The organism is Sinorhizobium saheli (genome assembly GCF_001651875.1).
GTDB classification, from domain to species: domain Bacteria; phylum Pseudomonadota; class Alphaproteobacteria; order Rhizobiales; family Rhizobiaceae; genus Sinorhizobium; species Sinorhizobium saheli.
Map to the genome: position 1 here is coordinate 1 of NZ_LNQB01000059.1, position 54,297 is coordinate 54,297.

58 protein-coding genes (1 of these 58 only partly in view) are annotated in these 54,297 nt (G+C 64.4%); 22 read left to right on the forward strand and 36 right to left on the reverse strand.

What is annotated here, in order from left to right:
• Positions 1–42: 42 nt before the first annotated feature.
• From ATB98_RS05130 to ATB98_RS05160, 7 genes are all read right to left on the reverse strand, one after another.
• Positions 43–444 (reverse strand): O-methyltransferase, encoded by a 402-nt coding sequence (locus ATB98_RS05130; protein WP_066870014.1) that lies wholly within the window; start codon positions 442–444, stop codon positions 43–45.
• Positions 444–1,760, reverse strand: coding sequence for an ATP-binding protein (locus ATB98_RS05135; protein ID WP_084435301.1), 1,317 nt, complete (start codon positions 1,758–1,760; stop codon positions 444–446). Before ATB98_RS05135 ends, ATB98_RS05130 begins: the two co-directional genes overlap by 1 nt.
• Positions 1,757–2,674 carry a DNA-methyltransferase gene (locus ATB98_RS27820; protein WP_084435304.1) on the reverse strand — a complete coding sequence of 306 codons (918 nt, stop codon included), beginning with the start codon at positions 2,672–2,674 and terminating at the stop codon, positions 1,757–1,759. The genes ATB98_RS05135 and ATB98_RS27820 overlap by 4 nt, the downstream gene beginning before the upstream one ends.
• Positions 2,675–3,107: 433 nt before the next feature.
• The gene (locus ATB98_RS05145) at positions 3,108–3,734 is read right to left on the reverse strand and encodes a hypothetical protein (RefSeq protein WP_066870023.1); all 627 of its coding nucleotides are present in this window, start codon (positions 3,732–3,734) and stop codon (positions 3,108–3,110) included.
• A gap of 263 nt (positions 3,735–3,997) precedes the next feature.
• Positions 3,998–4,375 carry a DUF488 domain-containing protein gene (locus ATB98_RS05150; RefSeq protein ID WP_066870026.1) on the reverse strand — a complete coding sequence of 126 codons (378 nt, stop codon included), beginning with the start codon at positions 4,373–4,375 and terminating at the stop codon, positions 3,998–4,000.
• A 141-nt stretch (positions 4,376–4,516) separates the two neighbouring features.
• Positions 4,517–4,924 (reverse strand): EF-hand domain-containing protein, encoded by a 408-nt coding sequence (locus ATB98_RS05155; protein WP_066870029.1) that lies wholly within the window; start codon positions 4,922–4,924, stop codon positions 4,517–4,519.
• Between the two features lie 161 nt (positions 4,925–5,085).
• Complete coding sequence (locus tag ATB98_RS05160; RefSeq protein ID WP_066870031.1) at positions 5,086–6,525, reverse strand: FAD-binding oxidoreductase; 1,440 nt, start codon at positions 6,523–6,525, stop codon at positions 5,086–5,088.
• Between the two features lie 241 nt (positions 6,526–6,766).
• On the opposite strand from ATB98_RS05160, the gene rfbF reads away from it, so the two are divergent.
• From rfbF to ATB98_RS05175, 3 genes are read left to right on the forward strand one after another with little or no spacing between them, the layout of a single operon-like run.
• Complete coding sequence (gene rfbF, locus ATB98_RS05165) at positions 6,767–7,534, forward strand: glucose-1-phosphate cytidylyltransferase (RefSeq protein WP_066870034.1); 768 nt, start codon at positions 6,767–6,769, stop codon at positions 7,532–7,534.
• On the forward strand, positions 7,531–8,601 hold the full coding sequence (gene rfbG / locus ATB98_RS05170) for a CDP-glucose 4,6-dehydratase (RefSeq protein WP_066870036.1): 1,071 nt from the start codon (positions 7,531–7,533) through the stop codon (positions 8,599–8,601). Before rfbF ends, rfbG begins: the two co-directional genes overlap by 4 nt.
• Positions 8,602–8,606: 5 nt before the next feature.
• Entirely contained in the window at positions 8,607–9,839 is a 1,233-nt protein-coding gene (locus ATB98_RS05175) for a class I SAM-dependent methyltransferase (protein WP_066870245.1), read from the forward strand.
• 238 nt (positions 9,840–10,077) lie between these two features.
• Here the strand turns inward: ATB98_RS05175 and ATB98_RS05180 are convergent, their stop codons facing one another.
• From ATB98_RS05180 to ATB98_RS05190, 3 genes are read right to left on the reverse strand one after another with little or no spacing between them, the layout of a single operon-like run.
• Entirely contained in the window at positions 10,078–10,854 is a 777-nt protein-coding gene (locus ATB98_RS05180) for a cephalosporin hydroxylase family protein (RefSeq protein WP_066870039.1), read from the reverse strand.
• A gap of 1 nt (position 10,855) precedes the next feature.
• Positions 10,856–11,698 (reverse strand): NAD-dependent epimerase/dehydratase family protein, encoded by an 843-nt coding sequence (locus tag ATB98_RS05185; protein ID WP_066870041.1) that lies wholly within the window; start codon positions 11,696–11,698, stop codon positions 10,856–10,858.
• Complete coding sequence (locus tag ATB98_RS05190) at positions 11,698–12,186, reverse strand: acyltransferase (RefSeq protein ID WP_066870043.1); 489 nt, start codon at positions 12,184–12,186, stop codon at positions 11,698–11,700. Before ATB98_RS05190 ends, ATB98_RS05185 begins: the two co-directional genes overlap by 1 nt.
• A gap of 185 nt (positions 12,187–12,371) precedes the next feature.
• Here ATB98_RS05190 and ATB98_RS05195 point away from each other — a divergent pair, with 185 nt between their 5' ends.
• Complete coding sequence (locus ATB98_RS05195) at positions 12,372–12,905, forward strand: dTDP-4-dehydrorhamnose 3,5-epimerase family protein (RefSeq protein WP_066870248.1); 534 nt, start codon at positions 12,372–12,374, stop codon at positions 12,903–12,905.
• Positions 12,906–12,954: 49 nt separating this feature from the next.
• Here ATB98_RS05195 and ATB98_RS05200 read toward each other — a convergent pair whose 3' ends face one another.
• From ATB98_RS05200 to ATB98_RS05225, 6 genes are read right to left on the reverse strand one after another with little or no spacing between them, the layout of a single operon-like run.
• Positions 12,955–13,710 (reverse strand): ABC transporter ATP-binding protein, encoded by a 756-nt coding sequence (locus tag ATB98_RS05200; protein ID WP_066870047.1) that lies wholly within the window; start codon positions 13,708–13,710, stop codon positions 12,955–12,957.
• Positions 13,707–14,540, reverse strand: coding sequence for an ABC transporter ATP-binding protein (locus ATB98_RS05205; protein WP_066870051.1), 834 nt, complete (start codon positions 14,538–14,540; stop codon positions 13,707–13,709). Before ATB98_RS05205 ends, ATB98_RS05200 begins: the two co-directional genes overlap by 4 nt.
• Positions 14,537–15,469: an ABC transporter permease gene (locus ATB98_RS05210; RefSeq protein ID WP_066870054.1), complete on the reverse strand. Its 933-nt coding sequence runs from the start codon at positions 15,467–15,469 to the stop codon at positions 14,537–14,539. The genes ATB98_RS05205 and ATB98_RS05210 overlap by 4 nt, the downstream gene beginning before the upstream one ends.
• The gene (locus ATB98_RS05215) at positions 15,466–16,527 is read right to left on the reverse strand and encodes an ABC transporter permease (RefSeq protein ID WP_066870057.1); all 1,062 of its coding nucleotides are present in this window, start codon (positions 16,525–16,527) and stop codon (positions 15,466–15,468) included. Before ATB98_RS05215 ends, ATB98_RS05210 begins: the two co-directional genes overlap by 4 nt.
• A gap of 23 nt (positions 16,528–16,550) precedes the next feature.
• On the reverse strand, positions 16,551–18,191 hold the full coding sequence (locus ATB98_RS05220) for an ABC transporter substrate-binding protein (RefSeq protein ID WP_066870060.1): 1,641 nt from the start codon (positions 18,189–18,191) through the stop codon (positions 16,551–16,553).
• 50 nt (positions 18,192–18,241) lie between these two features.
• Positions 18,242–19,297 (reverse strand): dipeptidase, encoded by a 1,056-nt coding sequence (locus ATB98_RS05225; RefSeq protein WP_066870063.1) that lies wholly within the window; start codon positions 19,295–19,297, stop codon positions 18,242–18,244.
• 308 nt (positions 19,298–19,605) lie between these two features.
• Between ATB98_RS05225 and ATB98_RS05230 the strand changes: the two genes are divergently transcribed.
• On the forward strand, positions 19,606–19,959 hold the full coding sequence (locus ATB98_RS05230) for a hypothetical protein (RefSeq protein ID WP_066870066.1): 354 nt from the start codon (positions 19,606–19,608) through the stop codon (positions 19,957–19,959).
• A gap of 140 nt (positions 19,960–20,099) precedes the next feature.
• Here the strand turns inward: ATB98_RS05230 and ATB98_RS05235 are convergent, their stop codons facing one another.
• Both ATB98_RS05235 and ATB98_RS05240 read right to left on the reverse strand, forming a co-directional pair.
• Entirely contained in the window at positions 20,100–20,429 is a 330-nt protein-coding gene (locus ATB98_RS05235) for an SMR family transporter (protein ID WP_066870069.1), read from the reverse strand.
• A 70-nt stretch (positions 20,430–20,499) separates the two neighbouring features.
• Positions 20,500–21,060, reverse strand: coding sequence for a TetR/AcrR family transcriptional regulator (locus tag ATB98_RS05240; protein WP_066870072.1), 561 nt, complete (start codon positions 21,058–21,060; stop codon positions 20,500–20,502).
• A gap of 202 nt (positions 21,061–21,262) precedes the next feature.
• On the opposite strand from ATB98_RS05240, the gene ATB98_RS05245 reads away from it, so the two are divergent.
• Both ATB98_RS05245 and ATB98_RS05250 read left to right on the forward strand, forming a co-directional pair.
• Positions 21,263–21,649: a globin domain-containing protein gene (locus ATB98_RS05245; RefSeq protein WP_066870075.1), complete on the forward strand. Its 387-nt coding sequence runs from the start codon at positions 21,263–21,265 to the stop codon at positions 21,647–21,649.
• Positions 21,650–21,654: 5 nt separating this feature from the next.
• The gene (locus tag ATB98_RS05250; protein WP_066870078.1) at positions 21,655–22,017 is read left to right on the forward strand and encodes a DUF423 domain-containing protein; all 363 of its coding nucleotides are present in this window, start codon (positions 21,655–21,657) and stop codon (positions 22,015–22,017) included.
• A 44-nt stretch (positions 22,018–22,061) separates the two neighbouring features.
• Here the strand turns inward: ATB98_RS05250 and ATB98_RS05255 are convergent, their stop codons facing one another.
• The 4 genes from ATB98_RS05255 to ATB98_RS05270 all read right to left on the reverse strand — a co-directional run bounded on the left by ATB98_RS05255 (position 22,062) and on the right by ATB98_RS05270 (position 24,417).
• The gene (locus ATB98_RS05255; protein ID WP_066870081.1) at positions 22,062–22,337 is read right to left on the reverse strand and encodes a hypothetical protein; all 276 of its coding nucleotides are present in this window, start codon (positions 22,335–22,337) and stop codon (positions 22,062–22,064) included.
• Positions 22,338–22,395: 58 nt separating this feature from the next.
• Positions 22,396–22,812 (reverse strand): DUF2325 domain-containing protein, encoded by a 417-nt coding sequence (locus tag ATB98_RS05260; protein ID WP_066870084.1) that lies wholly within the window; start codon positions 22,810–22,812, stop codon positions 22,396–22,398.
• Positions 22,813–23,015: 203 nt separating this feature from the next.
• Positions 23,016–23,942 (reverse strand): energy transducer TonB family protein, encoded by a 927-nt coding sequence (locus ATB98_RS05265; RefSeq protein ID WP_066870251.1) that lies wholly within the window; start codon positions 23,940–23,942, stop codon positions 23,016–23,018.
• 43 nt (positions 23,943–23,985) lie between these two features.
• The gene (locus ATB98_RS05270) at positions 23,986–24,417 is read right to left on the reverse strand and encodes a hypothetical protein (protein WP_066870087.1); all 432 of its coding nucleotides are present in this window, start codon (positions 24,415–24,417) and stop codon (positions 23,986–23,988) included.
• A 191-nt stretch (positions 24,418–24,608) separates the two neighbouring features.
• Between ATB98_RS05270 and hemP the strand changes: the two genes are divergently transcribed.
• The 7 genes from hemP to ATB98_RS05305 all read left to right on the forward strand — a co-directional run bounded on the left by hemP (position 24,609) and on the right by ATB98_RS05305 (position 29,861).
• The gene (gene hemP / locus ATB98_RS05275; RefSeq protein ID WP_066870254.1) at positions 24,609–24,791 is read left to right on the forward strand and encodes a hemin uptake protein HemP; all 183 of its coding nucleotides are present in this window, start codon (positions 24,609–24,611) and stop codon (positions 24,789–24,791) included.
• Positions 24,792–24,801: 10 nt separating this feature from the next.
• Complete coding sequence (locus tag ATB98_RS05280; RefSeq protein ID WP_066870257.1) at positions 24,802–25,863, forward strand: hemin-degrading factor; 1,062 nt, start codon at positions 24,802–24,804, stop codon at positions 25,861–25,863.
• Between the two features lie 38 nt (positions 25,864–25,901).
• Positions 25,902–26,849, forward strand: coding sequence for a heme/hemin ABC transporter substrate-binding protein (locus ATB98_RS05285; protein ID WP_084435312.1), 948 nt, complete (start codon positions 25,902–25,904; stop codon positions 26,847–26,849).
• A complete protein-coding gene (locus tag ATB98_RS05290) occupies positions 26,836–27,951 on the forward strand; it encodes a FecCD family ABC transporter permease (RefSeq protein WP_066870093.1) in 1,116 nt (371 codons plus the stop codon). The genes ATB98_RS05285 and ATB98_RS05290 overlap by 14 nt, the downstream gene beginning before the upstream one ends.
• A gap of 8 nt (positions 27,952–27,959) precedes the next feature.
• Complete coding sequence (locus tag ATB98_RS05295) at positions 27,960–28,745, forward strand: heme ABC transporter ATP-binding protein (RefSeq protein ID WP_066870094.1); 786 nt, start codon at positions 27,960–27,962, stop codon at positions 28,743–28,745.
• Positions 28,746–28,927: 182 nt separating this feature from the next.
• Positions 28,928–29,290, forward strand: a complete 363-nt coding sequence (locus tag ATB98_RS05300; RefSeq protein WP_066870095.1) for a DUF883 family protein — start codon at positions 28,928–28,930, stop codon at positions 29,288–29,290.
• A 133-nt stretch (positions 29,291–29,423) separates the two neighbouring features.
• Entirely contained in the window at positions 29,424–29,861 is a 438-nt protein-coding gene (locus ATB98_RS05305; RefSeq protein ID WP_066870098.1) for a hypothetical protein, read from the forward strand.
• A 26-nt stretch (positions 29,862–29,887) separates the two neighbouring features.
• On the opposite strand, the gene ATB98_RS05310 is transcribed toward ATB98_RS05305, so the two are convergent.
• The 3 genes from ATB98_RS05310 to rsiA1 form a co-directional block, all read right to left on the reverse strand.
• Complete coding sequence (locus ATB98_RS05310; protein ID WP_066870101.1) at positions 29,888–31,390, reverse strand: sensor histidine kinase; 1,503 nt, start codon at positions 31,388–31,390, stop codon at positions 29,888–29,890.
• 201 nt (positions 31,391–31,591) lie between these two features.
• Positions 31,592–32,146 carry an RNA polymerase sigma factor gene (locus tag ATB98_RS05315; protein WP_066870104.1) on the reverse strand — a complete coding sequence of 185 codons (555 nt, stop codon included), beginning with the start codon at positions 32,144–32,146 and terminating at the stop codon, positions 31,592–31,594.
• Between the two features lie 7 nt (positions 32,147–32,153).
• Positions 32,154–32,315, reverse strand: a complete 162-nt coding sequence (gene rsiA1 / locus ATB98_RS05320) for a NepR family anti-sigma factor (RefSeq protein WP_234781868.1) — start codon at positions 32,313–32,315, stop codon at positions 32,154–32,156.
• A gap of 168 nt (positions 32,316–32,483) precedes the next feature.
• Between rsiA1 and ATB98_RS05325 the strand changes: the two genes are divergently transcribed.
• A complete protein-coding gene (locus tag ATB98_RS05325) occupies positions 32,484–33,278 on the forward strand; it encodes a response regulator (RefSeq protein WP_066870110.1) in 795 nt (264 codons plus the stop codon).
• Positions 33,279–33,640: 362 nt separating this feature from the next.
• Here the strand turns inward: ATB98_RS05325 and ATB98_RS05330 are convergent, their stop codons facing one another.
• The 9 genes from ATB98_RS05330 to ATB98_RS05370 all read right to left on the reverse strand — a co-directional run bounded on the left by ATB98_RS05330 (position 33,641) and on the right by ATB98_RS05370 (position 43,666).
• Positions 33,641–35,224 carry an FGGY-family carbohydrate kinase gene (locus ATB98_RS05330; RefSeq protein ID WP_066870113.1) on the reverse strand — a complete coding sequence of 528 codons (1,584 nt, stop codon included), beginning with the start codon at positions 35,222–35,224 and terminating at the stop codon, positions 33,641–33,643.
• Between the two features lie 75 nt (positions 35,225–35,299).
• Complete coding sequence (locus ATB98_RS05335) at positions 35,300–35,968, reverse strand: HAD family hydrolase (protein ID WP_066870116.1); 669 nt, start codon at positions 35,966–35,968, stop codon at positions 35,300–35,302.
• A gap of 4 nt (positions 35,969–35,972) precedes the next feature.
• The gene (locus tag ATB98_RS05340) at positions 35,973–37,457 is read right to left on the reverse strand and encodes a mannitol dehydrogenase family protein (protein WP_066870119.1); all 1,485 of its coding nucleotides are present in this window, start codon (positions 37,455–37,457) and stop codon (positions 35,973–35,975) included.
• Between the two features lie 41 nt (positions 37,458–37,498).
• On the reverse strand, positions 37,499–38,272 hold the full coding sequence (locus ATB98_RS05345) for an L-iditol 2-dehydrogenase (protein WP_066870122.1): 774 nt from the start codon (positions 38,270–38,272) through the stop codon (positions 37,499–37,501).
• Positions 38,269–39,270, reverse strand: coding sequence for an ABC transporter ATP-binding protein (locus ATB98_RS05350; RefSeq protein WP_066870125.1), 1,002 nt, complete (start codon positions 39,268–39,270; stop codon positions 38,269–38,271). The genes ATB98_RS05345 and ATB98_RS05350 overlap by 4 nt, the downstream gene beginning before the upstream one ends.
• 30 nt (positions 39,271–39,300) lie before the next feature.
• Positions 39,301–40,131, reverse strand: a complete 831-nt coding sequence (locus tag ATB98_RS05355; protein WP_066870128.1) for a carbohydrate ABC transporter permease — start codon at positions 40,129–40,131, stop codon at positions 39,301–39,303.
• Positions 40,132–40,136: 5 nt separating this feature from the next.
• Positions 40,137–41,009, reverse strand: a complete 873-nt coding sequence (locus ATB98_RS05360) for a carbohydrate ABC transporter permease (protein WP_066870131.1) — start codon at positions 41,007–41,009, stop codon at positions 40,137–40,139.
• A 191-nt stretch (positions 41,010–41,200) separates the two neighbouring features.
• Positions 41,201–42,511 carry an ABC transporter substrate-binding protein gene (locus ATB98_RS05365; protein WP_066870134.1) on the reverse strand — a complete coding sequence of 437 codons (1,311 nt, stop codon included), beginning with the start codon at positions 42,509–42,511 and terminating at the stop codon, positions 41,201–41,203.
• A gap of 201 nt (positions 42,512–42,712) precedes the next feature.
• The gene (locus tag ATB98_RS05370; protein WP_066870137.1) at positions 42,713–43,666 is read right to left on the reverse strand and encodes a sugar-binding transcriptional regulator; all 954 of its coding nucleotides are present in this window, start codon (positions 43,664–43,666) and stop codon (positions 42,713–42,715) included.
• Between the two features lie 203 nt (positions 43,667–43,869).
• Here ATB98_RS05370 and ATB98_RS05375 point away from each other — a divergent pair, with 203 nt between their 5' ends.
• The 3 genes from ATB98_RS05375 (at position 43,870) to ATB98_RS05385 (ending at position 48,480) form a co-directional block, all read left to right on the forward strand.
• On the forward strand, positions 43,870–45,231 hold the full coding sequence (locus ATB98_RS05375) for an NAD(P)-dependent oxidoreductase (protein ID WP_066870140.1): 1,362 nt from the start codon (positions 43,870–43,872) through the stop codon (positions 45,229–45,231).
• 31 nt (positions 45,232–45,262) lie between these two features.
• Entirely contained in the window at positions 45,263–46,576 is a 1,314-nt protein-coding gene (gene preA / locus ATB98_RS05380) for an NAD-dependent dihydropyrimidine dehydrogenase subunit PreA (protein ID WP_066870141.1), read from the forward strand.
• 236 nt (positions 46,577–46,812) lie between these two features.
• Positions 46,813–48,480 carry an adenylate/guanylate cyclase domain-containing protein gene (locus ATB98_RS05385; protein WP_066870145.1) on the forward strand — a complete coding sequence of 556 codons (1,668 nt, stop codon included), beginning with the start codon at positions 46,813–46,815 and terminating at the stop codon, positions 48,478–48,480.
• Between the two features lie 189 nt (positions 48,481–48,669).
• Here the strand turns inward: ATB98_RS05385 and rutR are convergent, their stop codons facing one another.
• A complete protein-coding gene (gene rutR, locus ATB98_RS05390) occupies positions 48,670–49,311 on the reverse strand; it encodes an HTH-type transcriptional regulator RutR (RefSeq protein WP_066870148.1) in 642 nt (213 codons plus the stop codon).
• Positions 49,312–49,568: 257 nt separating this feature from the next.
• Between rutR and ATB98_RS05395 the strand changes: the two genes are divergently transcribed.
• Complete coding sequence (locus ATB98_RS05395) at positions 49,569–50,819, forward strand: Zn-dependent hydrolase (RefSeq protein ID WP_066870151.1); 1,251 nt, start codon at positions 49,569–49,571, stop codon at positions 50,817–50,819.
• A gap of 79 nt (positions 50,820–50,898) precedes the next feature.
• Positions 50,899–52,353, forward strand: coding sequence for a dihydropyrimidinase (gene hydA / locus ATB98_RS05400; protein WP_066870154.1), 1,455 nt, complete (start codon positions 50,899–50,901; stop codon positions 52,351–52,353).
• Positions 52,354–52,408: 55 nt separating this feature from the next.
• On the opposite strand, the gene ATB98_RS05405 is transcribed toward hydA, so the two are convergent.
• Positions 52,409–52,822 carry a cupin domain-containing protein gene (locus ATB98_RS05405; RefSeq protein ID WP_066870157.1) on the reverse strand — a complete coding sequence of 138 codons (414 nt, stop codon included), beginning with the start codon at positions 52,820–52,822 and terminating at the stop codon, positions 52,409–52,411.
• A gap of 121 nt (positions 52,823–52,943) precedes the next feature.
• Here ATB98_RS05405 and ATB98_RS05410 point away from each other — a divergent pair, with 121 nt between their 5' ends.
• Positions 52,944–53,735 (forward strand): ABC transporter ATP-binding protein, encoded by a 792-nt coding sequence (locus ATB98_RS05410; protein ID WP_066870160.1) that lies wholly within the window; start codon positions 52,944–52,946, stop codon positions 53,733–53,735.
• 394 nt (positions 53,736–54,129) lie between these two features.
• A protein-coding gene (locus tag ATB98_RS05415; RefSeq protein ID WP_268801774.1) for an endonuclease domain-containing protein crosses the window boundary here: on the forward strand, positions 54,130–54,297 show its 5' portion. The gene runs 270 nt beyond the window's last position; only the first 168 of its 438 coding nucleotides appear in the window; its start codon is at positions 54,130–54,132; its stop codon lies beyond the right edge, outside the window.

Genomic DNA, 54,297 nt, shown 5'->3' on the forward strand with positions numbered 1-54,297 from the left:
AGTATTACGCCATGCTGGACGAGCCAGCCATGGCCGCATAACTTAAACCAACCGGCCTCCGGCAAACCCGGCGCGGTTCACGGCGCTCGTTAACTTAAGTTCAAGATCAAGCCAAAAAACTGTTTTACCCTCGTAGGTATCTGCCGACAAGAAATCGGTCACTTCACCTTCATACATCTGGATTGAGCTAAAGGGTTTATTGAATGCACAGCGTTTGAAAATTTCGCCGTCATGTTCGATACTAACATAGCTGTTCATGCCGACATATTTTGACATTATCTGGAAGTCAATGAACTTGGTCCCTCCAAATCCAAGATATCGATAACTTCCAACGTCAAAGCCAGCTTGCCGTGAGAGATTTAGGTATTCGACGATTGCCCGCCTTTCGATCTGCTTTTCTGGACGTACATCGTAGGCTATGAACGAAGCAGTTGACTTGGCCATCAATTGACCTCGTTATCTACGAAGTAGTCGAAGGTGTACCGGCCAAATTCACTATTTGAAATAGACTTCTGCCCAGTTGCAGCCTTCGCGTCTGCGAGCTGCTTTTTCTCCACCTTATATTGAATAGTAGTCATATTATTTGGCGGCTTAGGCGGCGCTTTGAATAACAGCGGTGTGCTAGCAATTTTGAGGGTCACTGTTTTTGATGAACCAATCGCGTCTTGTAATTCGTCCGAAGAAATCGATGTGCCATCTTCGCTGTACCGCGCATCAAGGAACCGCGTGACCTGTTTACCGATGTCGGCCATGCGTTTAAGCGTGCGCTGCCATACAATATTGTCAGTATTAACGCCAAGCTTAGTAGTTGTCCATGGAAGCGATTCAGGGTGATCAGAGGTGAAGAACACTATGCCTACGAACGGTCGGTGCTTCGGCTGGAATGCCGGAAGCAAACCATCTACCCCCCATCCCGTTAGACTAGTCTTATCATAGGAAATGACAGAGCGCCCGTTGCAATATACGTTCCAGCCTGCGGTCTCAGCTACATAGCGCTTGTCTTTTGGAACGCCGAGACCCGCCAAGATAGCTACGTTCACATCCTCAACCGAAAAATTCTCAGACGCTTGGTTGTCACTGATAGCGACTTGTTCGGCGACTACCGGATGGCCGTTGACATATATGTCGATGATCTTTGATATAAAAAACGAGTAAGCGCGCGCTATACGGTCTCTCAACTGACTTTCGAAGAGTGCATCGCTCAACCGACTCGTCACTGCCTTGTAGAGTGCCGTCACCTCAAGGGTGGTTGTGCCACTCGATGCGCGCGGACGCTCATCGATGTTGAACTTCCAAGGCTGCTCCTTCGACTCGGCCCATTTCCCGACATCAAGCTTTAGCTCGAAGCCTCCATCCTTATGGTCCGAAGTCATTTGGATATTCTTGCCGAGCTTGAACATGGCACGCTTCAGCCCGATGCCATACACACTCAACTGATCTTCTTGATGACTTTCCTGATCTGCTGCACCGAAAACGAAAACGTGGTCGCGAGCATCAACAAAGCTTATACCCCCGCAATCATCCTCAATCGTCACCTTGGTAGGCGTGAAGGACAAAGATACTTTGAACCGCTTTGCTGGTGGGTTTTCCAAGAGTCTTAGATATGAACTCGTGTTCTTTGCAGATATTGATGACGATTTGAGCGCCGCGTTTATAGAATTGTCGAGAACATCTAGAAACGCATCCGCGAGGCTAATATCTCGGGTAAGAAGAGAAATGAAGAGCCGTTTCTCAGGATGAGCACTTGCCTCTACTGTCATGGAATGCTTTCAACTTCGGTTTGAGGATCAGGTAAGCGGGCGACTTTCGAGCGAGGATTTGGTTCATAAACCGGTTTGTCTAGCGGGCGGACTTGCAATTTTTGGTCGAGTAGCATTTCATATCGATTTTGAGCAATCTTGCAATATTCTTCATTTACGTCCGCGCCTAAGAAGCGGCGTCCATCAAGTGCTGCTGCTATACCGGTACTTCCGGATCCTGCGAATGGATCGAAGACGACCCCACCTGGCGGCGAAAGGGCCCTTATCAAACGCTGCGCAAGCGCCACTGGGAACTGACAGGGATGCGCCGTTTTCTCTACATGGTTTGCCTTGACATTGGGTATATCCCACACATCACCGGGATTTTTACCATTCGGGTTGCTGCTCAACTGCCCCTTCTTGGGTCCCTTATAGAAAGTTTTGCCGCGATACTTCTGCGGAACGCGCGCAGCATCGAGATCGAAGTAATAATTATCGCCTTTACTGAACCATAGAATGGCCTCATGGCGGCCGCTGAACCGCTTAGTTGCATGTACGCCGTGGCCAAAAGTCCATATAATTCGGTTGCGCAGGATCAAGTTATCAATGTTTGAGAATGTCTGATAAGTTGGGAAATCAAGCGGTACGTCGACACCGTTTTTCACGTGATGGCCAACTTGCCATGCGATGTTGCCGCCAGTCTTGGTTAACTTCGCAACTTCCGGAGCAATTTCCTGATGATCTGCAATGAAATCATTAAGCCTGTAAGATCGATCGTATGCCTTGCCCATGAAATAAGGGGGCGATGTTAGTGTGAAATCAATGCTTTCGGGACTAGTTGACTCGAACAGGTGCCGGCAATCGCCATTATAGATGATGAACGTCTCGCCCGACTCAAGCGCACTCCGGACATCATTCGTCGAATAGCAAATCATTCAAATCTCTCAGAATCACACAACGCCCGCAGCATACAGGATTATCGGCCGATAGGTTGAAAACCGAGCCTATGCGTCTGACGCACCAGAACAAGCGTACACTCAATGGTTTAAAGAGTTTCCAACTGAAAAATTGACGCAGTAGGCTGATGGGCGTGTCGAAAGGCTTCGTTCACCGGTCGGGACCACCCTCTAGCTAGCCCGTTGGAGCATCGATCGCAGCGATCGATGAAATCGACCCGCCGGCAAGGCGCTCGCGCCCGGCTGCGAGCGGCGGCGCCAGTCTGGTCAAATTGAACCGAGGGCTACGCGGAGGTCTGGCAGAGACCTTTACGTCAAAGCCAGCTTCTTGAGGTAGAAAAGCGAGGCGCCCGCTCCATTCGGTCAGCGCGATAAGTTTAAAAGCTTTACAATCCCCATCGCGCCGTCCCGCTCAATCCACCGCAAAGCAATAGAACAGCCCATCGCCGCCCGTGCTCTTGAAGGCCTCCTGGGTGCAGCCGCCGCGGGTCGTGTGCGAGGAGTTCCAGGATTTCGCTTCGGCGGATTCGTCGAGGCCGGTGCGGTCGCTGTGGCCGACGATGGCGGCGCCCTCCGCGCCGCCCATCGTCCAGTTGCCGCAGGTCTCGGGGGCGGCGGTGCCGTCTGGTTTCGATCCGGTCAGGATGTCGTGCCGGTTCGGCGTGTCGCCGCGGCCATTGATGACTTCGCCTTTTTCGTTGAGCGCCGTCTGCTTGGTCAGATTGTTGTTGTCGCTGTGCAGCGAGGCGACGTCGTCGGCGATCTTCTCGCCTTTGGCGTTGTGCCACGGGCCCGCGCCGATGCGGTCCCTGGCATTCTCCGCGTCGGTGGAAAGATAGGCCCGCCAGGTCTTGCCGGTGGAGCCGCTCGCCGTCGCGAGCGTATTGCAATAGGCGTCGGCGCCCGCAAGGCCGCCAAGATCGCCGCCCTTGCCCGGATTGGCACTGGTCACGAAAAAGCTCATGGACGTTTCCTGGGCAGAGGCGCCCATGACGGAACACGCCAGGACGGCCGCGGCGACTGCGAGCATGCGCTTCATGATATCCTCCCGGCTTCCGGTTTTGAACAAGCCTGGGAGAGGGTATTGCGGCAGGGACCTGTAGTAAAATCGAAATCCTGTGATGAGAACCCGAAGTGACGTAAGGGACAAGGCTTCGGATCGCGGGTCTTTCAGCGTCGGCGAAGCGATCGGCAGCAGTTGTGAGCGGTCGGCCCGCCCGCCCGTGATTTCGGGGCGTTGTCTCGCTGCTGGCGATTTACGATGCGGGACCGATTGGCGCCTGCTGACAAGCGCCGCCCGCCCTACGAGCGCGATCCCTCCGGTCGCCTCTTCTCGAGCCACGCTTTCAGCGCCACGGCATTGTTCCGGCTCTCGTCGCGCGCCGCATAAAGCAGCGTCACCGGCCCCTCCCCGAGATGATCGGCGAGTTCCTTCACCGCCGCCTGCGCCGCCTCGCCTTCGAGCTCCGCCGCATAGGCCTCGCAAAACGCCTCCCAGTCCTCCGGCTTGCCGTGGAAGCGTTTGCGCAGCGCGTCGCTCGGGGCGATGTCCTTGAGCCAGAGGTCGATCTGCGCCTTGTCCTTGGTGAGGCCGCGCGGCCAGAGCCGGTCGACGAGGATGCGCGTCCCGTCGCTTGCCGCCGGCGCCTCGTAGACCCGCTTCAACTGGAATTTTGCCATTCGATCCCCGCAACAGGAAACCCCGGGCCGGCGGCTGCCGCCCCGGGGATGAGAAAGCTTCCAAACCTAGCGGACCTTCGGGTCCTTGTCTTCATGCCTGTCGCTGTCCCAAGACCGCGGCATAGTCTTGCGCGACATACATCAGCCGCGGAAGAACCCCTGGATCTCCTCGGGCGTGACCTTGCCGTCGCGGTTGGCGTCGACCTTGTCGAAAATTCGCCGGTGGATGGTGCTGATCTCCTCGAAGGAAAGCGCGCCGTCATTGTCCGCATCGGCAATGGCGAACATGATCTTCATCATCATCTGCCGGTGCCTCATCATCCCCCGCATCCTGTCGCGACCTCTCATGCGATCGCCCCGCATGCCGTCACGCATGCCGTCACGCATTGCGTCGCCGCGCATCTCCGGCCGGTCGCCCCGGTCCTGATCGGGCATCGCTTCGGCCGGCGGCGGAGCCGGCGCGGCCGTTTGCGCGGCAGCGATGGTCACGGGGCTGATGGTCATGAGGGCGGCAAGGGCGGTCACGGCTGGCAATCTCATCGGTGACATTTGATCTCCTCCTCGAGTTGACGATCGGGTGTGCTGACTTCACCTGCCGACTGCATGTCTCCTTGCTCGACCTCGATTTAAGGACATGCAGCAAATTAAAAGCGCCACAGCGACCTTTGCGCGTCTGACAGGACGCGCGGCGCTGGAGCCGGCGGCCCGGCTCAGGCCGCGCCGCGCGCTTCGAGCGGCGCCACGTTCTGGTTCATGCGGAAGAGGTTCTGCGGGTCATAGCGCCGCTTGACCTCGACGAGACGGCCGTAATTGCCGCCATAGGCGGCCTCGACCCGGTCGATCTCGTCCGCCGGCATGAAGTTGACGTAGGCCGTGCCCGCCGCATGGGGCTTCACGGCGGCGAAGAGCCGCCGCGCCCAGTCGATACAGGCCTCGTCCATCGCCGCCTCGCGCCAGCGCGCATGGACGTTCATGACGAAATGCGAGCTGCGCTGCGGGAAGGCGGTCTCCTCCGCCGCCACCCGTTCGGCAGCGCCGCCGAGATGGCCGATGAAGACCTCGCATTCCGGCCCGGGCAATTGGCCGATGGCCTCGGTGAGAATGCCGATCGTCGGATCGGAGAGCTCGATCAGATCATGGCTCTTCCAGTAATTGCGGGCGCCCGGCGCGAGCAGCGGATCGAGGGCCTGTTGCCAGGCGACGAAGGAATGCGGCGAGACGACGTCGACGATCGGCTTGCCGATCGCGCGCAAGGCCGCCGTCGCCTTCTCGCCCGTCTCGAGATCGCCGCAATAGCACATGGCGAGCACGAGAACCTCCTTGCCGTGCCACTCGGCGGGCAGGAACGGCAGCGGCGGCGCCTGGCGCATCACCACCCAGCAGGTGAGCTCGTCCGGTGCGCTTTCGAGCGCCTGCCGATACGCTTCGAGGACGCCTTCGGCCTCTTCGAAGGGATGGACGACGAGGCCGGAGAGGACTTCGGGTCCGAGCTCGTGCAAGGCGAATTCGAAGGCGGTGACGACGCCGAAATTGCCGCCGCCGCCCCTCAAGGCCCAGAAGAGGTCGCGGTGTTCCGTCGGGCTCGCCCGCACCAGCTCGCCGCTCGCCGTCACCACATCGGCGGAAAGCAAGCTGTCAATGGTCAATCCGAACTTGCGGGTGATCCAGCCGAAGCCGCCGCCGAGCGTGAGACCGGCAATCCCGGTCGTCGAGTTGATGCCGGTCGGCACAGCCAGGCGAAAGGCCTGCGTCTCCCGGTCGACATCGGCAAGCGTCGCGCCCGGCTCGACCCAGGCCCGCTTCGTCGTCTGGTCCACGCGCACCGACTTCATCGGCGTGAGGTCGATCATCAGGCCGCCGTCGCAGACCGCGTTGCCGGCGATATTGTGACCGCCGCCGCGCACGGCGACGAGCAACCGGTTCTCGGCCGCGAAGCGGACCGCATGGACGACATCGGCGGCGCCCGCGCATTGGACGATCAGCCCGGGCCTGCGGTCGATCATCGCGTTCCAGATGGTGCGCGCCCCGTCATAGGCGGCGTCGGTGGCGTTCAGCACGCGGCCGCGCAGCCGCCCCGCCAGCGCCTCGATCGCCGCGGCGCTGACCATCGTCGTTCCCGCATTGAGATTGGTGAGGCTCATGTCGTTCATGATTCGCTCCTCCAACGGTGAACCATGCCCCAGCAGCGCGGCATTCTGCGCCTTTGCCGGGCGACCGACAAGCGCAGCCGGGCGCAGCCGACATACTCCTTTCGGGTGATCGGCAGCGCGCATAGCGGGTTCCGGATACCGGCCGCATTGTTGCAATTGTCCCGAAAATGCTCCAATGAGTCGCCGGCGCCGGGCGCGCCACCCGCGCATGGAAGCAGGTCAGAAGGGGTGAGGTTTGAGCATGAAGGTCGTCATTCTCGCCGGCGGATACGGCACCCGCATCTCCGAGGAGAGCCACCTGAGGCCCAAGCCGATGATCGAGATCGGCGGACGCCCGATCCTCTGGCACATCATGAAGATCTACAGCCACTACGGCTTTTCCGATTTCGTGATCTGCCTCGGCTATCGCGGCTACATGATCAAGGAGTATTTCTCCAACTATATCCTGCATCTGTCCGACGTCACCTTCGACATGGCGACGGGTGAGACGATCTATCACTCGAGCAAGGCGGAGCCCTGGCGCGTCACGCTGGTGGACACGGGCTCTGAGTCCATGACCGGCGGCCGCCTGAAGCGTGTCGGCGAATATCTCGGCGAGACGTTCTGCCTCACCTATGGCGACGGCGTCGCCGACATCGATATCCGGGCGCTGACCGACTTTCACCTCCGGCATGGCCGCGAGGCGACGGTGACGAGCGTCGTGCCGCCGGGACGCTACGGCGCGCTGGCGATCGAATCCGGTCAGGTGAAGAGCTTCACCGAAAAACCGGCCGGCGACAACGGCCGCATCAATGGCGGCTTCTTCGTGCTCAACCGCTCCGTCCTCGACCGCATCGACGGCGACCACATCGCTTTCGAAAGCGCGCCGCTCGAGGGACTGGCGCGCGACGGAGAGCTTATGGCCTTCCCGCATGAGGGCTTCTGGCGCCCGATGGACACGCTGCGCGACAAGAACCAGCTCGAGGAGCTCTGGCAGCAGAACCGTGCGCCCTGGAAGGTCTGGTCGTGAGCCGCCTGCCTGATCCGGCTTTCTGGTCGGGAAAGCGCGTCCTCCTGACCGGCCATACCGGCTTCAAGGGAAGCTGGGCCGGCCTGTGGCTGAAGCAACTGGGCGCCCACGTCACCGGCTACGCGCTGCCACCGGTTTCCGAGCCGTCGCTCCATGGCCTGCTCGATGGGGACGGGCTGCCGCAGGGCCGCTTCGGCGACATCCGCGACGGCGCGGCGCTCGCTTCGACGATGCGGCAGAGCGAACCGGAGATCATCCTGCACATGGCGGCGCAGCCCTTGGTGCGCGAGAGCTATGCGACGCCCGCCGAGACTTTCGACGTCAACGTCATGGGGACGATCCGGCTGCTCGAAGTGGCGCGCGCCACCCCTTCCGTGAAGGCGATTCTCGTCGTCACCACCGACAAGGTCTATCGCAACGACGAGAGCGGGCGGCATTTCCGCGAGACCGACACGCTCGGCGGACATGATCCCTATTCCGGCTCGAAGGCCGCCTGCGAGCTGGCGGTCGCGACCTGGCGCAGAGCCTATTTCAGCGAGCGCGGCATCCGCGTCGCCACCGCCCGCGGCGGCAATGTGATCGGCGGCGGCGACTTCTCGACCGACCGGCTGGTGCCGGATATCGTCCGCGCCGCCCTTTCCGGCACCAGGCTCAACATCCGCAGCCCGCTCGCGACGCGGCCGTGGCAGCATGTGCTCGACTGCCTCACCGGCTACTTCCTCTTCGCCGAGGCGCTCCATGGCGGCGCAAGCGGCGTCGACGCACTGAACTTCGGCCCCTCGCCCGCTGAGCCGCAGATTCCCGTGCGCGACGTGGCAAACGCCATCCAGGCGGTCATGGGACTCGATCCCGAATGGGACGACGTCTCGTCGCTGGAGCAGCCGCGCGAGATGCAGACGCTGGGCCTCGACCCGGCGCTCGCCGGCGAGAGCCTCGCCTGGCGCGCGCGCCTCACGCAAAGAGAGGCGATCGAATGGACCGCCCGCTGGTACGACGGCTGGCGCCGCGGCAAGGCCGCGCTTCAGCTCACGCTTGACCAGATCGACGCATTTACGAAAGGCCGTTGACCACGATGCCCCACTCCTGCCGCTTCTGCTCGACCCCGCTCGAAACCGTCGTTGCGGACCTCGGCGCGACACCCTGGTCCAACTCGTTCCTGGAGCCGACCGAGGAAGCGGTCGCGCGCGAAAAGGCCTTTCCGCTGAAGGTGATGGTCTGTTCGGATTGCCTGCTGGTGCAGACCACGGAGACGGTGCCGGCCGACGAGATCTTCAACGCCGACTATCACTACCTCTCGTCCTTCTCGACGAGCTGGCTCGACCATGCGCGGCGCTATGCCGAGACGATGACCGAGCGCTTCGGCCTCGGCGCCACGTCGCAGGTCGTGGAGGTCGCCTCGAACGACGGCTACCTGCTGCAGTATTTCGCCGCCAGCGGCGTGCCCGTGCTCGGCGTCGAGCCGGCCGCAAACGCGGCCAGGATCGCCGAGACCCGCAACGTGCCGACCCACGTCGCCTTCTTCGGCCGCGCTACGGCGAACGAACTCGTTGGCCGCGGCATCCGCGCCGATCTCACGGCCGCCAACAATGTCCTTGCGCATGTGCCCGATATCGCCGATTTCGTCAGCGGCTTTGCGATCCTCCTCAAGCCGGACGGCATCGCCACCTTCGAGTTCCCGCACCTCCTGCGGTTGATCGAGGGCATCCAGTTCGACACGATCTATCACGAGCACTATTCCTATCTGTCGCTTCTCGGCGTCGAGCGCATCTTCAGCGCATGCGGCCTGAAGGTCTTCGACGTCGAGGAACTGCCGACCCATGGCGGCTCGCTGCGCGTCTTCGCCCAGCCGATGACCGGCACGCGGGCCGCGACCGAGGGGCTCGCCAGGGTGCGGGCGGAAGAGGCCGCGGCCGGGCTCAAGGAGATGGCGACCTATGTCGCCTTCGGCCAGCGGATCGCCACCGTCTGCGAGGGTTTTCGCGCCTTCCTGCAGCGCGCGAAGAGCGAGGGCAAGCGGGTCGCCGCCTATGGCGCGGCCGCCAAGGGCAACACCTTCCTCAACGTCTGCGGCGTCACCGCCGCCGATATCGACTTCATCGTCGACCGCAACGACCTGAAACAGGGCAAGCTCTCACCGGGCAGCCACATCCCTATCTTCGAGCCGGCCAGGCTCGAGGCGGCGAAACCCGACTATGTCGTCATCCTGCCCTGGAACTTGACCGACGAGATCGTCAAGGCGCACGCGTATATCCGCGCCTGGGACGGCCGCTTCGTGGTCGCCATCCCGGAAGTCCGGGTGATTTGAAGCGGTAATTGGCTGAAACGCCAACGGCGCAGTCGTGAGCGGCCCCTCATCCCGCTGCCGCTTGTCCCTTCTCCCCGCAAGCGGGGAGAAGGGACAAGCGGCGCCCGCTGAGGCCCCCTCTCCCCTCCCCGGAGCGGGAGAAGGATATGCCGCGCCCTCCCAGTCCCCTCTCCCCGCCTGCGGGGAGAGGGCTAGGGTGAGGGGCAAACCTAGTTCCAAACTTCGCCCGGATCAGCGTTCAAAGCCTCTTGAGGAAACCGTCCGGCGCGACGGTGACCATGAGCTTGTTGTCGACCGACCGGTCGATCTCGAATTCCGGGTGGGATTTCAGGTATTCGTGCACAGCCGTCTTCGGATTGTCGCCGACGTCCCAGGGGCGGTCGCTGAAGAAGCCGGCTGGCAGGTCTTCCACCAGCGTGTCGAAGACGACGCAATAGCAGCCGGGCGTCACCAGCGGCGCATAGGCCTCGAGCTCGGCGAGAACATGCGCGTGGGTGTGCATGGAATCGAGCGCGACCATGACGCGCTTGTAGCCTGCCGAGGCCTCCCGCACCTGCTTCACGATTTCGGGGTCGATGGACGAGCCCTGGAACATCTGGATGCGGCTTGCCATCGGGTGGCTCTCGATCGCCGCGCGGTTATGCGCGCGAATGTCGATATCGACGCCGATGACCTTGCGCTTCGACTGGCGCGGGTCGAAAGCGGTACCCGCTTCGATCGCGTCGCACATGTCGAGCATAGCGAGCAGCGAGGCGCTGAGGATCAGCGAGCCGCCATGGGCAATCCCGGTCTCGATCACCAGATCGGGGCGCGTCGCCCAGATCAGTTCCTGCATCGCCACGATATCCTGCGGATACTGGATGATCGGACGGCCGAGCCAGTCAAAATTATAGACGTAGCGCTTCGCCATCGAGGCTTCGCGCCATTGATGGGAAAGCGCCTGGAAATCGCCGTCGCGGCTGTAACCGTCGATCGCGGCCGCCCGCTCGGCGCGGAATTGTTCGATAGGGTCCATGTCAGATCCTGCTGCTTGTGGGGCCCCGCAGATCGGAATCGGGTTCCGACTCGTGAGTGCCCAGGATTTCAGGGATGCGCTCTAGCACAGGTGTTGCGGCAAAAGCGAATTCGTCCTTCACCCGATCGATCGCGATCGGCGGAAACGAGAGGGTCGGCGCGCCTTCATTGACCGCGACGGAGCATTTCGTCCGGCTTTGAATCGCCGTGCACCATTCGGCATGACTGGTCTGCCTTCCGTTCGCGACGTTGTAGACGGAATGGCGCCCTTCGACGGCGATCCGCAGCAGCAGTTCCGCCGCATCGTCGATCCAGATGTAGTCCTTGCAGGAATCGAGCGCTGTTTGAAGCTGGATGTGGCCGCGCCCTGCCTCGCGGCAGAGCGCGCCGAGGAACGTGTCCGATTTCGCCTCGTTCGGCCCGACGACGTTCGACAGCCGGGCGATCCGCACCTTGTCGCGGCCGGAGCCAAGACAGATCGCCTCGCCGGTAAGCTTCGAGAGATTGTAGAGGTCCGACGGGTCGAGCGGCGACGCCGACAGCCGCGCGCCCTCGCGCGTGTCCTCGCCATGGGCATAAACCCTGGTCGAGGAAAGATAGAGGAACGAGGCAAACGCATTCTCGCGCAGGATGTTTGCGGCGAGCGACACATGCGCCTCGATGGTGTCGAAGGGTCGCGAGCGAAAATCGGCGGTCAGGCCGATGGCGTAGATGACATGGCCGAGGTCCTCGCCGGCGCGCGGCATGTCGGCGCGAGATGGAACGTTGACGACATGACCGCGCTCGCGCAGCCGGCGCACCAGGTTGCGCCCGATGAAGCCGGAGGCGCCGAGAACCGTGAACATCACGACCGCTCCCCGAGCCGCCTGAGCGGATTGCCGCCGCAGATGGTATAGGCCTCGACTTCGCCGCGCACGATCGAGCCTGCGGCAATGACGCAGCCTTTCCTGAGGACGGCGCCGTCGAGGATGACCGAATTCGCCCCGATCCAGACATCCTCCTCGACGACGATGCCGCCCCGGCTCGGCTGGAAGCCCTGCTCGCGGATGAGGCGGCCCTTGTCCATGAAGGCGTGGTTGACGGGTGCAAAGGTGCAGTTGGCGGCGATCAGGACATTGTCGGCGATGCGGATGCCGTTGCCGGTGTAGAAGACGCAGCCGCTGTTGACGTAGCAGAACCGCCCGATCACGAGATCACCAGCGCCGCCGGCCGGCTTGATCTTGACGAAACTGTCGATGACCGACGCCTCTCCGACGACGATGCGCGTGCCGCGGACGGACTCCTCGATATCGCAGAGCGCGCTGATTTTCGCCGTGGGGTGCACTTCGATCATAATCGTTCCAAGCTCGTCCGCCGCCCAGTTCGTTCTCGCACTCTTTTCCAGTTAGCGCTTGCCGCGTCAACGCCTGATCGTGCAAGAAGCCTACGGCGCCCGCGCGTCTTATCGGGCGCGCAAAGCTGCAGCAGTTCGGATTGCTGCATGGATTTGTCCTTGAAATGCCATCGATCGAGGAATGCATGTCGCGGTTCAATCGTCTCCCCACTCCCCTTTCCGGCCTGACGGTCGTCGAGCGCAAGCAGGCGGGCGACGAGCGCGGCTTCTTCTCGCGCTTCTTCTGCCGCGACGAGCTCAGCGATTTCGGCGGCGACGGCGCGATCGCGCAGATCAATCACACATTGACGCGCAACAAGGGCACGATCCGCGGCATGCACTTCCAGCGGCCGCCGCACGACGAGACGAAATTCGTCTCCTGCCTTTCGGGGGCGGTCTTCGACGTCGCCGTCGACATACGGCCGGATTCGCCGACCTACCTGCAATGGTACGGCGAAGTCCTGAGCGCCGAGAACGCCCGCTCGATGATGATCCCGGGCGGCTTCGCGCACGGCTTCCAGACGCTGACGGAGAATTGCGAACTCATCTACCTGCACGACAAACCCTATGCCCCCGGCGCCGAGGGCGGGCTGAACCCGCTCGACCCGCGCCTCGCCATCGCCTGGCCGCTGGAGGTGACGCAGATGTCGGAGCGGGACCGGGGTTTTAGTCTTCTCTGACAAGCGGACGGCAATACCCCCTCTGCCCTGGCGATACCCCGATCAGTGGCTATGCCGTCTCCCGCCGAAAGCCTTTGCTCGCCACCATCAGGTTGCGCGTATAATCCTCGCCGATCCGGCCCGCGACAAGATCCGCTGAGGTCAGTCGCTCCACGACCCTTCCGCCCTGCATCACTGCCAGCCGGTCGCACATATGCGTGACGACGCCGAGATCGTGGCTGACCATGATGAAGGTGAGCTCATGGGCGCGGCGCACTTCTTCCAGGAGGTTCAGCACCTCCGCCTGCACCGAGGCGTCGAGCGCCGAGGTCGGCTCGTCGAGGAGCAGGATCGACGGTTCGAGGATGAGGGCGCGCGCGATCGCGATGCGCTGGCGCTGGCCGCCGGAAAGCTGGTGCGGGTAGCGGAAGCGGAAACCGGAGCTTAGGCCCACCTCGTCCAGCGCCTTCAGGATGCGGCGCTCGCCGTCATCGATGCCGTGGATTGCCAGCGGTTCCATCAGTTGCCGGTCGACGGTCTGGCGCGGGTGGAGCGAGCCGTAGGGGTCCTGGAACACCATCTGCACCGAGCGATAGAAGGCCTTGTCGCGCCGCGTCCCTTGCAACTTTCGCCCCTCGACGCGGATCGAGCCTTCGCTGGCGGGCGCAAGACCGGCGATCGCGCGCAGCAGGGTCGATTTGCCCGAACCGGACTCGCCGACGAGACCGAAGGATTCCCCCTTGGCGATCTCGACGCTCACCCGATCGAGCGCCCGGAAGTCGTCGAAGACGACGCTGAGATTGTCGACGGAAACGGCCTCGGTCACAGCGCCCACTCCGGTTTGCGGTCGAGCACCGGCAAGGGATGGCGATCGGCGCCGATCACCGGCATGCAGTTCATGAGGCCGCGCGTATAGGGATGCTTCGCATTCATGAGGTCCGAGGCGGCGATCTCCTCGACGATCTTGCCCGCATACATGACGAGCACCCGGTCGCAGAAGGACGAGACGAGCCTCAGATCGTGCGAGATGAAGATCAGCCCCATGCCACGTTCGGCGACCAGCTTGTCGAGGATCGACAGCACTTCGAGTTGCACCGTCACGTCGAGCGCCGAGGTCGGCTCGTCGGCGATCAGCAGTTCCGGCCCGGCAATGAGCATCATGGCGATCATCGCCCGCTGCCCCATGCCGCCCGAAACCTCGTGCGGATAGAGGTCGAAGACGCGGGCCGGGTCACGGATCTGCACCGCCGCCAGCATGTCGAGCGCCCGCTCGCGCGCCTCCGCCCGGCCGACCTTCTCATGCTGCTTCAGCGTCTCGACGATCTGCCGGCCGATGCTCATCACCGGGTTCAGCGAATATTTCGGGTCCTGCAGGATCATGGCGATGCGCTTGCCGCGGAGATCCCGCCGCACTTTCGGCGAGGCCGAGAGAAGGTCGATGCCGCCGAAGGCGAGCGTCCGCGCGCTCACCTCGGCATGCGGGGGCGTCAGCCCCATGATCGCCCTGCCCGTCTGCGACTTGCCGGAGCCGCTTTCGCCGACGATGCCGAGGCGCTCGCGCCCGAGCGTGAAGGAAACGCCGCGCACCGCCTCGATGACGCCGGTGCGCGTCGGGAACCGGACGCGCAGGTCTTCGACGGTCAGGAGCGCGCTCATTGACCGCTCTCCCGCGGGTCGAGCGCATCGCGCAGGCCGTCGCCGAGCAGGTTGAAGCCGAGGCTGACGATGAGGATCGCGATGCCGGGCATCGTCGCGACCCACCATTGGTCGAGGATGAACCGGCGGCCGGAGGCGATCATCGCGCCCCATTCGGGAAGCGGCGGCTGCGCGCCGAGCCCGAGGAAGCCAAGACCCGCCGCCGTCAGGATGATGCCGGCCATGTCGAGGGTGACGCGCACGATCAGCGACGACAGGCACATCGGCATGACGTGACGAAAGACGATGCGCAACGGCGAGGCGCCCATCAGCCGCACGGCGGCGATGTAGTCGGAATTGCGCACCGTCAGCGTTTCGGCGCGGGCGATGCGCGCATAGGGCGGCCAGGAGGTGATGGCGATGGCGATGACGGCGTTTTCGATGCCGGGCCCGAGCGCCGCCACGAAGGCGAGCGCCAGGACGAGCTTCGGAAAGGCGAGGAAGATGTCGGTGATGCGCATCAGCACCGCGTCGACCCAGCCGCCGGCATAGCCGGCGACGGCGCCGACGATCAGCCCCACCGGCGCGGCGATGACCGCGACGAGAACGACGATGACGAGCGTCAGCCGCGAGCCGTGGATGAGCCGCGACAGGATATCCCGCCCCTGGTCGTCGGTGCCGAGCAGATAGCCGCCGCTACCCGGGGGCAGAAGCCGTGCGCCGGCGAGATCGCCGGCGAAGGGCGAGTGCGGCGCAAGCACATCGGCGAAAATGGCGACGAGAACGAGCGCCAGCAGGATGGCGAGGCCGAAAACGGCGAGGCGGTTCGCCGAGAACCGCCGCCAGGTCATGTAGGCTCGGCCGAGGCGGGCCTGGAGCCGCGACTGCGGGCGGTCGGAAAGCAGCCACTCGCGGCGCGTCATCGGGCGTGTTTCGCTGGCGAGGCTCATCGGGCGCGCGTCCTCGGGTCGAGCGTCCGGTAGAGAAGGTCGGACAGGAGATTGATGCCGATGAACACCGATCCGATGACGATCGTGCCGCCGAGAACGGCGTTCATGTCGGCGTTCTGCAGCGAATTGGTGATGTAGAGGCCGAGGCCCGGCCAGGCGAAGACCGTCTCGGTCAAGACCGAGCCTTCGAGCAGCCCGGCATAGGAAAGCGCGATCACCGTGACGAGCGGCACCGCGGCGTTGCGCAGCGCATGTCCCCAGACGATCCGCGCCTCGGAAAGCCCCTTGGCGCGTGCGGCGACGATATATTCCTGCTGCAGCTCGTTCAGCATGAAGCTGCGGGTCATGCGGCTGATATAGGCGAGCGAGAAATAGCCGAGCAGCGAGGCCGGCAGGATGATGTGCCGGAAGACATCGCGGAAGGCGTCCCACTGCCCCTGCCACAGCGCATCGACAAGGTAGAAGCCCGTGATCGGCGTGAACGTGTATTCGTAGACGATGTCGATGCGGCCGGGATAGGCGACCCATCGCAGCCGCGCATAGAAGACGAGGAGTGCGAGCAGCGCCAGCCAGAAGATCGGCACGGAATAGCCGACGAGGCCGATGACCCGGACGACCTGGTCGGCGATGCTGCCGCGCTTGACGGCGGCAAGCACCCCGAGCGGCACGCCGATGAAGGCACCGATCAGCGTGCCGACCGTCGCGAGCTCGATGGTCGCGGGGAAGACGCGGCGGATGTCCGTCATCACCGGGTTCGTCGTCAGCACGGACGTGCCGAAATCGCCGGAGATCGCCTGCCGGCAATAGATGAGGAACTGCTGGTAAAGGGGCAGGTTGAGCCCCATCGCCTCGCGCGTCCGCTCGACGACATGCTGCGGCGCCCGGTCGCCGAGAACGGCGAGCACCGGATCGATCGGGATCACCCGGCCGATGAAGAAGGTGACGGCGAGAAGCCCGAGATAGGTGGTCGCCACGACGATGATGAACTGCAGCGCCGCGGCAACTGCCTTGCGGGAACGGGCGCGCCGGCGCCCGCTCGTTCGCACTGTTTCGATCATGCTCAAGGAAGAGGCCCTTTCGACTATTCCTTGGAGACGTTCCAGACATAGTTGGTGTCGAAGCTCGGCCCGAGCTTGAAGCCCTTCAGTTTGCCGCTAAGACCGGCGACCTCGATCTGCTGGAAGATGATGACGAAGGGGCTATTCTCGAGGACGCTCCTCTGCAACTCCTCGTAGATCTCGGCACGCTTGGCGCTGTCGCGTTCGAGAAGCGCGTCCTTGGTCTTCTTGCTCAGTTCCGGAACGTCCCAGGCATTGCGCCAGGCGAGCGTCTTGTTGGTGCCCTCGTCGGAATTGTCCGGATTGTTGGTGAAGGTGTCGGCATTCGAGTGCGGATCGAAATAATCCATGCCCCACTGACCGATGTACATATCGTGGTTGCGGGCGCGATACTTCGTCAGCGTCTGCTTGCCGTCGCCCGGGATGATCTCGAGCTTCACACCGGCCTGTGCCAGCGTCTGCTGGAAGGATTCGGCCACCCCGGTGACCGGCTGGGTGTTGCGCACGTCCATCGTCACCGTGAACCCGTCCGGATAGCCGGCCTTCGCCAGCAGTTCCTTCGCCTTGGCGACGTCGAACTTGTAGGGGTTCTCGTCGAGGGCGCCGAGGACGCCCTTCGGCAGGAAGCTCTGGTGGATCTCGCCGATGCCCTTGATCAGCGTCGCGCCGATCGCGTCGTAGTCGACCAGATACTTGAAGGCCTGCTGCACCTCGGGCTTGGCCAGCTTCTCGTTCTTCTGGTTGAGGCTGATGTAGTAGACCGTTCCCTTGGGCGCGCTCGTCGTCGCCAGATCGGCATTCTTGCCGACGGCCTCGTAGTCGCCCGGCTCGAGATTGCGCGCCACATCGATATCGCCGGCCTCGAGGGCCAGCCGCTGGCCGGAGCTCTCCTTCATGTGGCGGTAGATGACGCGGGCGAGCTTCGCCGGCTCACCGTAATAATTGTCGTTGCGTTCCAGCACGACGACCTCGTTCGCGCGCCACTCCCGCAGCTTGAAGGGGCCGGAGCCGGCATAGCCGGTCTTCAGCCACTCGTTGCCGAAGTCGTTGTCGTACTTGTATTCGTTGCTCGGCGTCACGGGCTTGACGTGTTCGAGCACGAGCTTCTTGTCGACGACGGAAGCGACCGTCGCGGTCAGGCAGTTCAGGACGAAGCTCGGCGCATAGGGCTGGTCGACGGTGAAGACGAAGGTCTGCTCGTCGGCCGCCTTGGCCTTCTCGGTGACGTTGTCGCCATTGAGGCCGAACTGCGTGAGGATGAAGGCCGGGCTCTTGTCGAGCTTGACGGCCCGTTCGAAGGAATAGGCCACGTCCTCGGCGGTGATCGGATTGCCGGAGGCGAACTTCATGCCCTGTTTCAGCTTGAACGTATAGGTGAGGCCGTCGTCGGAAACCGTCCAGCTTTCGGCGAGGTCGCCGACCACCTTGGACGTGTCGTTGAGATCGAGGCGGACGAGCAGGCTGTAGGTGTTGCTGGTCATTTCCGCGGTCGAAAGCTCGAAGGCCTCGCCCGGGTCCATGGTGATGATGTCGTCGAAAGCGAAGCCCTCGACCAGCGTGTCTTGCGGTGTTTCGGCGAAGGCCGGCTGCGCCGCGCCCATCGCCAGCGCGAGCGCCGCAGTCGCGGTCAGAAGTCGAAGGCGTCCATTGAGCTTATGCATCATTTTGCGCTTCCCTCTTTTTATCGGCCCTTTGCGGGCCCTTCTTCATGGGATCAGGCAGGCTCGTGCCACGCTTGTCCCAGAATTCTAAGCCAGTTCTCGCGGCAAATCTTTTTCAGCTCGCGGTCACCATATCCGGCGGCCCTCAGCGCGGCAACGAGCTTCTGATTCCCCGCCGCGTCAGCGATTTCTCCAGGGATCGTCGCGCCGTCGAAGTCCGACCCGAGCGCGACGCAGTCGACGCCCATGCGCTCGACCATATAGTCGACATGCCGCACCATGTCGGACAGCGGTGTCGCGGCATTTTCCTGCCCGTCGGCGCGCAGCATGGTGGTGGCATAGTTCAGGCCGACGAGGCCGCGGCTCTCGCGGATGGCATCGAGCTGCCTGTCGGTCAGGTTGCGCGCGACCGGCGTCAGCGCGTGAACATTGGAATGGCTGGTGACGAGCGGCTGATCCGTCGCCTTCGCCACGTCCCAAAAGCCCTGCTCGGTCATGTGGGCGAGGTCGATCAGGATGCCGAGGCGGTTGCAGGCGCGCACGAGCTCGACGCCGGCTTCGGTCAGTCCCGGGCCCGTATCGGGCGAACTCGGATAGGCGAAGGGGACGCCGTGGCCGAAGACATTGTGACGGCTCCAGACCGGGCCGAGCGAGCGAAGTCCGGCAGCGTAGAAGGTCTCGAGCGCCGCAAGATCGGGCCCGATCGCCTCGCAGCCCTCCATGTGCAGAACCGCCGCGAACACCTCGTCCTTGATCGCCTCGCGGATTTCGCCCGTCGAGCGGCAGAGCCGCCACGCACCGGCCCGGTCGAGCCGAATGGCGATATCGGCAAGCTCCATCGCGGTCGCGAGCGACGGCAGATGGTCGAGGGGCGCGGCGAGCGGCGTCGAATAGTGGCCGTTCTCATCCGGCATCTTCAGCACCAGGTCGCCCGACGGGACGTAGATCGCCGAGAGACCGCCGACGAGACCGCCGGCCCTGGCGCGCGGCGCATCGATATGGCCCTTGTCGGTGCCGTCCATGAATTCGATGACCGGATCGCTGCCGCCGCGTGCGCGCTGCCAAAGGCGCAAAAGCACGTCGTTATGGCCGTCGAAAACCGCCTGCATACCAGATTTCCTTCGTTATTTCAGGGAGATCGGATGGAACACCGCCACGCCGCGTCCGGGAAGGACAAGGGATGATGCTAGTAAAACGGTTCGCGTATTTCAATGAATATCGGGAGGTCTCCCCGGTGGGGCTGTGGCGAAAAATTGCGGGAAACTTCAACCAACTCCTCAGACACCACCCGCAAACACACGCTTGAGATGTGCAGGCGCGGGAGAATCTGCCATTTCTTCCATGAGGCAGCGGCAGGCGATCGTCCCCGCCGCATGTCGCTCAACCGGATCGGCCTTCGCAGCGCGAGGAGGACTCTATGAACAGCAGCCTGGAACCTGAAAACGAGCCATTGGTCGAAATGCTGTTTCGCAACGGTACCCTCACCGTCGTCGGCATAGTGCTGTCGTTCTCCCTCGGCTTCGTGTCACACTGGGCGGCAAATCCCTTGCCCTGGGAGATGGTCGACCTTCCGACGATCCTCCTTCTCGCCGGCGGCATCGCCTGCCAGGTCAATGCCCTGCGCCTCCTGATCGAACCCGACTCGCTCCGGCAACGCGTATACGACCGCGCCAAGAAGTCCTTTCTTCGTGGCCTGGTCGCCGTCAGCACGGCTGTCGTGCTCGCGGTCCTGGTCGACTTCCTGCAAATTGCGAAACTGCCGCTGCTTTAGAGCATTTCGCAGTCAGGTGGAATCACCTGACGTCGCGCAAATGCGGCAAAAACAAACAGGTAGAACGGCGGCGCCAGCGCATGTGAGCGCATCCCGCTCCGGGGGGCGGTTGTCCCCGCAGATTCTCGTTGGACGGTCGGTCAGTGAAATGTCGACTTCGAAAAGAGATTGAGGACCAGCACCCCGGCGATGATCAGCCCCAGGCCGAGGATTGCCGGCAGGTCGAGTTTCTGGCCGAAGGTCACGTAGCCGACGGCCGAGATCAGCACGATGCCGAGGCCGCTCCACAAGGCATAGGCGATGCCGACCGGGATGTAGCGGAGCGTATAGGAGAGGAAGAAGAAGGCGACCGCGTAGCAGACGACCATCAGCGCCGTGGGCATGAGCCGCGTGAAATGCTGCGCCGCCTGCATGGCCGAGGTGCCGAGCACTTCGAAGACGATGGCAATCACCAGAACTGTGTAAAGCATGGCGGGATTCACGGGGACGCCTCCGATGGTCCAAAAAAATCATTGAACTGACCTGCCTCGCGCCCCCGCGCTAAGCCAGGGACAAGGCCTTGAGCTTCTCGAGCATGGCCGCCCGCGTCGACGCATCGAGCTCGTGGCTGCGGATCAGATCGGCAAGCCACACGCCGTCGGCGGCGAAGCGGGCAAGCAGGCAATCGGGCGAACTGTCGGTCGTCGCGAACTCCGCCGCCCGTCGCGCCACCCACGCGCGCCAGCGGGCCTTGAGATGCGGCTCGGCGATCAGCGCGATCGTCAGAGCCTGCCAGCCCTGCCCCTCAGCCCCCTGGTCGAGCGCAAAGCAGACCGTGAGATAGGCTCGCGTAAATCGACCCTTCTCGACCTTGTCGGCCGCCATCGCCTCCTCGATCGCCCGGTCGAAGCGGGCCACCAGCTCGTCGAACAGGCCATCGAGCAGGGCGAGCTTGTTCGGAAAGTGATGCAGGAGCCCGCCCTTGCTGACGCCGGCGGCCTGTGACACCGCGTCGAGCGTCAGGGCCGCGATCCCCTGCTCCAGCGACAGCCGCGCGGCGACCTCCAGCAATTGGCTGCGGACCCGCTCCGGCTGCTTCTTTCTATGATAGGCGCTCGACATGGCTCATTAAAGATACCGTCTGGACGGTTTGTCAAGTCGTCAGGCACCTGCCGCGATGAAACGTCGCAAGCGGCCGGCATGCCAGGCGACCGGCCTCTGTTGTCCGGCCCCGTCGGGCGCTGTACGAACAGAAAGATCGAGCGGGATCGGGAGGCGTGCGCGTCTCTCCCTGATCCCGCTCTCCAACTGACGAGTATCGATCATGACGGAAACGACGACGCTCTATGAAGCGATCGGCGGCGACGCCACCGTCCGCCTGCTGACGCGACGGTTCTACGAACACATGGACACGCTCCCGGAAGCCGCCCGCTGCCGGGCCGTTCATCCGCCGGATCTCACCGGCAGCGAGGAGAAGCTCTACGAATATCTGACCGGCTGGCTTGGCGGACCGCCAATCTATGTGGAAAAGCGCGGCCAACCGATGTTGCGCCGGCGGCACTTCATCGCCGAGATCGGCCCCGCCGAACGCGACGAGTGGCTGCTCTGCTTCACCCGCGCACTCGAAGAGACGGTCTCCCATCAGGAGCTCAGGGAGATCATCCTCGAGCCGATCACCCGTCTCGCCTTTCACATGCAGAACAAGGAATAGCGTCGATGCCGACGAGCGGATTGCGCGCAAGCGTTCTTTTTGTTGCCGGTCTGATGGGCCTGTTCGGGGTCGCAAGCGCTGCGGCCGCGTCGCACGGGGCGGATCCGAGGCTCATCGGCGGCGCCTCCGCAATGTGCCTCGCGCACGCGCCGGCGCTCGTGGCGCTCCATGCCGGCTGGGCGCATTTTCGCACCGCCGGGGTTGCCGCCCTGCTGATCGCGGCGGGCACCGCGCTCTTCGCTGCGGACCTCACCATGCGCCATTTCGCCGGCCACGGCCTCTTCCCGATGTCGGCCCCCCTTGGCGGACTGACGATGATGTCCGGCTGGCTGGCGGTGGCGCTCGGGGCTTTTCTGCCTCGGCGGTAGCCGGGGACGGTCGCGCCTAGCGCAACTACCCCTCTTTCGGCGCGCTACTTCTCCAGCGCTTTCTTGCCCTGGGCCAATTCCGTGCTTACGCGCGGGAACGGCAGGATCACGCCGCCATTCGGCGAGGGAAGGCCGAGCGGGTCTCGCGCCGGCGGGCGCGTCTGCCAGTCGGGAAAGGCGGTGATGTTGGCATTCTCCTCGATCATCCGGGCGCGGCGCGTCAGGAGCTCGTAGAGTTCGGGCACCAGCCCGTCACCGAGCTCGGCGGCGAGCTTGTGCAGGCCGATCATCATCATCCGGTCGGGACGTTCATCATCCATCTGAAGACTCCAGGCGGTCGGGGCCGAGACAACGCCCCAACGCCTCTTTCTCGAAGGTTTATCCGTCACGGCCGTCGTCGGCGGTCAGGTCCTGCAGCGCCCGCTCGAGGCTCGACTTCGAGCCGTTGCGCAGCGGCACGAAGGCCTTGCCCCACTTCTTGCAGCCGGTCTTGACGCGAAGACACGCATCGTGGCTGATGCAATCGATCGGGCAGAAGACGCAGTCGACAGAGGGCAGGACCCGGTCGATGCGCGACACTGCCTCGCGCAGGCCGCCATCGTGATGGATGAGCTCCGCGCCGAAGGCGCTGGCGATCTCACGCAAATGGGCGACCTGGCAGTCGCGACCGCCGACATAGAGGAAGCTGCGGCCCTCGAGCGTCGTCTTCGCCTGGCCGGCGGGCGCCGCGCCCGCTTCTTCCCTCGCCTTGCCCTTGCCGCCCTTGCCTGCATTCTGGTGCCGCTTGCCGCGCATCCGTCTTCTCTCCGTCTTGTTTCGGCGATGGGGCGCTGCCGCCGATCGCCATCGGAATTGGGTCTGGGACGCACACCGATCGGTTGCGTGCGACGGCAACCTAGTAAACTTGATAATCAGAGTAAAGTATAAAACATGAGTTCAACAGTCATATTAATTGGGAGAGCTGCGATGGGTGAAGGCAGTAGGCCCGGGCGAGCGGCTCAACGCCTGAAATCGAGCGGAATGTCGAAAACCCAACTGTTTCTCCCGGCCGACTCCGGGATAGGTGGAAAGGGTGCGGCGCGGCGCACGGCATCGAGGGCCGCCTCGTCCAGGATCGGCGAGCCGGCACTTTTCGTCAGGCTGACGCTCACCAGACCACCGTCGGAACTGACGGTGAAGCGCACATGCGCAACCCCGCGCAGGCCCTGGCGCCTCGCTTCGGCCGGATAACGCCTGGCACGACTGAGCTTGCGCCGGACCTTGCCCTTGTAGTTGTCAACGGCCGCGTTGCCCGCTTCCCGGGCGGCGCTGGCCTTTGCGCCCGTGGCCGCGCTCGCCGCCGCCTTCTCCGCGCCGTCCGTCTGGCCCTTCTTCTGCGTGCTCGCCTGCTTGCCGCCGTCGCCAGCCTTCTTGCGGACGACTTTCTTCTTCCTTGCCGGCTCCTTCTTCGGCTCCGGCTTCTCGGCCTCGGGTTTCTCGACCTTGGGCTTCTCGATCTTTTCCGGTTCCGGCTTCTCTTCCGGGACGACGGTCTCGACCGGGGGGACGCGGGCGGTGACCGGCGCTTCGGCAAGCGGGACCGGCATTACCTCTGCGGGAAGAATGACGTCCGCCTCGGTCGGCATCATGTCGGACGGCTGCGTTGCGGCGACGTCGCTCGTCGCCGGCTCGACGTCCCCGGTTTCCACCGGCTGGATCTCGGTCGGCCTCAGTTCCTCCGGTGTCACTTCCGTAGGCTCGATGACGTCGGAAGGGTTGCCCGCCTGCAACGTGTCCTCGAAGGCATTGCCAAGCAGCGTCACTTCCGTTGCGGCGCTGCCGGCAAGCTCCGCCTCCTCCTCGTTGGGCGCGAACAGCATCGCGCCGCTCGCGTGCGCCAGCAGCGAAAGTCCGATCGCCGCCGCCCATTTAACGATGTGCTTCATCATGCCTTGCCTTCCGCCGGCGGACGCGATCGGCCGAGCGGCCTCAGCCCTTCAGTTCCACGGCCGACCGGGAGCCGGTCCTGAGACCCTTCATGCAGGCGCCCCTGTCGATGCCGTCACCGTCACAGGCCGGCGCATCGTTGATCAGCAGGCTCTTCACCGCCTCGCATTTCGTCCCCGGCAGGTCGAACTGCCGAACCTTCGTCTTGCCGGCCGGCAAGTCGCGAAAATCGAGCACGGCCATGCGCTCGACCAGCCCCTGCTGGTCGAAGAGGACGAATTCGAACGACACTTTTGAAAGCGACCGGGCAAGCGCGCTGCCGGCGACGAAGGTCAGCTTGCAGCCCTTTTCGGACGGCGCGATCTCGTTGAGCTCGATCGTGAGCCCTGCCGGCGCGGCGTCCTGTGCCGCCGCCGCTCCGGCCGTCGAGAGAACCGCGATCGCGGCCGGAAAAGCAAAACGGAAAGATATCATCGTAACACCACTGACTGCCCGCGCCGCCGATCCACCCGTCACCGTGCGGTTCCGACCCATTAACTTGACTGCAATTATCCGGTATTGCGTCCTTAAAAAAATATGAGTAGGAAAGTCAAGATACTAAATGAAATGGGCGGGAGTTGATGCGGGGAAACACCGCATTGCGACTCGCGAACTGGCCGAAACCCGTGACACCGAACGACACCGAGACGCAGCGATCCCCGCAAACCGTACCCCCGGTCGGTCGAACGCAGCGGATCGTCGAGAGCCGCGATCTTTTCCGCGGCGACAACGAAATCCTCATTTCCCACGACGGTGCGATCTACCGGATGAAGATCACCCGCCAGGGCAAACTGATTCTGAACAAATAGCGAGCCGATGATGACCGAGAGCATGCGCCCTACTCCATCCGAAATCCGCGCCTACCGCGCCGCCAATCCGAAGCTGCGCGAGCGTGACGTCGCGGCCCAGCTCGGCATTTCGGAGGCCGCTCTCGTCGCCGCCGAATGCGGCCTCGGCGCGATCCGCATCGACGCCGACGCCGGTCGCTTCCTCGAGCGCGTGGAGGAGTTGGGCGAAGTGCTCGCCCTCACCCGCAACGACAGCGCCGTTCACGAGAAGATCGGCGTCTACGAAAACGTCAAGCAGGGGCACGCGGCGGCCCTGGTGCTCGGCTCCGAGATCGACCTGCGCATCTTCCCCGGCGCCTGGGCGCACGGCTTCGCCGTGACCAGGACCGATGCCAAGGGAGAGGTCCGCCGCAGCCTGCAGTTCTTCGACAAGTGGGGCCACGCCGTTCACAAGCTCCACCTGCGCCCGGCCTCCAATCTCGCGGCCTTCGACCGGATCGTCGAGGATTTCCGCTTGGATGAGCAGTCGCAGGAATTTGCTGCCGATACGAGCCTTCCGCCCGGCGACGACGTGCCTGAAGCCGCCCTCGATGCCGCGGAGCTGCGCGATCGCTGGACGAAGCTGACCGACACCCATCAGTTCCCCGGCATGCTGCGCAAGCTGAAGATCGGTCGTCGTCAGGCCTTGCACACGGTCGGCGACGATTTCGCGTGGCGGCTCGATACCGCCGGCGTCGAGATGATGATGCGACGGGCGGCCGGAACCGCCCTGCCGATCATGTGCTTCGTCGGCAATCGCGGCGTCATCCAAATTCACTCCGGCCCCGTCGTCAACATCGGCACCATGGGGCCGTGGCTCAACGTCATGGATTCGACCTTCCACCTGCACCTGCGCACCGACCGCATCGCCGAGCTCTGGGCGGTGCGCAAGCCGACGGCGGACGGGCACGTCACCTCGCTCGAGGCACTCGACGCCCGGGGCGAGATGATCATCCAGTTCTTCGGCAAGCGTAAGGAAGGCTCTTCCGAAAGGGCCGAATGGCGGAACCTCGCCGAGAACCTTCCGCGGCTGAGCACGATTGTCGCCGCCTGATCGGCACCTCGACACGCTTAGCTGGAGAAACGCGCATGATGAACGGTTTCGACTTCCGCCGCCTTCGCCGCCGGGAACTGGCGCTTGCGGCCTTCGCCCTTTCGGCGCCCTTCGTCCTGCCCGCAGTCGCGCCAGGAGCCCCGTCGCTCCTGCGCCCTGCCATGGCCCAGACCGTGGAGCAGCCGGACACGTCGCGACTGGTCGCGATCGGCGGCGCGGTCACCGAGATCGTCTACGCGCTCGGTGAGGAGAAAAGGCTCGTCGGCCGCGACTCCACCAGCACCTATCCGGAGGCAGCGAAGGAGCTGCCCGACGTCGGTTACATGCGGCGACTGGCGCCGGAGGGCATCATCGCCGTCAACCCGACGGCGATCGTGGCGCTCGAAGGCAGCGGCCCGCCGGAGGCGCTTGCCGTGCTGAAGGAGGCGAACATTCCTTTCTCCAGCATCGCCGAAACCTATGACCGGGCCGGCATACTCGCCAAGATCCGCGCGGTCGGGGCTTTCCTCGGTGTGAAGGACAAGGCCGAAGCCCTGGCCCGGACGGTGGAGAAGGACCTCGACGCAGCGCTTGCCGACAGCGCCGGCCGTCCCGAACGCGACCGCAAGCGCGTCCTCTTCGTCCTCAGCATCGAGGGCGGCAAGATCATGGCCGCGGGCACCGGCACGGCGGCAAGCGGCGTCATCGAACTCGCCGGCGCGATCAATGCCGCCGGCACCTTTCCGGGCTACCGGGCGCTGACGGAGGAGGCGATCGTCGAGGCGAGGCCCGACGTGGTCCTGATGATGGATCGCGGCGGCGGCCACGCGGCAGGCCCGGACGAACTCTTCGCCCTTCCGGCGCTGAGCCTGACGCCGGCGGCGAAGAGCAAGGCGCTGATCCGCATGGACGGGCTGCACCTGCTCGGCTTCGGTCCGCGCACGGCAAGCGCGATCCGCGAACTGAACGCGGCGATCTATGGGAAGACGACCAATGCCTCGCAGTGACGCGATGGACGGCGCCGTGCGCGCGCCCGTCTTCGCGCGGATCGCCGGCGAATGGCGGAACGGCAACCGTGCCGGCCTGGCGCGCTTGCTGCTCGGCGCCTTGGCCGTGCTTGCCGCCGCGACCTTCGCCTCCTCGATCATGACGGGCGCCGCCGATGCCTCGCTCGCCAACGTCTTCCGCTGGCTGATCGGCGAGGCGGACCAGACATTGAGCGCGCGCGACCGGATCATCATCCTCGACATCCGCCTGCCGCGCGCCGTGCTCGGCATGCTGGTGGGTGCGGCGCTCGCCGTTTCGGGCGCGGTGATGCAGGGGCTCTTCCGCAATCCGCTGGCCGATCCCGGCCTCGTCGGCGTTTCATCGGGCGCAAGCCTCGGCGCGGTGCTGCTGATCGTGCTCGGCAGCACGGTCCTCGGCCCGGTGTTTGCGCTCTTCGGATTCTATGCCGTGCCGGCCGGCGCCTTCCTCGGCGGTCTTGCCACCACGCTGCTCCTTTACCGCGTGGCGACCCGCGGCGGCCAGACTTCGGTCGCAACCATGCTGCTCGCCGGCATCGCGCTCGGCGCGCTCGCGGGTGCGGTGACCGGGGTTCTCGTCTTCATCGCCGACGACAGAGAGTTGCGCGACCTCACCTTCTGGGGTCTCGGATCGCTCGCGGGCGCCAACTGGACGAAAATCGCCGCCGCCGGACCGATCATCTTCCTGGCGCTCGCGGTCCTCCCCTTCCTGGCGCGCGGGCTCAACGCCGTGACGCTCGGCGAGGCCGCCGCCTTTCACATGGGCATCCCGGTGCAGCGGCTGAAGAACATCGCCATCTTCAGTGTCGCCGGCGCCACCGGCGCATCGGTGGCGGTCAGCGGCGGCATCGGCTTCGTCGGCATCGTGGTGCCGCACCTGCTGCGGCTCGTCATCGGCCCGGACCACCGCTACCTGCTGCCGGCCTCCGCCCTCCTCGGCGGCACCATGCTGATCTTCGCCGACATGCTCGCCCGCACCATCGTCTCCCCGGCCGAGCTGCCGATCGGCATCATCACCGCCTTTGTCGGAGCGCCGTTCTTCCTCTGGGTGCTCTTGCGCGGGCGCTCCAACATGGGGCTTTGAGCTGGCGCATGATCAGCGTATCCGACATCTCCGTCCGCCTTTCCGGCAGGCAGGTCCTCCATGGCCTCTCCTTCGATGCGATCCCCGGCGCCCTGACCGCGATTGTCGGTCCGAACGGGTCCGGCAAGACGACGACGTTGAAGGCAGTCTCCGGCGAAATTTCACCTTCGGCCGGCAGGGTCACGATCAACGGCCGCGATCTTGCGAGCCTGAAGCCCTGGGAACTGGCCTTGAAGCGCGGCGTCCTGCCGCAATCGACGGTCATCTCCTTTCCGTTCACGGTCCGTGAAATCGTGCGCCTCGGACTTTCGGCGGGCGTCGACGCCACCAGCCATGACCGCATCGCCGGCCAGGCGCTCGAGGCCGTCGACCTCGCCGGCTTCTCCGGGCGCTTCTATCACGAGCTGTCGGGCGGCGAGCAGCAGCGGGTCCAGCTTGCGCGCGTGCTCTGCCAGATCGCGGCACCCGTCGTCGACGGCGAGCCGCGTTATCTTCTGCTCGATGAACCCGTCTCCAGCCTCGACATCCGCCACCAGCTCACCATCATGGGGCTGGCGCGCCAGTTCTGCGCCGGCGGCGGCGGCGTCATCGCGGTGATGCACGATCTCAACCTGACGGCGATGTTCGCCGATGAGATCGTCATGATGAAAGCCGGCCGCATCCGCGCCCGCGGAGCGCCGAAGGACGTCCTGACCGATGCGACGATGGAAGCCGTCTTCGGCTGCCGCATGCGCGTGAACGTCGCTCCGGCAGGCGGCGTTCCCTTCGTGCTGCCGCAGTCGGCCGCGATGTGATCGCGGGACCTCGGCACCCGGCGCAAGTACAAGGCCTGCCGAAACAAATCGTTCCCTCACGCGTTGTCCGCTAGCCGGCCGCGCGCGCGCCGGCGCGGTGGAGGAGTCCGTCTCCTCGACCCGAGCATCGATCATGCGCCGGGCCCATCGCCGGCCGGCGCCACAGCGTAGGGAGCAAACCCATGGCCACAGGTCTCTTCTCAAGTTCGAGCACCAGGAAGCGCAACGGAAGCGCGAGCGATCCCTCGATCGAGGATCAGCTTCAGGAAATCCGGGAAGACATCGGCAAGCTCGTGTCCTTGATCGCCGACCGCGGCGTCACCGCCTCCCATGACGCGAAGGCCAAAGCGCGGGGTGCCCGCGATCAGGCCGAAGCCGACCTGCAGGAGCTCCTGGCAAGCGGCGAGCGGATGCTTTCCGACCTGCGCAGCCGCTATGCCGACACGGAAAGGGAAATCCGCAGGGCGGTACGCGAACATCCGATCGCAACCGTCAGCACAGCCGCCGTGATCGGGCTTGTCGTGGCGGCGCTCCTGCGCCGATGAGTGGCTGGTGATGATCTCGGGGAGCCTTTGGCGAGAACAAAGGAGAGCGCGCATCGCCTGCCTGCGGCCTCGCGCCCCCATGCCTTTCCATCAATCCAATCATCGTGATCTCGTGTGACCGGGAGACATTCATATGCGAACGCTCGGGACTGCCCTGTCCGGCCTGATGGCGATCGACGTCACCGCGGCGGCATCGCGTTACAAACGCAACGCGGTCCTGTGGATCGTCATCGCCTTGCTTCTCGCCACCGCCTATGTGTTCACGCTCGTGGCGATCGCGCTTCTGCTCGCCGACCGCTATTCGCCCCTCGCCGCCGCGACGATCATGGCGGCCGTATTGTTCGTGACGGCCCTGATCCTCATCGGCGTCATGGCAGCCCTCTCGGCCCGCGACCGCAGGCGCGCGGAGGATCGCCGCCGCCGCGCGGCGCTGCAGACGAATCTGGCGCTTGTCGCCGCCGGCAGCCTGCTGCGCACGCAGCCTCTGATCGCCCTCGGCGCGGCCGTTGCCATCAGCGCCCTGCTCGGCCTCGGCAGGGGTCGGCGAAAGAGCGAAGAGCGAAGACGCTGAGCTCCGAGCGGAGCGCGCGTTTGCCCCTATAGTGGCAGCCGTATCAGCGCGGTGACGCCGCCCGGCAGGTATTCGACCTTGACCGAGCTGCCGATAACCTTGTCGAGGCTGCGCTCGATCAGGATCGAGCCGAAGCCGCGTCGGCATGGCTCGCGAACGGGCGGGCCGCCCACTTCGGTCCAGGTCAGATGAAGCACGGATTCCCGATCGTCGACGCTGCGCGCCGTCAGCACGATCTTGCCCCTCGGCACCGAAAGCGCGCCGTATTTCACGGCATTGGTCGCCAGCTCGTGGAGCACCAGCCCGAGCCCCACGGCCTGATCCGGCCCCAAGAGTATCTCGTCCTTGTGAAGCTCGACCTGCTGGTCATAGTCGCTGACATAGGGCGCCAACTGCTTGGAAATCAGCTCCGACAGGCGGATCGTGCCCCATTCGTAATCGGACAGAAGCACATGCGCCTCGGAGATCGCCTGCAGCCGGCCGGCGAAGGCGGTCATGAACTCCGCGGGATCGCTCGTCTGCCGCAGCGTCTGGCGGGCGAGCGACTGCAGCATTGCGAGCGTATTCTTGACCCGGTGGTTCAGCTCCTTCAGGAGCAGCCGGGTCCGCTGTACCGAGGCCTGCTGATCCGAGACGTCGACCGTCATGCCGAGGAAGGTCACCGGCGCGCCCTTGCTGTCGCGATCGTGCACGCGGCCGCGGCCGAGCAGCCACCGGCCATTGGCGCCGATGCGAAACATGCCGTCATATTCTTCGTTGGCGGCCATCGCCTGCCGGAGCTTGGAAAAGGTCGGGAGGCGGTCATCCGGATGGATGGCCGAGAAGACGGCCTTCGCACCGATCGTCCGCTCCGGCGGAAGACCGAACATGCGCATCATCGCGCCATTGCCGGCGACGGTCCCCGCGCCGATGTCCCAGAGCCAGCTCCCGACATTGGCGGCGTCGAGCGCCATGGCGAGCCGCTGCTCCTCGCGCGAGAGGGCGGCCTCCTTGAGGGCCCGCCGGCGCGACTCGTCCTTCAGCCTGAACAGCGAAGCGGCGATGCCGGCGAGCCGCTGCAGTTCGTCCTGCTGTCTTGCCGAGACCTCTGAGCGAGGCGCGACATCGAGGACCGACACCGTACCGACCGCCTGCCCATCGAGCATGATCGGAGCGCCGGCATAGAACCGCAGGAAGGGCGCCTGCGCGACCCTCCGCCGATGGCGGAACGTCGGATGCCGCGACGCGTCGAGCACGACGAAGCCGCGCTCCTCGCCATCGGCGATCGTATGGCTGCAAAAGGAATCCGCCGCGCGAAGACGCGTTTCCGTCGTGCCGACGGTGGCCTTCAGCCATTGCCATTCGCGATCGACAAGGCTGACGCGGGCGATCGGGGCATCGAAGAGGCTCGCCGCAAGGCGCGCCAGCGCGTCGAAATCGCCGTCCGGTATCGACATGTCCGGCACGGCGGCATGGAGCACGGTGAGCCGCTGCGGCGCGTCGAGCACCTCGGTCAGCGCGGGAAGCATCGCTTCTGTCCTGTCACGCATTCTGCCTGAATCCAAACCGGACACCCTCCACCCAAAAAACCGCCACGGCAGCCTGGCTCTATGGGATCATTAGATCGGCACCGATTTAAGGACAAATATGCAGCAATTCACAATATCGCCGCAACTTCGCTCATCCGGATGCCACAGGTCAGCCGTCAACCAGGGTGGACTGCAACGGTTGCCCATGAAAACACCCGGATTTCAGGAAACGAAAGCGCGCGACGTGATGGGGGCGGACGTCTCGTCCGGACCGTAGTCGTTCTCGCCCCGCACCTGGAGAATTTCCTGCAGGCGCTGGCGCGCGCGATTGACGCGGCTCTTGATCGTGCCGAGCGCGCAGCCGCAGATCGTGGCCGCTTCTTCATAGGAGAAGCCCGACGCTCCGACGAGAATGATCGCCTCGCGCTGGTCCGGGGGCAGCTTGTCCAGCGCGCGACGGAAATCCTGGAGGTCGAGCGAGCCGTACTGCTCGGGGTGGTGGGCAAGCGTCTCGGTCAGGTGACCGTCACTGTCCTGCACCTCGCGGCCGCGCTTGCGCATCTGGCTGTAGAGCTCGTTGCGCAGGATCGTGAAGAGCCAGGCCTTCATGTTGGTGCCCATCTCGAAATGGTCCTGCTTGGCCCAGGCCTTCATGATCGTGTCCTGCACGAGATCGTCGGCACGGTCGTGCCGCCCGATCAGCGACATCGCGAAGGCGCGCAGACTCGGCAGGGCGGCAAGCATCTCACGCTTGAAGTCGTTGTTTTCGGGTGACATCCGGCGCCTACTCCTTGCCGCGCGCAACAGACCGTTCCGCGGCCTCCAGCTTCTCCAGCAGATCGAGAAAGCGAGCCGGTATCGCCTCCTCCTGTACCGATTGATAGAGGGCTTTCAACTTGACCGCAATCTGGACGTTCGGATCGTCACCCGACGGTCTTTTGCCCATGGCCCGTCCTGCCCCTGAAGTATGTCTCATTGTTGCAACTGTCGCTCTCGGAAAGTTCGCCTCCACCATAACGCGTCGGAAAAATGAAATGTTCCCGGGTGGAACCTTTTTTTCGGGAGAACGTTTCCGCGTCGAACTCAAATGATACTTGGATTGAGGGAGTCCAGCATGACATTATCAACCCGGATTGCTCCATTCCTACCTTATCTGCGCCGCTATTCGCGCGCCTTGACCGGCTCCCAGACCTCCGGCGACGCCTATGTCGCGGCCGTATTGGAAGCGCTGATCACCGACACGTCGATCTTTCCCGATGCGAGCAGCGACAGGGTCGCACTGTTCCGTCTTTTCACCTCCCTGTTCGGCTCGTCCTCCGTTCTCGCTCCGGAGCCCGTTTCTCCCTTCGCCTGGGAAAAGCGGACATCCGTGAATCTGGCTGCCGTCTCACCGCTCGCCCGGCAGGCCTTCCTGCTCGTGTCGGTCGAGGGCTTCAGCCCTCAGGAAGCTGCGGAGGTGCTCGACGTGGACAATTCCAAGCTCTCGGCACTCCTCGATCGCGCCTCGCAGGAGATCTCGCGCCAGGTCGCGACGGACATCCTGATCATCGAGGACGAGCCGCTGATCGCGATCGACATCGAACAGATGGTCGAAAGCCTCGGCCACCGCGTGACCGGCATCGCCCGAACCAAGGACGAAGCCGTCGCGCTCTTCGAGTCGACCAAGCCGAACATGGTTCTCGCCGATATCCAGCTCGCCGACGGCAGCTCCGGCATCGATGCCGTCAACGAAATCCTGAAGACGAGCGCGGTTCCGGTGATTTTCATCACCGCCTTCCCCGAACGGCTGCTGACGGGCGAAAGGCCCGAGCCGACGTTCCTGGTCACCAAGCCCTTCAACCCGGAAATGGTGAAGGCGCTGATCAGCCAGGCGCTGTTCTTCAACGAATCGACGAAAGCCGCCGCGTAGAACGGCGTCGCTTGCGGAAAAAACGAACGGATGGAGCGGTGGGCGAACGACTTCCGCTCTATCCGGGCTGAGCTGGCCCCAGAATCCCGCGAACGATCTGCCCGATATTCCCAAAGACAACGCGCAACAAGCAGCCCATCCGGCTAACGCAAAACAGCCAGTGCCGAGGGAAAGGGCACTGGCTGAGCTTTGGCAACTCACTGAGGGGATGTGAGTTGGCAACCGGCGGTATGCCTCCGACGTCACATTGGGGGCCATGTGCGTCACCGTCCGGTCATCGCCAATAATGCGCAGGGACGAAAAAGGTTCCGAAAAAGTTGGGAGGGATGAACGGTGATGATCGCGCCGGCATCCGTGCCGCTTTATTCGATCGATTCGAGCTCCGCGCGGTGCCGGTAAAGCGCGAGGAACCGCCGGTAATCCCGGTCGTAGATGCGGCTCGGCGCAGGATCGGGCAACCGCTCTTTCCCTCCCGACGCCATCGCCGCGCCGGCGCCCGCGAGATCGCGGTAGAGATTGCCGGCGACGGCCGCCGCCATCGCCGTGCCGAGCAGCACGGCATCGGGCGTCTCTGGCGCGACCACGCGGCAGCCCGTCGCGTCTGAGTAGAGCTCCATCAACAGGGGATTGCGCACATGGCCGCCGGTCACGTGCAGCGTATCGAGCTGGTAGCCTGCCTCCTTCATCATTTCGAGAATATGGCGGATACCGAGCGCGATCGCGACGCAGGTCCGCCAGTAGAGACGGCAAAGGGCGTCGAAGGAGGCGTCGAGCGCCAGCCCGCTGACGACCCCGAGCGCATGCGGATCGGCAAGCGGCGAACGGTTGCCGTGAAAATCCGGCAGCACATGCAGGCGATCGGCGAAGCCGGCGCCGTGAAGGGCGCGCAATTCCTGCACGCGCTCGATGATCTTCGCGTGGGTTTCGGCCGACGGCACCAGCCCGCCGCCGTGCACGCGCACGATGTGATCGAGCAACGCTCCGGTCGCCGATTGGCCGCCCTCGATCAGCCAAAGGCCGGGCAGAACCGCCTCGAAATAAGGACCCCACATGCCGAAGCCGGGTTTCATGTCCCTGGAGAAGGCGACGATGCAGCTAGACGTCCCGCCGATCAGCGCGAGCTGGCGTTCGAGCTGTTGCGGATCGTTGGCAAACCCGCCGAGCACGCCGAGCGCCCCCGCATAGGCATCGATCAGGCCCGGCGCCACCCGGCATTCGGTGTCGAGCCCCAGTTCCTCCGCCGCCCGCGCGGTCAGGCTCCCGACGGCGTGTTCCACCGGCAGCGTCTCCTCGGGCAGTCCGCCGCGCTCAAGAAGGTCCCCGAGCCCGATCCGTTCCAGATAGTCCCGCTGCCAGCCGCGCTCCTTATGGGCGAGGTAATTCCATTTCGCCGTCAGCGTGCAGCGCGATCGGGCCGCGTCGCCCGTGGCCCGCCAGGACATATAGTCCGCGAGATCGAAGAAGTAGCCCGCCTTCCCCCACCGGTCCGGAAGATTCCGCTTCAGCCACATCAGCTTCGGCATCTCCATCTCCGGCGACATCACCCGCCCGGAATGATCGAGAACCGGATGCCCGGTCGCCGTGCAGAAGTCGGCCTCCGCGAGCGCCCGGTGGTCGAGCCAGACGATCGTGTCCCAGCGGGCCTCGCCCTGGCGATTGACCGAGAGCGGCGCGCCGTCACGGTCGCGCACCACAAGCGAACAGGTGGCGTCGAAGCCGATCGCCGCGATGCTTGCCGCCGCCACGCCGGCCTTCTCGCGGGCCGCCCTCACCGCTTCGCAGGCGGCTGCCCAGATGTCCTCGGAATCGTGCTCGGCGTGGTTTTCCTCCGGCCGGTTCATCGCGATCGGCCGGTCGGCACGCGCGAGAAGCGTGCCCCGCCGATCGAAGATGCCGGCGCGGGCGCTGCCGGTTCCGATATCGACCGCCACGACATGTTCGCGCATCAATGATGTCCCCGCCCCGCGATGATGGATTTGTGGATTCGGACGGACGACGCGCACTGCGCCGCCCTGCTCTCGCTATTGCCGGACAAACTGTATCAATTCGCCCATGTCGTCAAACAGCACGTCGGGATCGAGGCTGGCGAGCGCGTGCCGGTGGCGGTCGTTGCGTGCGTGGCTGGCGCCGGCGAAGGCAAAGACGCGCATGCCGGCGGCCTTTGCCGCCTCGATGCCGGCCGGGCTGTCCTCGACGACGATGCAGTCTGCCGGCCGGTAACCCATTGCGGCACTCGCATGCAGGAAGAGATCGGGTGCTGGCTTGCCGCGTGCCACCATGCTGGCGCTGAAGATGCGCGGCTCGAAAAGATCGATCAGTCCCGTCACCGTCAGCGACAGGCGGATGCGTTCCGGTTGGCTCGAGGAGGCGACGCAGCAGGCGGCGTCGAGCCGCTCGACGGCTTCCCTTACCCCCGCGACCGGTTTCAGTTCCTCGCGGAACCGCGCATAGAGCCGGGTCCGCATGGCCTCGAGGAAAGCGTCGTCCGTCGCAAGGCCGTGCTCGTCGTGCAGGATCGCGGACATGCTCTTCAGGCTGCGGCCGAGGAAGCGTTCGCTCGCCTCCTCCGTCGTCATCGACACGCCGGCCGCCTCAAGCGACTCGACCAGCACGCCGAGCGAGATCGGTTCGCTGTCCACCAGCACGCCATCGCAGTCGAAAATGACCAATCTGGAGGCGTGCTCCGCCATCGCACTAATCCCCGAGTTTGCCGTCCAGATAGAGCTGGAGCGTGGCGCGCGTACCCTTTTCCCAAAGTGTTTTCAAGGCGTGGGCGAAGCGCCGGCGGAAAAGGTCCGACTGCGCGACCTCGCCGAAAATGTCGGAAAGGGCGAGGAAGGCCATCGGATCGTCCTTGGCCGCAAGCGCCGCCGCCTGCAGCCGGTCGGCGCTGGCGTCATTGAAGGCGATCTCCTTGCCGCTGTCGGACTTGCCGGCGAAGTAGCGGCACCAGAGCGCCGAGACCAGAGACAGGCCGACCACGTCCTCGCCGCGGCGCAGGCGATCCGCCGTCGACGGCAGGATGAATTTCGGCTGCCGGTTCGACCCGTCCTGCGCCAGCCGCGCGATCGTGTCGCCTATCTTCGGATTGGAAAACCGCGTCTCGATGAGCTTGTAATAATCCTTGAGATCGGTGTTCGGGACCGGCGGGATGACCGGGATGATCTCGTCATGCTCGAGCTTCGCCAGGAAGCCCCTGATCAGCGGCTCCTCCATCGCCTCGTGGACGAAGTGGATGTCGAGCAGCGCGGCCGGATAGGCGATCGCCGCATGGCCGCCGTTGAGGATCCGGATCTTCATGTGCTCGTAAGGCGCGACATCCGGGACGAATTGCACGCCGACCTCTTCGAGCGCCGGGCGGCCCTGGGGAAAATGGTCCTCGAGCACCCATTGCTTGAACTCTTCGCAAAAAACCGGCCAGTGGTCGTCGATGCCGTAATCCGAGGCGACGATGCCGATTTCACGTGGGCCCGTCGCGGGTGTGATGCGGTCGACCATGCCGTTCGGAAAGGCGACATTGGCGTCGATCCAATCGGCGAAAGCCGGATCGGACAGGCGCGCGAGGCCGGAAACGGCCGCATGGGTCACCTCGCCATTGCCGGGGATATTGTCGCAGGACATCACGGTGAACGGCGGAATGCCCTTCGCCCTGCGCGCCGCAAGACCGGCGAGAATGAGGCCGAAGACCGTCTTCGGTGCCGTCGGGTTCTGCGCATCCGCGACGATCGCCGGATGGGTGGGATTGAACACGCCCGAGGCGGGATCGATGAAATAGCCGCCTTCGGTGATCGTCAGGGAGACGATGCGGATGAACGGGCTTGCGAGTTGCGCCACGATCGCCGGCGTATCCCCCGGCTTCAGATAGGCGATCATCGCACCCGTCACATGCGCGGCCGTGCGGTTGTTGTCCTGCTCGACCACCGTCGTCAGGAAGTCCTGCGCCTCGAGCTTGCCGCGCATGACCTCGTCGGAAGGCAGGACGCCGGCGCCGATGATCGCCCAGTCGTGGTCACGCCCGAGATTGAAGAGATCATCGAGATAGACGGCCTGGTGCGCCCGATGGAAGTTGCCGACGCCGAAGTGGACGATGCCGGCCCTGAGGGCATGCCGGTCGTAGTTCGGAACGCCGGCCCTGGCTTTGATCGCATCGAGTGCGGCGAGGGAAAGTTTGGTCGTCATCCTGTCATTCCTTTCGGGAGGCCGTCGCTTGGAATGAGGCGTCAGCTCATCCAGTTGCCGCCGTCGACGTTGTAGGTCTGCGCCACGACGTAGTCGCTCTCCGACGAGGCAAGAAAGATCGCCATCCCGGTCAGGTCCTCGGCCGTGCCCATGCGGCCATAGGGAACGGCCTCGCCGACCAGCCGCTTCTTCTCGCCGAGCGGCCGGTTTTCATATCTGGCGAAGAGCGCGTCCACCCCCTCCCAGTGCTCGCCGTCGACGACACCCGGGGCGATGGCGTTGACGTTGATGCGGTGCTTGATCAGATCGAGGCCGGCGGACTGGGTGAGGCTGATGACCGCCGCCTTGGTGGCGCAATAGACCGCCACCAGCGCCTCGCCGCGCCGGCCCGCCTGGCTCGCCATGTTGATGATCTTCCCGCCCCGCCCCTGCGCGATCATCTGCTTTGCCGCCGCCTGCATGGTGAAGAGCGTGCCGGCGACGTTGATCGAGAACAGTTTCTCGTAGCTCTCGCGGGTGATCTCGACGATCGGCGCAAGATCGAAGAGCGCGGCATTGTTGATCAGGATATCGAGCCCGCCGGCGCGCCCGACAACCGCGGCGACCGCCGCGTCGATCGAGTCCTGCCGGGTCACGTCGATCTCGACGGCATAGGCGGCCGGCCCGATTTCCGCGGCCGTTTCCTTCGCCCGCTCGATGTTGATGTCGGCGATCGCGACGGTGGCGCCTTCGCGCACATAGGCTTCCGCGAAGGCGCGGCCGATACCCCGCGCCGATCCGGTGATCAGCGCACTCTTTCCTTCGAGACGTTTCATCGAATTGCCATTCCCTTTTCGTCAAACCGGTGCACGCGCTGCGGGTCCGGCGTCAGGAAGACCTGGTCGCCATGGGTGACGGCGAAGTCGCCGCTGACGCGCGCCGTCAATGTGCCGATGCCGTCGGCGTTCACGTGCAGGAAGGTGTCGGAGCCGAGATGTTCGGCGACGCCGACCGTGCCCCGCCACGAGCCCTGGTCCTTCGAGAGCACGAGGTGCTCCGGGCGCACGCCGATCGTGTGGGCCTGGTGGGCGGCCGCCGACGCGCCGGAAATGAAGTTCATCTTCGGAGAGCCGATGAAGCCGGCAACGAAGAGGTTGTCGGGCTTGTGATAGAGATCGAGGGGCGAGCCGACCTGCTCGATGCGGCCGCGGTTCAGGACGACGATCTTGTCGGCCATGGTCATCGCCTCCACCTGGTCGTGGGTGACGTAGATCATCGTCGTCTTCAATTGCTGGTGAAGCTGGCTGATCTCGAGCCGCATGTTGACGCGCAGCGCCGCATCGAGGTTCGAGAGCGGCTCGTCGAACAGGAAGGCCTCCGGCTGACGGACGATCGCCCGGCCGATGGCGACGCGCTGGCGCTGGCCGCCGGAGAGCTGACGCGGCTTGCGGTCGAGGTAGTCGGTGAGGTTCAGCACGCGGGCGGCATCCTCGACCTTCTTGTCGATCACCGCCTTGTCCTCGCCCGCCATCTTCAGGGGGAAGGCGATGTTGGAGCGCACGCTCATGTGCGGATAGAGCGCATAGGACTGGAACACCATCGAAAGGCCGCGCTTCGCCGGCGGCAGGTCGGTGGTGTTCTTGCCGTCGATGATGATCTCGCCGTCGCTGACGTCCTCGAGGCCGGCGATCAGCCGCAGAAGCGTGGACTTGCCGCAGCCGGAGGGGCCGACGAAGACGACGAACTCGCCGTCATGGATGTCGAGGTCGATCGACGGGATGACGGCGTGGGCGCCGAAAACCTTCGATACATTCTTGAGTGTGATGCTTCCCATGGTCGTATCCTTATTTGAGCCGCGCCGCCCTTATTTGACCGCACCGAAAGTGAGGCCGCGTACGAGCTGCTTCTGCGAGAACCAGCCGAGAATGAGGATGGGGGCGATCGCCATCGTCGAGGCTGCCGAGAGCTTCGCGTAGAAGAGGCCCTCCGGGCTCGAATAGGAGGCGATGAAGGCCGTGAGCGGTGCGGCCTTGGCGGCGCTGAGGTTCAGGGTCCAGAACGCCTCGTTCCAGGCGAGGATGATGTTCAACAGCAGCGTCGAGGCGATCCCGGGGATTGCCATCGGCGTCAGCACGTAGACGATCTCCTTGGCGAGCGAGGCCCCGTCCATGCGTGCCGCTTCGAGGATCTCGCCCGGGATCTCCTTGAAATAGGTGTAGAGCATCCAGATGATGATCGGCAGGTTGATCAGCGTCAGCACGATGACCAGCCCGGTGCGCGTGTCGAGAAGTCCGGTATTGCGGAATATCAGATACATCGGCACCAGCACGCCGACCGGCGGCATCATCTTGGTGGAGAGCATCCACATCAGGACGTCCTTCGTCCGCTTCGTCGGTGCGAAGGCCATCGCCCAGGCCGACGGAATGGCGATCACCAGGCCGAGCAGCGTCGAGCCGAAGGAGACGACCACCGAGTTCATGAAGTGCTTGAAATAGTCGGACCGGCTCTGCACTTCGAAATAGTTCTCCGTCGTCCAATCGAAGAAGAGGAAGACCGGCGGCGAGGCGATCGCCTGCGCCTCCGTCTTGAAGCTCGTCAGGAAGGTCCAGAGGATCGGAAAGAAGATCAGGATGGCGATCGTCCAGGCGACGACCGTGGTGAGCAGTTTGCGCTGGGTCGAAACGTTGCGTGCCATGGGGTTCAAGCCTCCAGCGTCTTGCCGATCATGCGCATCAGGAAGAATGCGACGATGTTGGCGAGGATGACCGCGATGATGCCGCCGGCCGAAGCGCCGCCCACGTCGAACTGCAGGAGAGCCTGGGCGTAGACGAGGAATGTCAGGTTGGTGCTCTGCGTGCCCGGGCCGCCGTTCGTGGTGACGAGGATTTCCGCAAAGACCGACAAGAGGAAGATCGTCTGGATCAGGATGACGACGGTGATCGCGCGCGACAGATGCGGCAGCACGAGATAGACGAAGCGGCTCCAGGCGCCGGCACCGTCCATCTGCGCGGCCTCCTTCTGCTCCTCGTCGAGCGACTGCAGCGCCGTCAGCAGGATCAGCGTCGCGAAGGGCAGCCATTGCCAGGCGACGATGAGGATGATCGAGAAAAGCGGCGCATTGGCGAGGAAATCGAAGGGCTGCAGGCCGACGAGCTTGGCGAGCCAGGCGAACAGCCCGTTCACGGGGTTCATGAACATGTTCTTCCAGACGAGCGCGGCGACCGTCGGCATGATGAGGAAGGGCGCGATCACCAGGATGCGCACGATCCCCTGCCCGAACATCTGCTGGTCGAGAAGGAGCGCCAGTGCGATGCCGCCCACCACGGTGATGAAGAGCACGCCGATGACGATCGCAAGCGTGTTGAAGATCGCCTGGAAGAAAGCCGGATCGGTCAGGAAGTAGGTGTAGTTGGTAAGGCCCGCGAACTCCTCCATCCCCGGCATCAGCAGATTGTAGCGCAGGAGCGAGAAGTAGATCGTCAGCGCCAGCGGCACGATCATCCAGGCCAGGAGCAGAAGCACCGAAGGTGCGATCATCAGCCGCGCGGCGGAGCGGGTATGCAAGGTCGCCATGGCGTCCCCCGTGTGATGTCAACGCTGTTCCAAGAAAAGGCAGGCGCTTGGCGCCTGCCGGATGCGCCCGTGCAGCATCCGAAAAGGCAGAGCGGGACGGGGACCGAAGGTGATGTCCCCCTTGCCTCGTCCCGCTCCGAGGTTGCCGGAGTACCGGCCGTTGCCGGCCGGCACCCCAGCCCTTGGGAGCCTCACTTGATGTAGCCGGCCTTGGTCATCTCGCGGGTCGCCAGCTGCTGCGCGCTGGCAAGCGCCTGGTCGACGCTCATCTGACCGGCGAGTGCCGCCGAGAACACCTGCCCGACAGCCGTGCCGAGACCCTGGAATTCCGGTATGGCGACGAACTGCACGCCGACATAGGGCACCGGCTTGACGGCCGGGTTCTTCGGATCGGCGGAGTTGATCGAGTCCAGCGTCATCTTCGCGAAGGGGGCCGCCTTCTGATACTCGGGATTCTCGTAGAGCGAGGTCCGTGTGCCGGGAGGAACGTTCGCCCAGCCTTCCTTTTCCGCGACGAGCTTCAGGTAGTCCTTGCCGGTCGCCCAGCCGATGAACTTCTGGGCGGCATCCGATTTCTGCGAGCCGGCGGGAACCGCGAGGCTCCAGGCCCACAGCCAGTTGCCGCGCTTGCCGAGCCCCTTGTCCGGAGCGAGCGCGAAGCCCACCTTGTCGGCAACCGTCGATTCGTTCGGGTTGGTCACGAAGGAGGCGGCAACGGTCGCGTCGATCCACATGCCGCACTTGCCCGTCTGGAACAGCGACAGGTTCTCGTTGAAGCCGTTGGACGAGGCACCGGGCGGGCCGGCATCGTTCATCAGCTTGACGTAGAACTCCATCGTCTCCTTCCATTCCGGCTGGTCGAACTGGGGCTTCCAGTTCTCGTCGAACCAGCGCGCCCCGAAGGAATTTGCCGTCGCCGTCAGGAAGGCCATGTTCTCGCCCCAGCCGGCCTTGCCGCGCAGGCAGATGCCGTAGACCTCGTTGTCCTTGTCGGTGATCTTGCGAGCGGCGTCGGCGATGAAGTCCCAGGTCGGCGCGTCGGGCATGGTCAGCCCGGCCTTCTCGAACAGGTCCTTGCGATACATGACCATCGAGCTTTCGCCGTAGAACGGCGCCGCATAGAGCTTGTCGTCGATCGTCAGGCCGCTGCGGATCGCCGGCAGGAGGTCGTCGACGTCGTAGTCGGCACCGAGCTTGTCGAGCGGCAGCAGCCAGCCCTGCTTCGCCCAGATCGGCACTTCATAGGTGCCGATCGTCATGATGTCGTACTGGCCGCCCTTGGTCGCGATGTCCGTCGTCACGCGCTGGCGCAGCACGTTTTCCTCGAGCGTCACCCACTCGAGCTCGATGTCCGGATTCTTCGACGTGAAATCGTCCGCAAGCTTCTGCATCCGGATCATGTCGCCGTTGTTCACGGTCGCAATGGTCAGGGTCTCTGCTTGGGCCAAACCCGCCAGAGCGACTGCCGAGCACGTGCCCAGCAGGAAAGTTCTCAAATTCATCGACTTCCTCCCAGAAGAAATGAGTGAGCATTTGCCTTGCTCGTGAGCAATTACTCACTCGTTGGCGAAAAAAGTCAATCGGCATTCGTCGCTGCGGCGCAACGAAGAGGCTAATGTGCTGGTTTCACAAGGTACTTTTTACAGGGGTCATGCCGCAGCGGCGGTGCCGATCGCAGCGATTCTCAAGCGGCGCGATCCGATTCAGACGCCGAGCAGATAATCCGCGGTGGTTTCGTCGGTGATGAGGCCGTTGATGATCCGGCCCCTGAGGGCTGCACGCAAGGCCTCGTATTTGCGCGGGCCCTTGGCGATGCCTATGACCGAGGCCCGGTCGCGCGGCGGCAGCGGAATCGAGGCAACCCTTTCGTTGATGCTGCCGGTCAAGAGCGCCCCGTCGCGATCGAACATCCAGCCGCAGATCTCGCCGGCCGCCCCTTCCGCCATCAGCCGCGCCATTTCCTCGCGCGCCAGGAACCCGTCCGCGCAAAGCGGCGCGTCGGGCCCGAGTTCACCGACGCCGACGAAGGCGGCATTGGCTTCGGCGCCAAGCTCCAGCGCGATCTTCACGAGACTTTGCTCGTGCAGGACCTCCCTTTCCTGCGCCGAGGAAACCAGGACCGGGAGGGGCATCGGGAAGTGCCGCGCATTGATCGTATCGGCCATCGAGAAGATGACGTTGTAGTAGGCGGCCGAACCGTCGAGCCGGATATTGCCGGTCAGGGACACGATGCGGTGCTGCGGGCATTCCATCGACGGCAACTGGTCGATCGTCGCCTTCAGCGTCCGGCCCGTGCCGATCGCCAGCACCACCGGCTCGGTCGATTTCAGCCAGCGCTCGATCTCCGCCGCCCCGGCCTCGGCGATGCCGACCGTGGTCGACGTCGAGCCGGGGTCGCTCGGAACGACGTCGACGTGCTTCAGCCCATATTTCTCCTTGAGCCGCGCCGCCGCTTCGAGACAGGCGGCGATCGGATGGTCGAGCCGCACCTTGATCAGCCGCTCGGCCATGGCGAGCGACACGAGGCGCTGCGCCGACTGGCGCGAAATGCCCATGATCGAGGCAATCTCGTCCTGGGTGCGGCCGGCGACGTAATAGAGCCAGCCCGCTCGGGCAGCATCGTCCAGCCTGTTGTTGCTTTCCACCCTTCGCGCCATCGCCCTCGGTCTCCTTCCCGTTGATTTGCTGCCACTATTTGCCATGCGCTGTCAAACCGGAGGCGACATGCAACGCGAACGGCGGCTTGCAAGGTCGGTTTTGCCGGGGAATCGCGCCGCATGCGAAGGAAATTTTACCGTTTGATAAAAAAATAAAGCGTGTTACCGTTCCTTGATCCTGAGGACACATTGGGAGCCAAAAAATGGGAACGACGCAGTCTGGGATTCTCGGTGGGCGGCTGCCGCTCGCCGAGTACGAAGCCAATTTCTCCGACCTTCATCCGCCGCTCGACAAGCACGAGGCGCTGGTCGCCGCCGACCGCTGTTATTTCTGTCATGACGCGCCTTGCATGACGGCCTGTCCGACCTCCATCGACATTCCCCTGTTCATCCGCCAGATCGCGACCGGCAATCCGATCGGCTCGGCGAAGACCATCTTCGACCAGAACATTTTGGGCGGCATGTGCGCCCGCGTCTGTCCCACCGAAACGCTCTGCGAGCAGGCCTGCGTGCGCAACACGGCCGAGGAGCGGCCGGTCGAGATCGGCCGCCTGCAACGCTATGCGACCGACACCGCGATGAAGGAGAACAAGCAGTTCTTCACGCGCGCCGCGCGAACCGGCCGCAGGGTCGCCGTCGTCGGCGCCGGTCCGGCCGGACTTGCCTGCGCCCATCGGCTCGCGGTCAAGGGCCACGACGTGGTGATCTACGATGCCCGGGAAAAATCCGGCGGCCTCAACGAATACGGCATCGCCGCTTACAAGTCGGTCGACGACTTCGCCCAGAAGGAGGTCGACTACGTGCTTTCGATCGGCGGCATCGAAGTCCGCCACGGCGAGGCGCTCGGCCGCGACTTCTCCCTCGCCGACCTCGGAGAGCGGTATGACGCCGTCTTCCTCGGCCTCGGCCTCGCCGGCGTCAATGCGCTCAGGGTCGAAGGCGAGAACGGCGCAGGCGTCGAGGATGCCGTCGACTTCATCGCGGCGCTGCGCCAGTCGAAGACCAAGGCCGACATTCCGGTCGGCCGCCGCGTCGTCGTTCTCGGTGGCGGCATGACGGCGATCGACGCGGCCGTCCAGGCGAAGCTGCTCGGCGCCGAGGAAGTGACGATCTGCTACCGCCGCGGCAAGGAGCACATGAACGCCTCCGAGTTCGAACAGGACCTGGCGGCGTCCAAGGGCGTCACCATCCGCCACTGGCTGCAGCCGAAGCGCATTGCGCTTAAGGACGGCAAGGTGGCGGGCATCGAGCTCGAATACACCGCGCTCGTCGAGGGCAAGCTGACGGCGACCGGCGAAACCGGCATCATTGCCGCCGACCAGATCTTCAAGGCCATCGGCCAGACCTTCGATGCCTCCGGCCTCGGCGTATTGCGGATGGAGGGCGGCCGCATCGTCGTCGATCAGGAGGGCCGCACCTCGCTCGCCAAGATCTGGGCGGGCGGCGACTGCGTGCTCGGCGGAGAGGACCTGACGGTTTCCGCCGTCGCCATGGGCCGCGATGCCGCCGAATCGATCGACCGGGTTCTCGCCGCGGCTGAGCCGCTGGCGAGCGCCGTTGCTTGAACGGGCGGAACAGGATCGAGAGGACGAGAAAATGGCTGATCTTCGCAACAATTTCGTCGGGATCAAATCCCCGAACCCGTTCTGGCTCGCCTCGGCGCCGCCGACGGACAAGGCCTATAACGTCGAGCGCGCCTTCAAGGCGGGCTGGGGCGGCGTCGTCTGGAAGACGCTCGGCGAGGAAGGACCGCCGGTCGTCAACGTCAACGGCCCGCGCTATGGCGCGATCTGGGGCGCCGACCGGCGGCTGCTCGGCTTGAACAACATCGAGCTCATAACCGACCGCGATCTCTATGTGAACCTGCGCGAGATGAAGCAGGTGAAGATGAACTGGCCGGACCGGGCACTGATCGCCTCGATCATGGTGCCTTGCGAGGAAAACGCCTGGAAGGCGATCCTGCCGCTCGTCGAGGAGACCGGCGCCGACGGCATCGAGCTCAATTTCGGCTGTCCGCACGGCATGTCGGAGCGCGGCATGGGCTCGGCGGTCGGCCAGGTGCCGGAATATATCGAGATGGTCGTGCGCTGGTGCAAGCAATATACGCGCATGCCGGTGATCACCAAGCTGACGCCGAACATCACCGACATCCGCAAGCCGGCGCGCGCCGCCAAGGCCGGCGGCACCGACGCGGTATCGCTGATCAACACGATAAACTCGATCACCTCGGTCAACCTCGACACCTTCTCGCCGGAACCGTCGATCGACGGCCGCGGCAGCCATGGCGGCTATTGCGGCCCAGCGGTGAAGCCGATCGCGCTCAACATGGTCGCCGAGATCGCCCGCGATCCGGAGACCCACGGCCTGCCGATCTCCGGCATCGGCGGCATCACCACCTGGCGCGATGCGGCCGAGTTCCTGGCGCTCGGCGCCCAAAACGTGCAGGTCTGCACGGCGGCGATGACCTACGGCTTCAAGATCGTCCAGGAAATGATCTCCGGCCTTTCCGACTGGATGGATGCCAAGGGCCACCGGACGCTCGACGACATCTGCGGCCGCGCCGTGCCGAACGTCAGCGACTGGCAATATCTGAACCTCAACTACGTCACCAAGGCGAAGATCGACCAGGACGCCTGCATCAAATGCGGCCGCTGTCACATCGCCTGCGAGGACACCTCGCACCAGGCGATCACGCAGTTCGTCAACGGCGTGCGCCATTTCGAGGTGATCGAGGAGGAATGCGTCGGCTGCAATCTCTGCGTCAACGTCTGTCCGGTCCAGAACTGCATCACCATGGAGCCGCTCGCCGCCGGCACGCTCGACAAGCGCACCGGCAAGCCGGTCGATCCGAATTACGCAAACTGGACGACGCACCCCAACAACCCGATGGCCCGCCAGGCCGCCGAGTAAGCTCGACGATGGAATAGCAAAGCCGCCGGACGTCACCGGCGGCCTTCGCTTTGCGCAGAAAACGGTGTTAACCCATTCGGACCGTTGAACATTCCTAAAAATTGCAGGGTTTCGCCGCTGGTCACGAACGCTGAACAGATTGTGTAGAAAACGTAAGTTGCCGCTACCGGCAATCTGGTTGATAAGGGGGAAAACCAGCAGCGACCGGCGGCCGCCGGCAGACCCGGGCAGACCGTTTGACGATCGTTTCCGCCAATGCGCGCAAGAAGACGCACCTGATTTCCGGTGCCGTGCTCGGCACCTTCGTGCTCTTGCACTTCTTCAATCATTCGCTCGGCCTCGTCTCCATCGACGCGATGGAAGCCGGCCGGCGCATGTTCAACCTCGTCTGGCACAGCGTCCCGGGAACGATCCTTCTCTACGGCGCCCTGCTCGCGCATTTCGTGATGGCGCTCGACAGCCTCTATCGCCGGCAGACGCTGAGGATGCCGGCGGGCGAAGCCCTGAAGATCATCTTCGGCCTGAGCCTGCCTTTTCTGCTGGTGCCCCACGTGGTCGCCGCGCGCGTGGAGCCGCTCCTTTCCGGCATCGATGCAAGCTATCCCGGCATCCTGCGCGTGCTCTGGTCGAGCTCGGCCAACACGGCCCGCCAGACGGTCGCGCTTGTCTTCGTGTGGAGCCACGCCTGCCTCGGCGCCTGGTTCTGGATGCGCGGCCGGGACTGGTTTCCGCGCTACGAATTCCTGCTCTATACCGTCGCCCTGCTCGTGCCGATCTTCGCCCTGCTCGGCTTCGTCAACGGCGCTCGCTCACTGGGCCGCGACTATGCCGAACATGGCGGCTACGGCGATAGCGCCTATGTCAGTCAGCAGCGACGGGTCGATCCCGGCCTCATGGAAGACATCCGCCGGACCTTCTACGGCGGCTTCGCGGCTTTGATTGCGGGAACCTTCGCCCTGCGGGCACTGCCCGTGCGCGGACGCATCCGCGTCCGCTATCCGGACGGACGCATCGCGGCGGTGAGCTCCGGCTTCAGCGTGCTCGAGGCGAGCCGTGCGGCGGGCATTTCCCACGTCGCGGTCTGCGGCGGCCGCGGCCGGTGTTCGACCTGCCGGGTGCGCGTCATCCAGGGCCTCGAAGGCCAGCCGGCGCCCGATGCCGCCGAACGTGCGACGCTCACCCGCATCGGCGCGCCCGACAATGTGCGCCTCGCCTGCCAGTTTCGGCCGGTCCACGACATCAGCGTCGTGCCCATCCTCGACACCGACAGCCTCGGCATCAAGACGCAGATCGCCCGGCAGAACGGCGGCGGCCGCGAGCGCCGCGTCGCGGTGCTCTTCTGCGACCTGCGCGATTTCACCCGCATCGCCGAGCACAGGCTGCCCTACGACACGGTGTTCCTGCTCAACCGCTATTTCGAAATGGTCGGCGAGGCCGTGGAGAGTGCCGGCGGCGTGATCGACAAGTTCATCGGCAACGGGGCGCTGTCGATCTTCGGGCTGAAGACGCCGCTCCAGGAGGCGTGCCGACAGGCGCTCACGGCGACCGTCCGGCTGTCGGCCGGCATTCGCGCCTTGAACGAGACATTCGCAGACGAACTGGACCAGCCGCTGCGGCTCGCCATCGGCCTGCACGCCGGCCCGGCGATCATCGGCGAGATGGGCTATGGCCAGGCAACGTCGCTGACCGCCGTCGGCGATACGATCAACACCGCAAGCCGGCTCGAGGGCCTGGCAAAGGAACACGACGCCGAACTGGCGGTCTCGGCCGAACTCGTCCAGAACGCCGGCCTCAGCCTCGAAGGCCACAGGCGGCTCGACATCGGCCTGCGCGGCCGGCAGGCGACGCTCGAAACCTGGATACTGGGGAGCGCGGCGGAGATTTCCGAGGTGCTGCCGGCGTAAGCGCCCCTCATCCGCCTGCCGGCACCTTCTCCCCGTGAAGACGGGGCGAAGGGATACCGCGGCGCCCTTTGTGCTCCCTTCCGCACGCGGAGAGAGGGGATGTCGGCAGCGCGGCATATCCCTTCTCCCCGTCAGAACGGGGAGAAGGTGCCGGCAGGCGGATGAGGGGCGATCATTTCGGCGCGCCCCCTACTCCCTTACCTGCAGGCCGTCGACGAACAGCCGCTCGAGAAAGCGCGCCGCATCCTCGAAGCGGCCGTCGCCTGCATTCTCCTGGCCGAGCACAGCGCGCACCTGCACGTCGAAATCGGCGTAATGCTGCGTCGTCGACCAGACTGCGAAGATCAGGTGATAGGGATCGCACTTGGCGATCTTGCCGGCCTTGGCCCAGGCGCGGATGACCTCGGCCTTCTCGTCGACCAGTTGCTTCAGCGGCCCCTTGAGCTCGTCCTCGATATGGGGCGCACCTTGCAGGATCTCGTTGGCGAAGAGCCGGCTTTCGCGCGGGAAGTCGCGTGCCATCTCGAGCTTCCGGCGGATATAGCTGCGGATTTCGGCGACCGGATTGCCCTCGGCATTGAACTCGCGCAGCGGATCGAGCCAGGTGTCGAGCACGCGGTCGATGAGCGCCCGGTGCATCGCTTCCTTGGTGCGGAAATAATAGAGGAGGTTCGGCTTCGACATGCCGGCCTTCTCGGCGATCTGGTCGATGGTCGCGCCGCGGAAGCCGTGCGCGGAGAAGACCTCGAGCGCCGCTTCGAGGATCTGCTCCTCCTTTTCCTCCTGGATGCGCGTGCGCCTTTGGGTTCTCGCCGCTCTTGGAAGTGCCATCTCTCCCCCTGCGATACGCTCCGACCTGCCTAAAATTCGGACGCGCCATTTTCTTGAGCAACAACTTCGTTTTTTGTTTTTTCCGGCTTGAGTGCCGCCATGGAAGTTGTAATGTTTACCAACCGGTCAAATTATCAGTCAGTTTGTCGGCAAAGGCAACGACTGATCGAAGGGCAGCAAAACAAGCCCCGATTTGGTCCATGGGAACATGCGGGCTATCCCCGGAGCGGGTCTAGCCGGAAAAAGAGGAGAACGCCATGGCAGCACCTGGCGAAAATAGGCGCGTCAATGCCGACCGCCTGTGGGATTCCCTGATGGAAATGGCGAAGATCGGCCCGGGAGTCGCCGGCGGCAATAACCGCCAGACGCTCACGGACGCGGACGGCGAAGGCCGCCGGCTTTTCCAGTCCTGGTGCGAAAAGGCCGGGCTCAGCATGGGCGTCGACAAGATGGGCACCATGTTCATGACCCGCCCCGGCACCGACCCGGACGCCCTTCCCGTCCATATCGGCTCCCATCTCGATACCCAGCCGACCGGCGGCAAGTATGACGGCGTGCTCGGGGTGTTGAGCGGCCTCGAAGTCGTGCGCACTCTGAACGACCTCGGCATCAGGACGAAGCACCCGATCGTCGTCACCAACTGGACCAACGAGGAAGGCGCGCGCTTCGCGCCGGCGATGCTCGCCTCCGGCGTCTTTGCCGGCATCCACACGCTCGACTACGCCTATGCCCGCAAGGACCCGGAAGGAAAGGCCTTCGGCGACGAGTTGAAGCGCATCGGCTGGGTCGGCGACGAGGAGGTCGGCGCCCGCAAGATGCACGCCTATTTCGAATACCACATCGAACAGGGACCCATCCTCGAGGCGGAAAACAAGCAAATCGGCGTCGTCACCCACTGTCAGGGCCTGTGGTGGCTGGAGTTCACGCTGACCGGCAAGGAGGCGCATACCGGCTCGACGCCGATGAACATGCGCGTCAATGCCGGTCTTGCCATGGCGCGCATCCTCGAAATGGTCCAGACCGTCGCGATGGAAAACCAGCCGGGCGCCGTCGGCGGCGTCGGCCAGATGTTCTTCTCGCCGAACTCGCGCAACGTGCTGCCGGGCAAGGTCGTCTTCACCGTCGACATCCGCTCGCCCGACCGGGAGAAGCTCGACGCCATGCGCGCGCGGATCGAGGCGGAAGCGCCGAAGATTTGTGAGCCGCTCGGCGTCGGCTGCTCGATCGAGGCGGTCGGCCACTTCGATCCCGTGACCTTCGATCCGAAGCTCGTCTCGACTGTTCGCGGCGCCGCCGAGAAGCTCGGCTACAGCCACATGGACCTCGTCTCGGGCGCCGGCCACGATGCCTGCTGGGCCGCAAAGGTCGCCCCGACGACGATGATCATGTGCCCCTGTGTCGACGGGCTCAGCCATAACGAGGCGGAGGATATCTCCAAGGACTGGGCCGCGGCCGGCGCCGACGTGCTCTTCCACGCCGTGCTCGAAACGGCAGAAGTCGTCGAATGAGATCGGCGGGCGGAACGACAGGGTTCCGCCCTTCTTCTCGGCGGCGCGGCCGCCGAACGACCATCCAGAGGAACAAGAAATGAGCACTGTCATCAAGGGTGGAACCATCGTTACTGCCGACCTGACCTACAAGGCCGACATCAAGGTCGAAGGCGGCAAGATCGTTGAGATCGGCCCCAATCTCTCTGGCGACGAAACGCTCGACGCCGCCGGCTGCTACGTCATGCCGGGCGGCATCGATCCGCACACCCATCTCGAAATGCCCTTCATGGGCACCTATTCCTCGGACGATTTCGAGAGCGGCACGCGCGCCGCCCTTGCCGGCGGCACGACCATGGTCGTCGATTTCGCCCTCCCCTCGCCCGGCCAGTCGCTCTTGGAAGCGCTGACCATGTGGGACAACAAGTCGACCCGCGCCAATTGCGACTATTCCTTCCACATGGCGATCACCTGGTGGAGCGAGCAGGTCTTCAACGAGATGGAGACGATCGTCAAGGACAAGGGCATCAACACCTTCAAGCACTTCATGGCCTATAAGGGCGCGCTGATGGTGGATGACGACGAGATGTTCTCCTCGTTCCAGCGCTGCGCCGGCCTCGGCGCCCTGCCGCTCGTCCACGCCGAAAACGGCGATGTGGTGGCGCAGCTCCAGGCGAAGCTGCTTGCGGAAGGCAATAACGGCCCGGAGGCGCACGCCTATTCGCGGCCCCCCGAGGTCGAGGGCGAGGCCGCCAACCGCGCGATCATGATCGCCGACATGGCCGGCTGTCCCGTCTATATCGTCCACACCTCCTGCGAGCAGGCGCACGAGGCGATCCGCCGCGCCCGCGCCAAGGGCATGCGCGTTTTCGGCGAGCCGCTGATCCAGCACCTGACCCTCGATGAGAGCGAATATTTCAACAAGGACTGGGACCATGCGGCGCGCCGGGTGATGTCGCCGCCCTTCCGCAACAAGCTGCACCAGGACAGCCTCTGGGCGGGGCTTGCCTCCGGCTCGCTGCAGGTGGTCGCGACAGACCACTGCGCCTTCACCACCGAGCAGAAGCGCTTCGGCGTCGGCGACTTCACCAAGATCCCGAACGGCACCGGCGGCCTCGAGGACCGCATGCCGATGCTTTGGACCCATGGCGTCAATACCGGCCGCATCACCATGAACGAGTTCGTCGCGGTCACCTCCACCAACATCGCCAAGATCCTCAACATCTATCCGAAGAAGGGGGCGATCCTGGTCGGCGCCGATGCCGACCTCGTCGTCTGGGACCCGAAGCGGTCGAAGACGATCTCGGCGAAGAACCAGCAATCGGCGATCGACTACAACGTCTTCGAGGGCAAGATCGTCACCGGCCTGCCGCGCTTCACGCTGACCCGCGGCGTCGTTTCGATCGAGGAGGGAACGGTCAAGACCAGGGAAGGCCACGGCGAATTCGTCCGGCGCGATCCCTTCCCGGCGGTCAGTACCGCGCTGACGACCTGGAAGGAAGTGACCGCGCCGCGCGCCGTGCAGCGCACCGGCATTCCGGCAAGCGGCGTCTGACGGATTTCAGATGCCGCATCGGTCGGAGCCAATGCATGAAAGGGCCAGCGGGCGGCTAGGCGGGCACCAGCCCGTCGAGCTCCGGCAACAAGACGACGCTCTCCTGCTCCTTCGGATCTGTCCGCGCAATGACGGCCGTGCAGGGGCTGTCCGAGAGGTTCGCCGGCATATGCGGCACGCCGGCGGGGATATAGAGCATGTCCCCGGCTTTGGTGATCACATGCTCTTCCAGCCGCTCGCCGAACCAGGTATGCGCCTCACCGGCAAGGACGTAGATCGCCGTTTCGTGGCTCTCATGGAGATGCGGCCTGGCGCGGGCGCCGGGCGGCATGGTGAGGAGATGCATGCAGATGCCGGTGGAGCCGACGGTCTCCGCCGCGATGCCTTCGAAATAGTTGAGCCCCTGCTTGCCGGCATAGGCATGGCCCGGGCGCACCACGCGACAGCCAGGATTGGGTGATCGAGACATGAGCGTCCTCCAGAATTCGCTGAAAAACCCGCAACAGGCACCGTCGGCGGCAAATCCGCGATTGCATGTTGCGGGTCCGGATAGCAGTCTGACACAGACAAGCCACAATGAGAATCCGCCCATGACATCCAATCCCGCCTCCGTGGTTTCGGCTAGAAACCTCGGCCTGACGTTCGAGACCAGCGACGGACCGGTCAATGCGCTGACCGGCGTGAACCTCGACGTGGACAAAGGCGACTTCGTCTCCTTCATCGGTCCCTCCGGCTGTGGCAAGACGACATTCCTGCGCATCATCGCCGACCTGGAAAAGCCGACCGCCGGCACCATCGCCGTCAACGGCATGACGCCGGAGGAGGCCCGCCGCCGCCGCGCCTATGGCTACGTGTTCCAGGCCGCAGCCCTTTATCCCTGGCGCACGATCGAGAAGAACATCGCCCTGCCGCTCGAGATCATGGGCTATTCGCGGGAGGAACAGAAGGCGCGGATCGAACGGACGCTGGAGCTCGTCAACCTCTCGGGCTTCGGCAAGAAATATCCCTGGCAGCTTTCCGGCGGCATGCAGCAGCGGGCCTCGATCGCCCGCGCGCTCGCCTTCGACGCCGATCTCCTGCTGATGGACGAGCCCTTCGGCGCGCTCGACGAGATCGTGCGCGATCATCTGAACGAGCAGCTCCTGAAGCTCTGGGCGCGCACTGACAAGACAATCTGTTTCGTCACGCATTCGATCCCGGAGGCGGTCTATCTCTCGACCAAGATCATCGTCATGAGCCCCCGCCCCGGCCGCGTCACCGACGTCATCGAATCGACGCTGCCGAAGGAGCGGCCGCTCGGCATCCGCGAGACGCCGGAGTTTCTCGAGATCGCCCACCGGGTGCGCGAGGGGCTGAGGGCGGGGCATAGCTATGATGAATAGCTGTTGGCCTGATTTAGCCGCTCCGCGATCGCAGCGGCGAAAAACCCCTCCCCAACCCCTCCCCACAAGGGGGAGGGACTTGGTCGTGCATGCCGCTCGGTTGAGTTCCAAAAGCTCTTCCACACGTCGGAAGGCCACTGGCCGGCCGCTTGCCGTGCATGGCTCTTCTCCTTCTGACGACCGAATCGCGTCACACAGCCCATCCTCGGAATGGAAGCGGGTGGGATTCAGCAAGGGCGGTGACGCGCGGTTTTCCCTCCCCCTTGTGGGGAGGGTGGCAAGCGAAGCGAGCCGGGAGGGGTCTTTGCTGCATCCAGAAGCAGTTCCGAATAGCACGGGTGTCATTGTCGCCGACGGTGCGGCAAGGGCCTCCCTCCCCCTTGTGGGGAGGGTGGTGAGCGCAGCGAACCGGGAGGGGTCTTTGGCACACTCGAACATCGATCCCAAAACCAGGCAACGCGCCAGGAAGCTCCGAACGGAAATGACCAAAGCCGAAGCGGCGATGTGGAACATGCTCCGCGACCTACGGCCATTGGGCGCCCGTTTCCGCAGAGAAACCCCC

What these genes read in the sequence shown, in the direction of transcription:
- ATB98_RS05130 (WP_066870014.1), bottom strand. Translation starts at nt 444, where the DNA reads ATGGCCAAGTCAACTGCTTCGTTCATAGCCTACGATGTACGTCCAGAA.
- ATB98_RS05135 (WP_084435301.1), bottom strand. Translation starts at nt 1,760, where the DNA reads ATGACAGTAGAGGCAAGTGCTCATCCTGAGAAACGGCTCTTCATTTCT.
- ATB98_RS27820 (WP_084435304.1), bottom strand. Translation starts at nt 2,674, where the DNA reads ATGATTTGCTATTCGACGAATGATGTCCGGAGTGCGCTTGAGTCGGGC.
- ATB98_RS05145 (WP_066870023.1), bottom strand. Translation starts at nt 3,734, where the DNA reads ATGAAGCGCATGCTCGCAGTCGCCGCGGCCGTCCTGGCGTGTTCCGTC.
- ATB98_RS05150 (WP_066870026.1), bottom strand. Translation starts at nt 4,375, where the DNA reads ATGGCAAAATTCCAGTTGAAGCGGGTCTACGAGGCGCCGGCGGCAAGC.
- ATB98_RS05155 (WP_066870029.1), bottom strand. Translation starts at nt 4,924, where the DNA reads ATGTCACCGATGAGATTGCCAGCCGTGACCGCCCTTGCCGCCCTCATG.
- ATB98_RS05160 (WP_066870031.1), bottom strand. Translation starts at nt 6,525, where the DNA reads ATGAACGACATGAGCCTCACCAATCTCAATGCGGGAACGACGATGGTC.
- rfbF (WP_066870034.1), top strand. Translation starts at nt 6,767, where the DNA reads ATGAAGGTCGTCATTCTCGCCGGCGGATACGGCACCCGCATCTCCGAG.
- ATB98_RS05175 (WP_066870245.1), top strand. Translation starts at nt 8,607, where the DNA reads ATGCCCCACTCCTGCCGCTTCTGCTCGACCCCGCTCGAAACCGTCGTT.
- ATB98_RS05180 (WP_066870039.1), bottom strand. Translation starts at nt 10,854, where the DNA reads ATGGACCCTATCGAACAATTCCGCGCCGAGCGGGCGGCCGCGATCGAC.
- ATB98_RS05185 (WP_066870041.1), bottom strand. Translation starts at nt 11,698, where the DNA reads ATGTTCACGGTTCTCGGCGCCTCCGGCTTCATCGGGCGCAACCTGGTG.
- ATB98_RS05190 (WP_066870043.1), bottom strand. Translation starts at nt 12,186, where the DNA reads ATGATCGAAGTGCACCCCACGGCGAAAATCAGCGCGCTCTGCGATATC.
- ATB98_RS05195 (WP_066870248.1), top strand. Translation starts at nt 12,372, where the DNA reads ATGTCGCGGTTCAATCGTCTCCCCACTCCCCTTTCCGGCCTGACGGTC.
- ATB98_RS05205 (WP_066870051.1), bottom strand. Translation starts at nt 14,540, where the DNA reads ATGAGCGCGCTCCTGACCGTCGAAGACCTGCGCGTCCGGTTCCCGACG.
- ATB98_RS05210 (WP_066870054.1), bottom strand. Translation starts at nt 15,469, where the DNA reads ATGAGCCTCGCCAGCGAAACACGCCCGATGACGCGCCGCGAGTGGCTG.
- ATB98_RS05215 (WP_066870057.1), bottom strand. Translation starts at nt 16,527, where the DNA reads ATGATCGAAACAGTGCGAACGAGCGGGCGCCGGCGCGCCCGTTCCCGC.
- ATB98_RS05220 (WP_066870060.1), bottom strand. Translation starts at nt 18,191, where the DNA reads ATGATGCATAAGCTCAATGGACGCCTTCGACTTCTGACCGCGACTGCG.
- ATB98_RS05225 (WP_066870063.1), bottom strand. Translation starts at nt 19,297, where the DNA reads ATGCAGGCGGTTTTCGACGGCCATAACGACGTGCTTTTGCGCCTTTGG.
- ATB98_RS05230 (WP_066870066.1), top strand. Translation starts at nt 19,606, where the DNA reads ATGAACAGCAGCCTGGAACCTGAAAACGAGCCATTGGTCGAAATGCTG.
- ATB98_RS05235 (WP_066870069.1), bottom strand. Translation starts at nt 20,429, where the DNA reads ATGCTTTACACAGTTCTGGTGATTGCCATCGTCTTCGAAGTGCTCGGC.
- ATB98_RS05240 (WP_066870072.1), bottom strand. Translation starts at nt 21,060, where the DNA reads ATGTCGAGCGCCTATCATAGAAAGAAGCAGCCGGAGCGGGTCCGCAGC.
- ATB98_RS05245 (WP_066870075.1), top strand. Translation starts at nt 21,263, where the DNA reads ATGACGGAAACGACGACGCTCTATGAAGCGATCGGCGGCGACGCCACC.
- ATB98_RS05250 (WP_066870078.1), top strand. Translation starts at nt 21,655, where the DNA reads ATGCCGACGAGCGGATTGCGCGCAAGCGTTCTTTTTGTTGCCGGTCTG.
- ATB98_RS05255 (WP_066870081.1), bottom strand. Translation starts at nt 22,337, where the DNA reads ATGGATGATGAACGTCCCGACCGGATGATGATGATCGGCCTGCACAAG.
- ATB98_RS05260 (WP_066870084.1), bottom strand. Translation starts at nt 22,812, where the DNA reads ATGCGCGGCAAGCGGCACCAGAATGCAGGCAAGGGCGGCAAGGGCAAG.
- ATB98_RS05265 (WP_066870251.1), bottom strand. Translation starts at nt 23,942, where the DNA reads ATGAAGCACATCGTTAAATGGGCGGCGGCGATCGGACTTTCGCTGCTG.
- ATB98_RS05270 (WP_066870087.1), bottom strand. Translation starts at nt 24,417, where the DNA reads ATGATATCTTTCCGTTTTGCTTTTCCGGCCGCGATCGCGGTTCTCTCG.
- ATB98_RS05280 (WP_066870257.1), top strand. Translation starts at nt 24,802, where the DNA reads ATGACCGAGAGCATGCGCCCTACTCCATCCGAAATCCGCGCCTACCGC.
- ATB98_RS05285 (WP_084435312.1), top strand. Translation starts at nt 25,902, where the DNA reads ATGAACGGTTTCGACTTCCGCCGCCTTCGCCGCCGGGAACTGGCGCTT.
- ATB98_RS05290 (WP_066870093.1), top strand. Translation starts at nt 26,836, where the DNA reads ATGCCTCGCAGTGACGCGATGGACGGCGCCGTGCGCGCGCCCGTCTTC.
- ATB98_RS05295 (WP_066870094.1), top strand. Translation starts at nt 27,960, where the DNA reads ATGATCAGCGTATCCGACATCTCCGTCCGCCTTTCCGGCAGGCAGGTC.
- ATB98_RS05300 (WP_066870095.1), top strand. Translation starts at nt 28,928, where the DNA reads ATGGCCACAGGTCTCTTCTCAAGTTCGAGCACCAGGAAGCGCAACGGA.
- ATB98_RS05305 (WP_066870098.1), top strand. Translation starts at nt 29,424, where the DNA reads ATGCGAACGCTCGGGACTGCCCTGTCCGGCCTGATGGCGATCGACGTC.
- ATB98_RS05310 (WP_066870101.1), bottom strand. Translation starts at nt 31,390, where the DNA reads ATGCGTGACAGGACAGAAGCGATGCTTCCCGCGCTGACCGAGGTGCTC.
- ATB98_RS05315 (WP_066870104.1), bottom strand. Translation starts at nt 32,146, where the DNA reads ATGTCACCCGAAAACAACGACTTCAAGCGTGAGATGCTTGCCGCCCTG.
- rsiA1 (WP_234781868.1), bottom strand. Translation starts at nt 32,315, where the DNA reads ATGGGCAAAAGACCGTCGGGTGACGATCCGAACGTCCAGATTGCGGTC.
- ATB98_RS05325 (WP_066870110.1), top strand. Translation starts at nt 32,484, where the DNA reads ATGACATTATCAACCCGGATTGCTCCATTCCTACCTTATCTGCGCCGC.
- ATB98_RS05330 (WP_066870113.1), bottom strand. Translation starts at nt 35,224, where the DNA reads ATGCGCGAACATGTCGTGGCGGTCGATATCGGAACCGGCAGCGCCCGC.
- ATB98_RS05335 (WP_066870116.1), bottom strand. Translation starts at nt 35,968, where the DNA reads ATGGCGGAGCACGCCTCCAGATTGGTCATTTTCGACTGCGATGGCGTG.
- ATB98_RS05340 (WP_066870119.1), bottom strand. Translation starts at nt 37,457, where the DNA reads ATGACGACCAAACTTTCCCTCGCCGCACTCGATGCGATCAAAGCCAGG.
- ATB98_RS05345 (WP_066870122.1), bottom strand. Translation starts at nt 38,272, where the DNA reads ATGAAACGTCTCGAAGGAAAGAGTGCGCTGATCACCGGATCGGCGCGG.
- ATB98_RS05350 (WP_066870125.1), bottom strand. Translation starts at nt 39,270, where the DNA reads ATGGGAAGCATCACACTCAAGAATGTATCGAAGGTTTTCGGCGCCCAC.
- ATB98_RS05355 (WP_066870128.1), bottom strand. Translation starts at nt 40,131, where the DNA reads ATGGCACGCAACGTTTCGACCCAGCGCAAACTGCTCACCACGGTCGTC.
- ATB98_RS05360 (WP_066870131.1), bottom strand. Translation starts at nt 41,009, where the DNA reads ATGGCGACCTTGCATACCCGCTCCGCCGCGCGGCTGATGATCGCACCT.
- ATB98_RS05365 (WP_066870134.1), bottom strand. Translation starts at nt 42,511, where the DNA reads ATGAATTTGAGAACTTTCCTGCTGGGCACGTGCTCGGCAGTCGCTCTG.
- ATB98_RS05370 (WP_066870137.1), bottom strand. Translation starts at nt 43,666, where the DNA reads ATGGCGCGAAGGGTGGAAAGCAACAACAGGCTGGACGATGCTGCCCGA.
- ATB98_RS05375 (WP_066870140.1), top strand. Translation starts at nt 43,870, where the DNA reads ATGGGAACGACGCAGTCTGGGATTCTCGGTGGGCGGCTGCCGCTCGCC.
- preA (WP_066870141.1), top strand. Translation starts at nt 45,263, where the DNA reads ATGGCTGATCTTCGCAACAATTTCGTCGGGATCAAATCCCCGAACCCG.
- rutR (WP_066870148.1), bottom strand. Translation starts at nt 49,311, where the DNA reads ATGGCACTTCCAAGAGCGGCGAGAACCCAAAGGCGCACGCGCATCCAG.
- ATB98_RS05395 (WP_066870151.1), top strand. Translation starts at nt 49,569, where the DNA reads ATGGCAGCACCTGGCGAAAATAGGCGCGTCAATGCCGACCGCCTGTGG.
- hydA (WP_066870154.1), top strand. Translation starts at nt 50,899, where the DNA reads ATGAGCACTGTCATCAAGGGTGGAACCATCGTTACTGCCGACCTGACC.
- ATB98_RS05405 (WP_066870157.1), bottom strand. Translation starts at nt 52,822, where the DNA reads ATGTCTCGATCACCCAATCCTGGCTGTCGCGTGGTGCGCCCGGGCCAT.
- ATB98_RS05410 (WP_066870160.1), top strand. Translation starts at nt 52,944, where the DNA reads ATGACATCCAATCCCGCCTCCGTGGTTTCGGCTAGAAACCTCGGCCTG.